This is a genomic window from Ferrovum sp. PN-J185, assembly GCF_001581925.1.
GTDB lineage: Bacteria > Pseudomonadota > Gammaproteobacteria > Burkholderiales > Ferrovaceae > PN-J185.
Genome location: NZ_LQZA01000003.1, coordinates 57672 through 114333, shown reverse-complemented (window position 1 = coordinate 114333; position 56662 = coordinate 57672). Strand labels below are relative to the sequence as shown.

The 56662-nt window shown below is 40.3% G+C and carries 66 protein-coding genes (2 of these 66 only partly in view); 44 read left to right on the top strand and 22 right to left on the bottom strand.

Going from position 1 to position 56662, the window contains the following annotated elements; translation table 11 throughout:
• The 4 genes in view from FV185_RS06645 to leuS are tightly spaced (at most 38 nt apart) and all read right to left on the bottom strand, a layout consistent with a single transcriptional unit that may run on beyond the window.
• Window positions 1-316, bottom strand: the 5' portion of a protein-coding gene (locus FV185_RS06645) for a glutamate-5-semialdehyde dehydrogenase (protein WP_067495406.1). The gene continues 953 nt to the left of window position 1, outside the view; 316 of the gene's 1269 nt are visible here — the first part of the coding sequence; its start codon is at window positions 314-316; its stop codon lies beyond the left edge, outside the window.
• Window positions 317-354: 38 nt separating this feature from the next.
• A complete protein-coding gene (holA, locus tag FV185_RS06640) occupies window positions 355-1371 on the bottom strand; it encodes a DNA polymerase III subunit delta (protein WP_067495404.1) in 1017 nt (338 codons plus the stop codon).
• 5 nt (window positions 1372-1376) lie between these two features.
• Entirely contained in the window at window positions 1377-1877 is a 501-nt protein-coding gene (locus FV185_RS06635; RefSeq protein ID WP_067495401.1) for an LPS-assembly lipoprotein LptE, read from the bottom strand.
• Between the two features lie 4 nt (window positions 1878-1881).
• Entirely contained in the window at window positions 1882-4314 is a 2433-nt protein-coding gene (gene leuS, locus FV185_RS06630) for a leucine--tRNA ligase (protein WP_067495398.1), read from the bottom strand.
• Window positions 4315-4521: 207 nt separating this feature from the next.
• On the opposite strand from leuS, the gene uvrD reads away from it, so the two are divergent.
• From uvrD to FV185_RS06610, 4 genes are read left to right on the top strand one after another with little or no spacing between them, the layout of a single operon-like run.
• Window positions 4522-6687, top strand: a complete 2166-nt coding sequence (gene uvrD / locus FV185_RS06625; protein WP_067495395.1) for a DNA helicase II — start codon at window positions 4522-4524, stop codon at window positions 6685-6687.
• Window positions 6688-6732: 45 nt separating this feature from the next.
• Complete coding sequence (locus tag FV185_RS06620; protein ID WP_067495391.1) at window positions 6733-7347, top strand: c-type cytochrome; 615 nt, start codon at window positions 6733-6735, stop codon at window positions 7345-7347.
• Window positions 7348-7359: 12 nt separating this feature from the next.
• Window positions 7360-8769, top strand: a complete 1410-nt coding sequence (locus FV185_RS06615; protein WP_067495388.1) for a hypothetical protein — start codon at window positions 7360-7362, stop codon at window positions 8767-8769.
• A 2-nt stretch (window positions 8770-8771) separates the two neighbouring features.
• Window positions 8772-8975, top strand: a complete 204-nt coding sequence (locus tag FV185_RS06610) for a hypothetical protein (RefSeq protein WP_067495381.1) — start codon at window positions 8772-8774, stop codon at window positions 8973-8975.
• Here the strand turns inward: FV185_RS06610 and FV185_RS06605 are convergent.
• From FV185_RS06605 to FV185_RS06585, 5 genes are all read right to left on the bottom strand, one after another.
• On the bottom strand, window positions 8972-9427 hold the full coding sequence (locus FV185_RS06605) for a hypothetical protein (protein WP_067495378.1): 456 nt from the start codon (window positions 9425-9427) through the stop codon (window positions 8972-8974). The genes FV185_RS06610 and FV185_RS06605 overlap by 4 nt on opposite strands.
• 1 nt (window position 9428) lies before the next feature.
• Window positions 9429-9941: a TlpA family protein disulfide reductase gene (locus FV185_RS06600; RefSeq protein WP_067495369.1), complete on the bottom strand. Its 513-nt coding sequence runs from the start codon at window positions 9939-9941 to the stop codon at window positions 9429-9431.
• 28 nt (window positions 9942-9969) lie between these two features.
• Window positions 9970-10557, bottom strand: a complete 588-nt coding sequence (locus FV185_RS06595) for a cbb3-type cytochrome c oxidase subunit I (RefSeq protein WP_067495366.1) — start codon at window positions 10555-10557, stop codon at window positions 9970-9972.
• 16 nt (window positions 10558-10573) lie between these two features.
• Entirely contained in the window at window positions 10574-11146 is a 573-nt protein-coding gene (locus FV185_RS06590) for a c-type cytochrome (protein WP_067495363.1), read from the bottom strand.
• Between the two features lie 69 nt (window positions 11147-11215).
• Complete coding sequence (locus FV185_RS06585; RefSeq protein WP_067495361.1) at window positions 11216-11959, bottom strand: c-type cytochrome; 744 nt, start codon at window positions 11957-11959, stop codon at window positions 11216-11218.
• Between the two features lie 324 nt (window positions 11960-12283).
• Between FV185_RS06585 and FV185_RS06580 the strand changes: the two genes are divergently transcribed.
• The 24 genes from FV185_RS06580 to FV185_RS09560 all read left to right on the top strand — a co-directional run bounded on the left by FV185_RS06580 (window position 12284) and on the right by FV185_RS09560 (window position 32138).
• Complete coding sequence (locus FV185_RS06580; RefSeq protein ID WP_067495359.1) at window positions 12284-12574, top strand: hypothetical protein; 291 nt, start codon at window positions 12284-12286, stop codon at window positions 12572-12574.
• Between the two features lie 332 nt (window positions 12575-12906).
• The gene (locus FV185_RS06575) at window positions 12907-13488 is read left to right on the top strand and encodes a cytochrome c3 family protein (RefSeq protein ID WP_156474200.1); all 582 of its coding nucleotides are present in this window, start codon (window positions 12907-12909) and stop codon (window positions 13486-13488) included.
• Window positions 13489-13530: 42 nt separating this feature from the next.
• Window positions 13531-15756 (top strand): molybdopterin-dependent oxidoreductase, encoded by a 2226-nt coding sequence (locus FV185_RS06570; protein ID WP_067495355.1) that lies wholly within the window; start codon window positions 13531-13533, stop codon window positions 15754-15756.
• Window positions 15757-15759: 3 nt separating this feature from the next.
• On the top strand, window positions 15760-16608 hold the full coding sequence (locus FV185_RS06565) for a 4Fe-4S dicluster domain-containing protein (protein ID WP_067495352.1): 849 nt from the start codon (window positions 15760-15762) through the stop codon (window positions 16606-16608).
• 48 nt (window positions 16609-16656) lie between these two features.
• On the top strand, window positions 16657-18075 hold the full coding sequence (gene nrfD, locus FV185_RS06560; RefSeq protein ID WP_067495350.1) for an NrfD/PsrC family molybdoenzyme membrane anchor subunit: 1419 nt from the start codon (window positions 16657-16659) through the stop codon (window positions 18073-18075).
• On the top strand, window positions 18075-18599 hold the full coding sequence (locus tag FV185_RS06555) for a quinol:electron acceptor oxidoreductase subunit ActD (protein WP_197457809.1): 525 nt from the start codon (window positions 18075-18077) through the stop codon (window positions 18597-18599). The genes nrfD and FV185_RS06555 overlap by 1 nt, the downstream gene beginning before the upstream one ends.
• The gene (locus FV185_RS06550; protein WP_067495345.1) at window positions 18596-19144 is read left to right on the top strand and encodes a c-type cytochrome; all 549 of its coding nucleotides are present in this window, start codon (window positions 18596-18598) and stop codon (window positions 19142-19144) included. The genes FV185_RS06555 and FV185_RS06550 overlap by 4 nt, the downstream gene beginning before the upstream one ends.
• Before the next feature lie 22 nt (window positions 19145-19166).
• The gene (locus FV185_RS06545; RefSeq protein ID WP_067495343.1) at window positions 19167-20171 is read left to right on the top strand and encodes a hypothetical protein; all 1005 of its coding nucleotides are present in this window, start codon (window positions 19167-19169) and stop codon (window positions 20169-20171) included.
• A gap of 195 nt (window positions 20172-20366) precedes the next feature.
• Window positions 20367-20642: a hypothetical protein gene (locus FV185_RS06540; RefSeq protein ID WP_067495341.1), complete on the top strand. Its 276-nt coding sequence runs from the start codon at window positions 20367-20369 to the stop codon at window positions 20640-20642.
• Window positions 20643-20863: 221 nt separating this feature from the next.
• A complete protein-coding gene (locus FV185_RS06535; RefSeq protein WP_067495338.1) occupies window positions 20864-22270 on the top strand; it encodes a cbb3-type cytochrome c oxidase subunit I in 1407 nt (468 codons plus the stop codon).
• Between the two features lie 30 nt (window positions 22271-22300).
• Window positions 22301-23242, top strand: a complete 942-nt coding sequence (locus FV185_RS06530) for a cbb3-type cytochrome c oxidase subunit II (RefSeq protein ID WP_067495335.1) — start codon at window positions 22301-22303, stop codon at window positions 23240-23242.
• Window positions 23243-23304: 62 nt separating this feature from the next.
• Window positions 23305-23937, top strand: a complete 633-nt coding sequence (locus FV185_RS06525) for a hypothetical protein (protein WP_067495332.1) — start codon at window positions 23305-23307, stop codon at window positions 23935-23937.
• 16 nt (window positions 23938-23953) lie between these two features.
• Window positions 23954-24079: a hypothetical protein gene (locus FV185_RS09805; protein ID WP_267865386.1), complete on the top strand. Its 126-nt coding sequence runs from the start codon at window positions 23954-23956 to the stop codon at window positions 24077-24079.
• Window positions 24080-24173: 94 nt separating this feature from the next.
• A complete protein-coding gene (locus FV185_RS06520; protein ID WP_197457808.1) occupies window positions 24174-24446 on the top strand; it encodes a hypothetical protein in 273 nt (90 codons plus the stop codon).
• Window positions 24447-24495: 49 nt separating this feature from the next.
• Window positions 24496-24756 (top strand): hypothetical protein, encoded by a 261-nt coding sequence (locus tag FV185_RS06515; RefSeq protein ID WP_067495327.1) that lies wholly within the window; start codon window positions 24496-24498, stop codon window positions 24754-24756.
• Between the two features lie 11 nt (window positions 24757-24767).
• A complete protein-coding gene (locus tag FV185_RS06510) occupies window positions 24768-25259 on the top strand; it encodes a c-type cytochrome (RefSeq protein ID WP_067495325.1) in 492 nt (163 codons plus the stop codon).
• Entirely contained in the window at window positions 25256-25693 is a 438-nt protein-coding gene (locus FV185_RS06505; RefSeq protein ID WP_067495322.1) for a hypothetical protein, read from the top strand. Before FV185_RS06510 ends, FV185_RS06505 begins: the two co-directional genes overlap by 4 nt.
• Window positions 25694-25715: 22 nt before the next feature.
• Window positions 25716-26780, top strand: coding sequence for a formylglycine-generating enzyme family protein (locus FV185_RS06500; RefSeq protein ID WP_067495318.1), 1065 nt, complete (start codon window positions 25716-25718; stop codon window positions 26778-26780).
• Window positions 26781-26782: 2 nt separating this feature from the next.
• On the top strand, window positions 26783-27037 hold the full coding sequence (locus tag FV185_RS06495) for a hypothetical protein (RefSeq protein ID WP_067495315.1): 255 nt from the start codon (window positions 26783-26785) through the stop codon (window positions 27035-27037).
• Window positions 27038-27054: 17 nt separating this feature from the next.
• Entirely contained in the window at window positions 27055-27444 is a 390-nt protein-coding gene (locus tag FV185_RS06490; protein ID WP_067495313.1) for a hypothetical protein, read from the top strand.
• Window positions 27445-27453: 9 nt separating this feature from the next.
• On the top strand, window positions 27454-30021 hold the full coding sequence (locus FV185_RS06485; protein WP_156474199.1) for a fused MFS/spermidine synthase: 2568 nt from the start codon (window positions 27454-27456) through the stop codon (window positions 30019-30021).
• Between the two features lie 25 nt (window positions 30022-30046).
• The gene (locus FV185_RS06480) at window positions 30047-31318 is read left to right on the top strand and encodes a 4Fe-4S binding protein (protein WP_067495308.1); all 1272 of its coding nucleotides are present in this window, start codon (window positions 30047-30049) and stop codon (window positions 31316-31318) included.
• Between the two features lie 16 nt (window positions 31319-31334).
• Window positions 31335-31745: a hypothetical protein gene (locus FV185_RS06475; protein ID WP_067495305.1), complete on the top strand. Its 411-nt coding sequence runs from the start codon at window positions 31335-31337 to the stop codon at window positions 31743-31745.
• 3 nt (window positions 31746-31748) lie between these two features.
• On the top strand, window positions 31749-32138 hold the full coding sequence (locus FV185_RS09560; protein ID WP_156474198.1) for a hypothetical protein: 390 nt from the start codon (window positions 31749-31751) through the stop codon (window positions 32136-32138).
• Here FV185_RS09560 and FV185_RS06470 read toward each other — a convergent pair.
• Both FV185_RS06470 and FV185_RS09800 read right to left on the bottom strand, forming a co-directional pair.
• The gene (locus FV185_RS06470; RefSeq protein WP_067495303.1) at window positions 32083-32646 is read right to left on the bottom strand and encodes a cbb3-type cytochrome c oxidase subunit I; all 564 of its coding nucleotides are present in this window, start codon (window positions 32644-32646) and stop codon (window positions 32083-32085) included. The genes FV185_RS09560 and FV185_RS06470 overlap by 56 nt on opposite strands.
• 74 nt (window positions 32647-32720) lie before the next feature.
• The gene (locus tag FV185_RS09800) at window positions 32721-32849 is read right to left on the bottom strand and encodes a hypothetical protein (protein WP_267865387.1); all 129 of its coding nucleotides are present in this window, start codon (window positions 32847-32849) and stop codon (window positions 32721-32723) included.
• A gap of 217 nt (window positions 32850-33066) precedes the next feature.
• Between FV185_RS09800 and FV185_RS06465 the strand changes: the two genes are divergently transcribed.
• On the top strand, window positions 33067-33819 hold the full coding sequence (locus tag FV185_RS06465; RefSeq protein ID WP_197457807.1) for a formylglycine-generating enzyme family protein: 753 nt from the start codon (window positions 33067-33069) through the stop codon (window positions 33817-33819).
• Window positions 33820-34443: an SCO family protein gene (locus FV185_RS06460; RefSeq protein WP_067495297.1), complete on the top strand. Its 624-nt coding sequence runs from the start codon at window positions 33820-33822 to the stop codon at window positions 34441-34443.
• A gap of 14 nt (window positions 34444-34457) precedes the next feature.
• On the opposite strand, the gene FV185_RS06455 is transcribed toward FV185_RS06460, so the two are convergent.
• The 4 genes from FV185_RS06455 to FV185_RS06440 are packed head-to-tail and all read right to left on the bottom strand — an operon-like array spanning window position 34458 to window position 37016.
• A complete protein-coding gene (locus tag FV185_RS06455; RefSeq protein WP_067495294.1) occupies window positions 34458-35210 on the bottom strand; it encodes a BPSS1780 family membrane protein in 753 nt (250 codons plus the stop codon).
• Window positions 35198-36139, bottom strand: a complete 942-nt coding sequence (locus FV185_RS06450; RefSeq protein ID WP_067495291.1) for a homoserine kinase — start codon at window positions 36137-36139, stop codon at window positions 35198-35200. The genes FV185_RS06455 and FV185_RS06450 overlap by 13 nt, the downstream gene beginning before the upstream one ends.
• Before the next feature lie 14 nt (window positions 36140-36153).
• Window positions 36154-36558, bottom strand: coding sequence for a DUF2782 domain-containing protein (locus FV185_RS06445; RefSeq protein WP_067495288.1), 405 nt, complete (start codon window positions 36556-36558; stop codon window positions 36154-36156).
• A 2-nt stretch (window positions 36559-36560) separates the two neighbouring features.
• Window positions 36561-37016 carry a (2Fe-2S)-binding protein gene (locus tag FV185_RS06440; RefSeq protein WP_067495285.1) on the bottom strand — a complete coding sequence of 152 codons (456 nt, stop codon included), beginning with the start codon at window positions 37014-37016 and terminating at the stop codon, window positions 36561-36563.
• Window positions 37017-37056: 40 nt separating this feature from the next.
• Between FV185_RS06440 and polA the strand changes: the two genes are divergently transcribed.
• The 5 genes from polA to purD all read left to right on the top strand — a co-directional run bounded on the left by polA (window position 37057) and on the right by purD (window position 43952).
• Window positions 37057-39783 carry a DNA polymerase I gene (gene polA / locus FV185_RS06435; protein WP_067495282.1) on the top strand — a complete coding sequence of 909 codons (2727 nt, stop codon included), beginning with the start codon at window positions 37057-37059 and terminating at the stop codon, window positions 39781-39783.
• A gap of 63 nt (window positions 39784-39846) precedes the next feature.
• Window positions 39847-40863, top strand: coding sequence for a tRNA dihydrouridine synthase DusB (gene dusB, locus FV185_RS06430; protein WP_067495279.1), 1017 nt, complete (start codon window positions 39847-39849; stop codon window positions 40861-40863).
• Window positions 40860-41105 (top strand): helix-turn-helix domain-containing protein, encoded by a 246-nt coding sequence (locus FV185_RS06425; protein WP_067495277.1) that lies wholly within the window; start codon window positions 40860-40862, stop codon window positions 41103-41105. Before dusB ends, FV185_RS06425 begins: the two co-directional genes overlap by 4 nt.
• A 13-nt stretch (window positions 41106-41118) precedes the next feature.
• The gene (gene purH / locus FV185_RS06420; RefSeq protein ID WP_067495274.1) at window positions 41119-42678 is read left to right on the top strand and encodes a bifunctional phosphoribosylaminoimidazolecarboxamide formyltransferase/IMP cyclohydrolase; all 1560 of its coding nucleotides are present in this window, start codon (window positions 41119-41121) and stop codon (window positions 42676-42678) included.
• A gap of 5 nt (window positions 42679-42683) precedes the next feature.
• Window positions 42684-43952: a phosphoribosylamine--glycine ligase gene (gene purD, locus FV185_RS06415; protein WP_067495271.1), complete on the top strand. Its 1269-nt coding sequence runs from the start codon at window positions 42684-42686 to the stop codon at window positions 43950-43952.
• 1 nt (window position 43953) lies between these two features.
• Here purD and FV185_RS06410 read toward each other — a convergent pair whose 3' ends face one another.
• Window positions 43954-44523, bottom strand: coding sequence for an L-threonylcarbamoyladenylate synthase (locus tag FV185_RS06410; RefSeq protein WP_067495266.1), 570 nt, complete (start codon window positions 44521-44523; stop codon window positions 43954-43956).
• Between the two features lie 68 nt (window positions 44524-44591).
• On the opposite strand from FV185_RS06410, the gene hemF reads away from it, so the two are divergent.
• From hemF to FV185_RS06385, 5 genes are read left to right on the top strand one after another with little or no spacing between them, the layout of a single operon-like run.
• Entirely contained in the window at window positions 44592-45488 is an 897-nt protein-coding gene (gene hemF, locus FV185_RS06405) for an oxygen-dependent coproporphyrinogen oxidase (RefSeq protein WP_067495263.1), read from the top strand.
• A 3-nt stretch (window positions 45489-45491) separates the two neighbouring features.
• Complete coding sequence (locus tag FV185_RS06400; RefSeq protein ID WP_067495260.1) at window positions 45492-46415, top strand: branched-chain amino acid ABC transporter permease; 924 nt, start codon at window positions 45492-45494, stop codon at window positions 46413-46415.
• A complete protein-coding gene (locus FV185_RS06395) occupies window positions 46415-47443 on the top strand; it encodes a branched-chain amino acid ABC transporter permease (protein WP_067495257.1) in 1029 nt (342 codons plus the stop codon). The genes FV185_RS06400 and FV185_RS06395 overlap by 1 nt, the downstream gene beginning before the upstream one ends.
• A complete protein-coding gene (locus tag FV185_RS06390) occupies window positions 47436-48212 on the top strand; it encodes an ABC transporter ATP-binding protein (RefSeq protein WP_067495254.1) in 777 nt (258 codons plus the stop codon). The genes FV185_RS06395 and FV185_RS06390 overlap by 8 nt, the downstream gene beginning before the upstream one ends.
• Window positions 48202-48903: an ABC transporter ATP-binding protein gene (locus FV185_RS06385; protein WP_067495251.1), complete on the top strand. Its 702-nt coding sequence runs from the start codon at window positions 48202-48204 to the stop codon at window positions 48901-48903. Before FV185_RS06390 ends, FV185_RS06385 begins: the two co-directional genes overlap by 11 nt.
• 3 nt (window positions 48904-48906) lie before the next feature.
• On the opposite strand, the gene FV185_RS06380 is transcribed toward FV185_RS06385, so the two are convergent.
• The 4 genes from FV185_RS06380 to FV185_RS06365 form a co-directional block, all read right to left on the bottom strand.
• Window positions 48907-50052 (bottom strand): branched-chain amino acid ABC transporter substrate-binding protein, encoded by a 1146-nt coding sequence (locus FV185_RS06380; protein WP_067495248.1) that lies wholly within the window; start codon window positions 50050-50052, stop codon window positions 48907-48909.
• 23 nt (window positions 50053-50075) lie between these two features.
• Window positions 50076-50393, bottom strand: coding sequence for a c-type cytochrome (locus FV185_RS06375; protein ID WP_067495245.1), 318 nt, complete (start codon window positions 50391-50393; stop codon window positions 50076-50078).
• Window positions 50394-50493: 100 nt separating this feature from the next.
• Window positions 50494-51288, bottom strand: a complete 795-nt coding sequence (gene lgt / locus FV185_RS06370; RefSeq protein WP_082787065.1) for a prolipoprotein diacylglyceryl transferase — start codon at window positions 51286-51288, stop codon at window positions 50494-50496.
• Between the two features lie 167 nt (window positions 51289-51455).
• Entirely contained in the window at window positions 51456-52454 is a 999-nt protein-coding gene (locus tag FV185_RS06365) for a fatty acid desaturase (RefSeq protein WP_067495242.1), read from the bottom strand.
• A 220-nt stretch (window positions 52455-52674) separates the two neighbouring features.
• Here FV185_RS06365 and FV185_RS06360 point away from each other — a divergent pair, with 220 nt between their 5' ends.
• Genes FV185_RS06360 through rfaH form a run of 3 tightly spaced genes read left to right on the top strand, consistent with a single transcriptional unit; the run spans window position 52675 to window position 55287 of the window.
• A complete protein-coding gene (locus FV185_RS06360) occupies window positions 52675-54087 on the top strand; it encodes a mannose-1-phosphate guanylyltransferase/mannose-6-phosphate isomerase (RefSeq protein WP_067495240.1) in 1413 nt (470 codons plus the stop codon).
• Window positions 54087-54779, top strand: a complete 693-nt coding sequence (locus FV185_RS06355; protein WP_067495237.1) for a haloacid dehalogenase type II — start codon at window positions 54087-54089, stop codon at window positions 54777-54779. The genes FV185_RS06360 and FV185_RS06355 overlap by 1 nt, the downstream gene beginning before the upstream one ends.
• A 1-nt stretch (window position 54780) precedes the next feature.
• Window positions 54781-55287: a transcription/translation regulatory transformer protein RfaH gene (gene rfaH, locus FV185_RS06350; RefSeq protein WP_067495234.1), complete on the top strand. Its 507-nt coding sequence runs from the start codon at window positions 54781-54783 to the stop codon at window positions 55285-55287.
• Here the strand turns inward: rfaH and FV185_RS06345 are convergent.
• Window positions 55284-56237 (bottom strand): S1/P1 nuclease, encoded by a 954-nt coding sequence (locus FV185_RS06345; protein ID WP_067495231.1) that lies wholly within the window; start codon window positions 56235-56237, stop codon window positions 55284-55286. The genes rfaH and FV185_RS06345 overlap by 4 nt on opposite strands.
• Here FV185_RS06345 and grxD point away from each other — a divergent pair.
• Window positions 56218-56520 (top strand): Grx4 family monothiol glutaredoxin, encoded by a 303-nt coding sequence (gene grxD / locus FV185_RS06340; protein WP_067495228.1) that lies wholly within the window; start codon window positions 56218-56220, stop codon window positions 56518-56520. The two genes, FV185_RS06345 and grxD, sit on opposite strands and share 20 nt — an antisense overlap.
• On the opposite strand, the gene FV185_RS06335 is transcribed toward grxD, so the two are convergent.
• Window positions 56517-56662, bottom strand: partial view of a hypothetical protein gene (locus tag FV185_RS06335; RefSeq protein WP_067495224.1) — the 3' end only. The gene runs 781 nt beyond the window's last position; the window shows 146 of its 927 coding nt (coding positions 782-927); its start codon lies beyond the right edge, outside the window; its stop codon occupies window positions 56517-56519. The genes grxD and FV185_RS06335 overlap by 4 nt on opposite strands.

The following is a 56662-nucleotide window of genomic DNA, read 5'->3' as shown; positions in this document are numbered from 1 at the left end:
TAGCTACATCAGTAATTTCACCAACAGGGTCAGGTAGAGAAGCAATCTGTTCTAATCCTTGCGCCATATTCTCAATACTTTTATGCGTTAGTGTTAAACGATCAATAAAAGACTGTTCTAATCCTTGTTGCAGAGCTTTATTCAGGTCCTGGTGATTGGCTTGTAAAATGTCATCAACATGATTTCTGATTTCTGCTGCGGCAAAACGCAAAGCTGTGTTTTTTGCTGCGGTAGTAGCCTTTGCAACAAAACGAGAGGCTTTTCTCGCATTTTGTCCGAGTTGATTGATAATGGATTTTAATTCGTTTGTGTTCATTGTTTAATGTTATCAGATTGCATGATGTTACGTTTAGATTAAGTTTTTTTAAAACCCCTGACAAATATTAGTCCCCAGTTGGCAATGGCATGCCAAGGATCACCATTTTTAACCCCTTTTATCATTCGATCAATATGGTGTAACTCATGAATAAGCTTAATACCAAGTTGTGCTGAACAATGTTCGATTAGAGAGGGGTAAAATTTATTATGGAGAGGCTTGAGATAGAGTTGGCGAGCGATATCGGGGAAACGTAATCCTTTGTTTTTAAGCTCTAACGTTTTTTCAAGTAAATGAGTTTCTTCATTTAAAGCCCATAAAATCAAAGGTAACGCTTCAGCCTCTGCTTTCAATCCATATAATATCCGTTCAAACTGAATTAAATCACGTTTATATAAAGCAGGCATTAAGTCAAAAACTTGAAAACGCGAGACGTCTACAATAGCGTTTTCAATATCAGAATCTAAAACAGGTCCTTCTGGAAATATTAACCTTAATTTCTGAATTTCTTGATGTGCTGCTAATAAATTTCCTTCCACTTGGTTAGCAATAAACTCAGCACTGTGAGGAGTGATGTTTTGACCTTGTTGTTGAAAGCGCTGTGTAATCCATTGTGCCAAATGAGAACGTTCAATCAAATTACATTGAATTAATAAGCCGTTTTTTTGTAATGTATCAAACCACTTACTTTGTTGTGTTCGATAGTCAATTTTAGGCAAACTGATTATGACAATTGTATCAGGAGGAGGAGAAACACTTAGTTCAGTTAATATCTCTGCACCTGTTGTGCCAGGTTTGCCTGTAGGGATACGTAAATCAATTATTTTCTGGGAGGCAAACAGAGATTGACTCTGACAATTTGCCCTAAAGCTTGGCCAATCAAATCCTGTATCAGCAACATACGTTTCACGAACGTTATAGCCTTTGCTTTTAGCAGACTGAACAATCAAATCAAGTGCTTCTTGAGCCAATAACGGTTCGATACCATGGATAATATTGACTGCTAATAGTTGTTTTTTTAAGTGATTACCCAGTTCATTAGAATCAATACGCATGTGACTTAATGCACCAATTTTGGATTGATCGCAGATAGACGACGCAGCATTTGTAAGACTAAATCTTGACGCATATCATCATTAAGACTTTTTTCTTCCTGCAAGCTAGCGTAGATCTGAGCATCACTGTACTTTAATATGCGTGTTGCAACTAATTGAGTTGGTGGTAATAACTCGTTATCTTCATTGTCTCTAGCACGAAAATTGAGTTTCATATAAAGCGTATATTGAGATACTAATCCTTGCGCATTTAAGCTTAAGATTTGTCTGCTCGGTTGAGGTGGAGAAATACTAACAATCACTTCTGCATCCGCTGGATTTTTAGTAATAGTAAGACCTTCATCCTTGGTGAGTGAGTCAACAACAATACGTTTTATTGACGGATCCAGTGATCCATCAATAAAAATAGTGTGAAAATGAAGCTGCGGTGGTTGACGTAAATGAAAACCGCATGAGGTGAGTATCAATAATGTGAATAGACTGGTAATGAGTAATTTGATTTTCATTCAATTAAATCACAATATTAATTAATTTCCCGGGCACTAAAATTACTTTTTTAATCGCCTTACCATCGATATGTTTTAATACGTTTTCATTTGCCAAAGCTTGGGCTTCTATTTCCTCTTTTGTGGCAGAGGTCGAAACAGGAATTGACCCTCTTAATTTACCATTAACTTGAACAATAAGATCAATATTATTTCTGATCAGGGCTTGTTCATCATGTAATGGCCATGGCGCATCAAAAATACTGTTACCTAGTTGTAAATGGCGCCATAAAGACTCGCATAAATGTGGCGTAATAGGAGCCAGTAGACGAAGCAGTATAGTCAGTCCCTCTTCAGTGAGAGCGTCATCATTCTGCCAAGTTTTGTCTAAAATATTTAAGATTTTCATGGCAGCAGAAGCGACAGTATTAAACTGTTGTTTTTCTAAATCATAATTTGCTTGCTTTAATACAGCATGCAACTCATACCGACTGTCAGTTAATTGCTGCGAGGTGATCAGAGCATGCTGATCTTTTGTCTCTTTAAATTGCACAGCAAAATGCCAAAGACGTTTTAGAAAACGATGGGATCCTGCAACGCCACTATCAGACCACTCTAAGGATTGCTCAGGAGGGCTTGTGAAAATAATAAAGAAGCGAGCAGTGTCTGCGCCGTATTGATCAATTAAAGCTTGTGGATCAACAGTATTGCCTTTTGATTTTGACATCTTAGCACCATCTTTTAACACCATGCCTTGCGTTAATAGACGTTTGAACGGTTCACTGTGAGTTATTAAACCTGCATCACGCATGAGTTTGTTAAAAAAACGTGCATATAGTAAATGAAGAATGGCATGTTCAATCCCTCCCACATATTGATCAACAGGTAGCCAGTAATTAGCGCGTTCATCAAGCATACCTTGGGTCTGATCAGGGCAAGTAAAACGAGCGTAGTACCATGAAGATTCTACAAAGGTATCCATTGTATCGGTTTCACGTTCTGCTCTACCATGGCATTTAGGACAGGTGGTCTCAAAGAAATTGGGATCTTTTTTAATAGGGGAACCCACACCCGTCATTTCAACTTGTTCTGGAAGTACAACGGGTAAGTCTTTATCAGGAACAGGAACATTACCGCAAGTTGGACAATTGATAATGGGGATAGGACAACCCCAATAACGTTGCCTTGAAATACCCCAATCGCGCAGACGATACTGTATTTGTGTTTTGCCGCTTTCTAAGGCTTCTAACACTAAGGCCATTTTATGCCTTGCTTCAGCGCTGGTTCGTCCTGAAAAATCTTCAGAGTTTACAACAATACCATCTTCGCAATAGGCCTCTTGTAGAGGCAATGAAAGCGACTCGTTAAGAGGATTTACTACTACTTTGATAGGTAAGTGGTACTTGTTAGCGAATTCAAAATCTCGTTGATCATGAGCAGGGACAGCCATAACAGCTCCTTCCCCATAGCCCATTAATACATAATTGGCAATCCAAACTGGAATCTTTTCACCGGTTAGGGGATGAATAACAAATAGACCTGTATCAATCCCTTTTTTCTCTTGAGTGGCAAGATCTGCTTCTGCGACACCACCAAGACGACATTCTTCAATAAATTGCGCTACTTGATTATTTGTTTTCGCAGCTATTAAAGCAAGAGGGTGCTCTGCTGCCACTGCCACATAAGTAACGCCATAGAGAGTATCAGCACGGGTTGTAAAGACCTTAAGTTGTTGTGATGAGTCATCGGCATAATTAAATTCAACTACGACTCCTGTCGATTTACCAATCCAATTACGCTGCATGGTTTTAACTTGTTCAGGCCAGCCATCAAGCTGATCAAGCTCAGCTAATAACTCCTCTGCGTAGTCAGTAATCTTGAGGTAGTACATCGGGATTTCACGTTTTTCAACTAACGCACCAGAGCGCCAGCCACGCCCATCAATAACTTGTTCGTTAGCTAAAACGGTTTCGTCTACAGGATCCCAATTCACAGTACCTGTTTTACGGTAAATGAGACCTTTTTCAAAAAGACGAATGAATAACCACTGCTCCCAGCGGTAATAGTCAGGTTTACAGGTAGCAATCTCTCGTTGCCAATCAATGGCAAGCCCTAAAGATTTTAACTGAGCTTTCATGGCTTCTATGTTTTGATAGGTCCACTGAGCAGGGGCAACCTGATTTTTTAGAGCAGCATTTTCTGCTGGAAGACCAAACGCATCCCACCCCATTGGTTGTAATACGTTAAATCCTTTCATTTTATGAGAACGAGCAAGCACATCCCCGATGGTGTAGTTTCTTACGTGACCCATGTGTAGCTTTCCTGATGGGTAGGGAAACATAGACAAACAGTAGTATTTCGGTTTGTCTGACTGTTCGTTTGCTCGATGAGTATGTTGTTCGTCCCACTCATTCTGAAGCTGTTTCTCTATTAGCGTTGGGTTGTATTGCTCATTCATGGAAATAATCGATCCGCAAACAAAAAAAGATAATTATACCAATTCACGGGCTGATTCTCATGACCATCTGTTTAACCTAAAAGGGGGTTGTTAATTGGCGGGTGACCTTAACCATTCAGTGTTTAGTTGTGACTCATAAAAAAAAGAAAAATATTTCTATTCAGTAGAGCTGATAAGCCAACGTATAATGTTAAGTTAGTAATTTATATGAGAAGGGTAGTCATGGAGTTGTTGTCAGGTTTAAATCAAGAGCAAGCACAAGCTGTCACATTAAATTCGGGTTCCGCATTGATTTTAGCAGGAGCGGGAAGCGGAAAAACTCGGGTGCTAACAACTCGTATGGCGTGGCTAATTCAAAATTCAATGGTTTCTCCTCACGGTATTTTAGCGGTGACTTTTACTAATAAAGCCGCAAAAGAAATGCTCACCCGTCTTTCTGCGCTGTTACCGATTAACACGCGAGGAATGTGGGTGGGCACCTTCCATGGTCTATGCCACCGTTTATTACGTACGCACGCTCAAGAGGCTAACCTTCCTCCTTTATTTCAAATATTGGATAGCCAAGACCAGTTGTCTGCTATCAAAAGATTGTTGAGATCTATGGGGGTGAATGAAGAACAGTACCCACCCAAACAAATCCAACAGTTTATAAACAGTAATAAAGAAGAGGGTAGGCGGGCTCAAGAGGCGTCAGTTTATGATGCTATAACCCGATCAATGCGTGACATTTATGCTCAATATGAAAGTCAATGCCAACAGGAAGGGGTTGTTGATTTTGCCGAATTGTTATTGCGGAGCGTTGAGTTACTGAAACGTAATACGGTATTAAGAGAGCATTATCAACAAAGGTTTATGCATATTTTAGTAGATGAGTTTCAAGATACCAATCGCTTGCAGTACCTGTGGCTAAAGCTGTTAGCAGGGGAGCATGCTTCAGTGTTTGCTGTAGGTGATGATGATCAGTCCATTTATGGTTTTCGTGGTGCGGAAGTGGCAAATATGCGCCAATTTGAAACCGATTTTGGGCAACCAGTAGTGATTAGATTAGAGCAAAACTACCGTTCCTTTGGCAATATCTTAGATGCGGCAAATGCTTTAATTAAAAATAACCAAGGCCGTATGGGAAAAAATCTGTGGACAGAGGCAGGGGCAGGAGAACCGATTAGAATTTATGAGGCGCCAACTGATCAAGATGAAGCGCGTTTTATTGTTGAAAATGTTAAAGAATTAAGTGCGACAGGAACAGCTCTCTCAGATATGGCCATTTTATATCGTTCAAATGCCCAATCTAGGGTATTAGAGCAAATGCTGTTTGCTTCAGGAGTAAGTTATCGTGTGTATGGTGGGTTACGTTTTTTTGAGCGTATGGAAATCAAGCATGCGTTAGCTTATTTGCGATTGGTCGCTAATCAAAATGATGATGGTTCTTTTTTACGTGTTGTGAATTTTCCGCCAAGAGGTATTGGTCCTAAGTCTATTGAGATTATTCAGTCGTCTGCAGTGCAGCGCTCTATGAGTTTATTTCAAGCGTCTTCAGCCATTGAGATGACAGGGAAAGCAGGAACTGGATTAATGCAGTTTGTCAGTCGCATAGAGCGTTGGCGAGAAATGGCTCAGGAAGTCAGTTTGGCTGAGCTGATAGCTATGGTGATTGAAGAAAGTGGATTGGTTAGTCATTTCAAGCAAGAAAAAGAAGGACTTGATCGAGTAGAAAACTTAGAGGAGTTGGTGGCTGCAGCTAATGGTTTTGATCATCAAACCGATTTGGATGATTTATCAGCTTTTCTCTCTCACGCCAGTCTTGAGGCTGGGGATCATGAGGCAGAGGTGGGATCTGATGCCTTACAGTTAATGACTGTTCATGCTGCAAAAGGTCTTGAGTTTAACGTGGTATTTGTTAGTGGTTTGGAAGAAGGCCTTTTCCCCCATGACAATGCACTTAATGACGCAACAGGGTGTGAAGAAGAGAGAAGATTAATGTATGTGGCTATTACACGAGCACGCCAGAGACTCACTTTAACGCGCGCAGAGAGTAGGATGCTTCATGGTCAAGTAAGATATGGCATGCGTTCGCGTTTTATTGAGGAAATTCCTGAGTCTTTGTGTAAATATCTAACGCCAAAAAAGAAAGTGGACTCCTTTTTTAGCTTTCCTTCAAGTCAAAGTACCGCATCGCTATCTCAAAATCAGTTTTCTACCCCTAAGTCCTCTAACCCTTACCGAGTTGGACAAAATGTAACGCATGCCAAGTTTGGTCCGGGTGTTATTTTGACTGTGGAGGGAAGTGGAGAAGAGGGGCGCGTGCAAGTAAACTTTAGGGAAGTGGGGGTCAAATGGTTGGCTTTAGCTTATGCTAAGTTAAGCGTTGGTTAAGTTCTGCTAAAATAGAATGCAAATTGGCTAAAAGGGAGAAGCGCCATGTTTAAAACAATTCTAACGTTGAGCTTGTTAGTGCTTACTATCTCTACGTATGCTCAAAACGGTGACCCAGCTAAAGGAAAGGTCGTTGCTTCAGGAGTATGTTATGCCTGTCACGGTCTTGATGGGGTGAGTCCTATCCCAACCCAGCCCCATTTGGCTGGACAAGTTGAAGAGTATATAGTGAAGCAACTTGAGAACATGAAGTCGATTAATGGCGCTCCTCCTGAGCGTGAGAACTTAGTCATGTCAGGGATTGTCCCAACCCTCAGTGATGCAGATATGAAAAATGTTGCCGCTTGGTATGCTGAACAAAAACCAAATTTGGCTTCAGCTCACAGCAAGCAGTCTGTGGCGGTGGGTGAACATCTTTGGCGTGCAGGTGATACGGTAAGAGGGATTCCCGCATGTGCCAGTTGTCATGGTCCAACAGGGGCAGGTGTACCTAGTCAGTATCCTAGGCTTGCTGGACAGTACCAAGAGTATACGGAAACACAGCTACTTCATTTTAAAAGCGGTACAAGACACAATTCGGCAATTATGATGGCCATTGCCTCACGTTTAAGTAATGATGAAATTAAAGCACTCGCTGACTTCACGGCGGGTTTAAGGTAACTGGATATATTGATGAGTCAAAAAATACAAGGAATGGCTCTTTTGGGCCTGTGGGTGATTGTTGTGTTCTTGACATTAAGACACACTCCCTTAGCGTTGGATGAAGGTGCTGCAAAAGCACTGTTACTTGATTGGTCCATCGGCGATCAGGTAGCAAGTTCTGTTGTCACATTGGGTTTACCAGACTTGCGTGTTCTAACTTGGATTCCTTTAGGTTTTCTATGGCCAGGTCAGGTTATGGCTGCCAAAATAGTTACCTTGCTATTATTTACTCATGCTATTTACTTGCTATTTAAATGGCATCAATCAAACAAACAAGAGGAAACCGCTTTATTGGCTTGCGGTCTAGCTTTAATTGCTTCATTAACGCTACAACAAATTGACCAATTAAATCCAGGATTAATGCTCTTTGTGAGTATGGTTTATCTAGCCTATTTGGATCGCAATTACCGTTTAGCACCACGTCTTTTTGGGGGTAACTTTTTTGCTCAGTTAATACTCATTTTATTTGCTACATCCTTGCACCCTATGGGAATTGCTTTGGGGCTCTCTCTTTTCTATGGGTGGTATAAAGAGGGGTCCTTAGGAAAACTACATCAAAGAAGTTTTCTGGTGGGCTCCTTAATCACAGTGATATTTGGTATTTTGTTAAGATGGGGATGGAGGGAAATTAACTTTGGTTTAAATCCTTTTCCCGGAGCAGCGAGTGTTTTTCTCGGACATCCCATAGATGTAGTCCTTAATTTAAAAGTGGCTCTATTGGGTTTGTTAGCCATGTTTTTGGTTTTATTGTTTTTAGTATCGGATCGTAAAAATATTGCTCAAAATATCCTCTCTCGTTCCTTAGCCATTGCAGTAGTAATTGGTGTTGTTTCGGGTGACTTTAACTGGGGATATATTCTTTTAATGTTTATTCTCAACGTAGGCTTTCCATGGATTTTGAAGCCAAGAGAAGCGCTTTTACAACATGGTTTTTTTATTCAACGCGGATGGTTATGGATTGTGTTACTTATCGTAAGTACTTCGTACTTGTACACTGACCGCAATCACTATTTCTTAGTAAAGAATAACTTATTATCTAATCAAGACCAGCTTATTCAAACGCTTTCAGATGATATTGATTTGATAAGAAAGATTTCAGATCAGAAAAGTGTTCCTATGCCAAAAATTCGCGTTGCCAGCCAATGGCCCGCTCGTACAATGATTGCTTGTCGATGTGATGTGTTACCTCTACCACCTGCGACAGCCAAACCAGAGCAAGAATTGGCTTTGATAAAGGGGATTACACATATTGTATTTGTCCCTAATGAGAATAAAAATCTTGCTTTAACGCAGAACTTGTCAATGTTAGGGGATCGTGTTGCGACGGTATCTTTGCAACCTGGTGGGGTTATTTTGCACGTTAAACAAGGTGATAAATAACAATGGATTTTAAAGAAATTCTTGTCTACATTGTAGTGGGCTGTAGTTCACTATTTCTCTCTGCCTATACCGTTCATATGGTGGTTGGTGGTGTTGTGGAAGAGAAGACTGAATATTCCCTAATGGGGATAATGTGCTTGCTGGTTGCCGCGGCGATTAGTTATATGGCTTGGGATGTGTATAAAAAAAGAAAAAACAAGCGTTAAGCTTTTATAAATACTTTAGTTAATGCGTCATATTCTTTTTCAAGAATAAACTGTCCTTTATGAAACACAAATTGTTGTAAACGCCCAGTACCGTCAATACCTGACAGACCAACACTTTTACCTGATAGATCTCTAAAAAATTTAACTTGTTTTATCAACTCAATAGACTGACCGCTTCTTAATTTTATATTGACCCACTTTCCATCAAGATTAACTTCTAACGCAATTGGCGACTTAGGCAAGATCATCAATCTTGTTTTAAGTATTCTATTTGTTCCTGCTATAGCAAAAAAGCTACCTAAAAAAAGGAGTAGATAACTTAAATAAGGGTTGTTTTGAAACCAAAAACTTGCTGATAGTCCTAATAGGGCAGCAACGGTAGGGATGTAGAGCATTAAGTCCCAGATTAATCCTTGTTTATCTTGATGTAGAGTAAAGGCTTTTTTTGACACGTTAATTCTTTGCGTTATTTTGTTTTGGTAACATTTTCTGGATAGCAGCATCCATTTCCGTCATTAACATAGGCCCTGGTTGTTCATAGCGAACAATGCCTTTACCGTCAATAAAGAAATTCCAAGGATCTCCCATAACTTGATAGGCTTTAAAGGCATCAGGATTTTCATATTGATCCATATGCAAAAATATTACTTGCCCCTGATACTTATCAAGCAATGCTTTTACCTCTTGTAACTGACGGTCACATACCGTGCAGTGACCAGGGGTAGCAAATTCGAGCATGATAGGTTTACCGGTTGATAAAGCCTGATCAAGCGAATATTGATACATTCTTTTATCCGGTTGTCTGTAGGTGGTAATTCTCGCCATATCACCACCTACATCTTGTAAAGTTTTAGTTCTAATTTTAGGGGCTTCAGAGCCAACATGAAGACGGCTTGTGGGCGTACAAGCCGTTATCGACAATGTAGATACAGCAGCAATAAATGATAATGCAATAGCTTTTTTCATGGTTGTCGTATTTTTATATAACTGATAATTATGAGTTAACTAAATTACCAGTTGAAAAACTTGAAGAACGAGATTGTTCAACTTTATTATCTGGTGCGACAACATAATCCGGTCCATTTTTACCAGTTTTAAAAATGTTATAACCCCAAATAATATTTGCCAACAATACTAAGGTACCAAAAAAACCTACCCCAGCCATAAGATGGTTAACCATTTGTTCACTGTGTGCATCGGGCGTATAACCACCTATTGAACCGGCTAAGGTAAATAGTACAACCATTCCCATCAAGCCAACGTTATGGATCCAAAAGTGAATTTTTACTAGTTTTAAGCTATAAATAGGACGGTTAACAAGACGTGGGATAAAGTAGTAAATAGCTCCAAAAATAGCCATCTCTACCCACCCCAATAAATTGATGTGTCCATGTGCAAGAAGAATTAATTTGCCATGCGGAGCATAATCAACAAAGTTTCTTAATGCAGGGATTCCACCCATAATGGCACCCCATGAAAATCCAATGATCGCGTAAGTAACGCAAGCATAAACAAATAACAATGTATAACGTGTATAAACTGGATTATAAATCTCAGCGTGATAAGGACGAGCAGTAGTCATTTTTATTTATCTCCTATTATTTTGCGGGTGGCTCTCCAGCTTCTATTCTAAGGTCTTTATGTTCAGATTTCCAGTTTTTAGGAGCCCAAATTTTAACCATTTCATCAACAAATCCAGAACGTTCAGGCATTGGCATTGGGGAATCTGCTGCACCTTGTCTTGCTTTTAATTCAGATAAGAAAGTAGCCAGGTCGTTCAATTCATTAGCAGGTAAATTAGCAACATACGCAGCTTCTTTGAATGGTCCATGATCGATAGTTTTTGCATCATAGGTAGCTTCAGGTTTATGTAAAAAGTTGATTAAGTATGTAAATGTTCTTTTCGTACCCACTCCATCTAAATCAACACCATTATTGGTTCCATTGCGAACGGCCCGATGACAACTTGTACAACCCCGATCACGAAACAAAACAGAGCCTCTAAGACCTGCTTCGGTGAAATTAAAGGAGTCGTTTATTTGATACATCGGATGTTTTAATTTTGATCTATAAATTTCAAGACCAACAAAACTGACAATCGCAAAGATTGCGATAAGCCCAATAATGCCAAATAAAACCTTTTCACCAATTCTAAATTTACTTGTTGCCATATTTATCTCTTTTAAAAAAAAACCCGCACTTTAAAGGGCGGGTTTTGTACTCATTAATCCAATAAAGAATTACTGTGTTTTTGGACTAAATGAGGTGTAATCGCTACCACCTTGAGTAGTACGAGGTGCTGTTGATAAATAAGTGGCTGCATCAAGAATATCTTGGTCAGTCAAGTTTTTAGCAATAGCTCTCATCATACCTAAAGGATCATTGGCACGGCTACCATCTCTCCAATTATGTAATTGGTTAACTAAATAAGTAAATTTTTGTTGACCAATAACTGGGAACATAGGTGGAGCACCGCGGCCATTGTAACCATGGCATGAAACACAGGCAGAAACTTTATTTTCTACACCATACTTAACGAGAATCTCACCCTTGTAACGAACACCCACAGGCTGTCCACTAGCTTTGAGTTCTTTCACGTCGGATAGTTCCGGTGTGGTGTTTAAGGTATTAACGTAGGCTGCAATATCTTTTCTTTCTTGTGGAGTTAACTGACTAGCAAAATAAGGCATAACAGCACCTGCACCTTGTGGTACACGTCTACCCTCAGCAAGATCAGTTAATTGTTTAACAATATAAGGATAACCAAGGTTAGCTAAACGTGGTGCACCCATGGCTTCAGTTCCCCAACCTGTTGGACCATGACAGGTCATACAAGCAACAACAGGACCCTTACCATTCATGAAAATCTGTTTTCCATTGGCGGGGTTTCCATCCATTGGAACACCTTCAGCCATAGCAATACTAGATACTAATGTTGAAGCTACTGCCAGCGCTAAACTAGCTTTTTTTAATGACTTATACATTTACCCCCCCAAGTGTCAAAGGCATTGTTAGTTTTAAATACATACTTCTTTGGTTTTTTTAAAATCGGTACTTGATACGAGAATAACCCAAAAAAAATATCAGATCAATAACTTAATTGGAATTAGTTTTTAAGAATCGTATTAAATTGTAACAAAGTTCAAATTATTTAAATTGAATGCAAACAAACGTTTGACAACAATTTTTTTTAGAGATACGCTAAACACATGTCAGTTATTCAAACGACTGGTCTGTCGCATGCATATGCGAAATATAAAGTTTGAAAACTGGTTTAATTAATCATCAAGTTTTAGGGGGAATACCAAATGGAAGAGATTAAACACTCACGTCGTCAACTTTTGAAGATGGGTTCAATTGCTTTGGTTGCAGCACCTTTAGTTGGTTTTTCAACTGGTGCATCTGCTAAACAAAACACAGCTGTGCGCGCAGCTTTGCATTTTCAAAACAAACCTAATGGCGCAAAACACTGTGCCGTATGTATGAACTTCTTACCAAACAAAGCTAACTTGGATCACAGTGGTTGTAAATTGTATCCAGGCGATGACGAAATTTGCCCAAATTGCTATTGCAACGGCTTCGTTCAAAAAGCTGGTTAATAGTTGTAAAAAACAAGGCGGGGTGCATTGCACGCCGCCTTTTGTTTCTCTGAAAATAATAAGAAAAATAAATTACTCGTAAAGTTTTAATAAGTTAATCTGATAACTAATGTTTTTAAGTGCGTATACAAGAAAAAATGTTTTTTGCTGCAAAGCAAAAAAATAAAAAATAACCCAATTTGCACTATAAACAAATTTTATCGTTAATGCAAGTGTTTCTTAGAATAAAAAAGTTTTTTGCGTTGCAAAAATACAACTGACGCTTACATTGGTCTAATCTTGGAGGAGGAGATTGGCGTGATTATAAAAAAATATTATTCGTTTTATCGTTAATGGCCCTAGTGGGCGCTTCATATTCAATAAACGCTGAGCCATTTAAAGCTGGAGGAGCGCCTGGCACTCAAACAATTGATGGCTATAACGCATTAGGTCCGCAAGTAGAACAGCCAATAGAGTTTCCGCATTACACTCACGCTAATGTGATGAAAATAAATTGTATGTATTGTCATACCTATGCCAGAAGAAGTGCTGTTTCAGGCATTCCTAGATTAGATAAGTGTATTGGTTGTCACAAAATGATTCCAGAGGTGCGGGATCGACCAAGAATTAAGAAGTTATTTTGGTATTGGGATAATCACAAATCCATTCCCTGGAAAAAAGTACATGATCTTCCAGACTTTGTTCGATTTAATCATGAGCGGCATATTCAACGATTCTATTTCCAAGACAAACGTCCTGTAAGAGAGGTGTGTGGATACTGTCATGGTGATGTTGCAAATATGACAACGGCAAGAAGGGTTAAAGCAATTTCAATGGGATGGTGTATTGATTGTCATAAGAAAGATCATCAAATCAGTGCCGTTAATTTAAAAACAACAAATGGTCCTAATGATTGCTGGATGTGTCACAAATAAATAAAGCAATGCTAAAAGGCCAACAGTATTTGGGAGGGGAAAATGGCTACTGAAAAAAAACCAGTTGTAGATCGAAGAGATTTTCTAAAAGTATTAGGTATTAGTGGTGCGGCAGCAACTTTAGCGGGTTGCGGAAACACATCTATTGAGTCAGGGGTAGAAAAAGTACAGTCTTATGTACAACCTGAAGATTTTGTGGTTCCTGGTAATAGTGTGTTTTATGCTTCTACATGTACTCAGTGTCAGTCAAACTGCGGCATTATGGGTAGGGTGAGAGAGGGGAGAGTACTTAAATTAGAAGGTAATCCCAACTCGATTATCAGTAAAGGTAAAATTTGTGGATTAGGTCAAGCGAGTATTCAGGTTCAATATAATCCTGATCGACTAACAACCCCAATGATTAGAGATGGTGAAAGTCTTGTTCCAGCTACGTGGGATCAGGCTATTAAAGTCATCAATCAAGGATTGGGTAAAGATAGTCAGATTTCAGGAGATGAAATTATCTTTTTAACAAATGGTGTGAGTGGCCACCAAAAAGTTTTGATTGATAATTTTCTAGAAAGCTACAATTCAAAAAATCATATAGCCTACGAGGCTCTATCAAATCGAGTGGGCGAAACGGTTAGAGAAAATCTGTATGGTTACAGTAATCCTGTTCAAAAGGTAAAAGATGCTAAATTAATCGTGTCATTTGGTAATGATTTTCTAGGTTCAGGTGTATCCCCTGTGTTTATGGCTACACAGTATGCCCAATTTAGAAAAGCACCCAGAGGTACATTAATTCAAATTGAACCTAGAATGACCTTGACAGGTGGTAATGCTGATCGTTGGTACCCAATTCGTCCTGGTACTGAAGGCGTGTTTGCTTTGGGCCTTGCTAATGCCTTAGTTCAACATCCTGAATACGATAAAACCGTGCCAGAAGAATTGAAGTTGGCACTCAAAGCATATGACAAATATACCGTTGGAGAAATTACAGGTATTAATCCTGATGCGATAGGTCATGTGGTTGCTATGATGTGGGAGAAAAGTCCTACATTAGTTTTATCTGGTGCGACGGCTGAAGGACATAAGCAGGGATATCAAAATGCTTACGCAATAGAGTTATTGAATGTTATTTTAGGAAATGTTGGTAAAACAGTCACCCCGCCAACAGAAAATCCTTTTCCTCAAATGAATCCGATTAACGCAAGTTACCAATCTCTAGTTAATCTAGATAATCAACTAAATACAAAAAAAACAAAAGCCATGTTGATTATGGGTGTCAATCCAATCTATACAGGCCCCTCATTTGTAGATATTAAAAACAAATTCAAAAATGTTTCTTTGAAAATTGCCATGGTAACTCAGTTAGATGAAACCGCTGAGATGTGTGATGTGGTTTTACCTTTATTGTCACCAGTAGAAGAGTTTGGTACTCACGTTGCTAGTTATCAGCCAGAAGGGATTGAAATTAGCATACAACAACCACTCATGGAAAAACTACATCCACATACGAAGAGTTTTGGTGATGTACTATTAGTACTATTGAAAGAACGTGATCCAAAAAACTATAGTAAATATCCAGATTATTATTCATATATTAGAGAAGCTGTAGTGAAGTCAAAACCTGTCTTCAAGTCATCTATGACAGACGACGAATTTTGGGACAGCGCTTTGATGAATGGTGTTTTACATGTTCCGCCGAAAGAGGCAGAGTTCACTAAAATTAAGCTAAATACGGCAGATTTACCTAAAGCAGAAAATAAACCTCTTGATGTAAATTATCCTTTTTATTTTGTTCCTTCAATAAAAGCAGATTTACGTGATGGGAAGCACGCTAATTTACCTTGGTTACAGGAGTCACCAGATCCAATGACAACGGTAGTTTGGGATTCGTGGGTCGAAATACATCCTAAAACTGCAGAAGAGATGCAAATACGTGAAGGCGATATTTTGGAAGTGAAATCATCCATGGGGTCGTTAATGGCTAAAGCCTACTTATTCCCAGGAATACAACCTAATACGATATCCATTCCCTTTGGTCAGGGGCATAGCTCTTATGGTAGATATGCAAATAATCGTGGCGTTAACCCATTCAAAATTATCAACCCTATAACCGATGAAAAAACAGGTGAATTAGCGTTATTTGCTACACGGGTACAAATTATTAAAACAGGTAATAAAGAAAAAGTAGTTAAAGACGAAGGACCTACCACGCTTCAACAAGGTAGAAAACTTGTCGTTACTATGGCCGCAGATCAAGCTGAATTAAGTAAGGAGGTGTAAGCGATGTCTTTAAATAATTTAATAAAAAACTGGACAAGTTTCAGAGCTCGTCGTCCATACCTTGATCAGTATAAAAATGCAGATTACAAATGGGCAATGGTCATCGATTTGGATGCTTGTACCGGTTGTAACGCATGTACAACAGCATGTTATGCAGAAAATAATTTACCTGTTGTTGGAAAAGAAAGGTTTGAAAAAGGCCATGCCATGCATTGGATGCGTATTGAAAGATATTGGGGGGAGGGGGAGAGCGTTCCTGTCGATATGGTTCCTGATAGGGGCGCTCAGTTTTTACCGATGATGTGTCAACAATGTGAAGCTGCTCCATGTGAAGTAGTCTGTCCTGTAGGAGCAACGCATCATTCAGCTGATGGATTAAACACCCAGGTATATAACCGCTGTGTAGGCTCTCGTTATTGTTCAGCAAACTGTCCTTATAAAGTTCGCTATTTTAACTGGTGGCAATACGCTGATTCTGCGTGGCCTAACCCCCTAGAGTTACAGCTCAATCCAGATGTTTCTGTAAGAAGTAAAGGGGTTATGGAAAAGTGTACCTTCTGTGTGCAGCGTTTAAGAGAGTCTATGGACCATGCCAAAACAGATGGTCGCTTAGTTCAAGACGGTGAAGTGACAACGGCATGCGCTCAAGCTTGTCCCACATCAGCAATTACTTTTGGAAACCTGGCTAATCCTCAGTCTCAAGTTGCAAAAGTATGGAAAAACCAACAGATAGCGCTTGAAAAAGACAAACAAAAGAAAGATGAGGATTTACGAGGCTATAGAATTTTTGAAGAGTTTAGGACTTATCCATCAGTCGTTTATCTTGAACGAGTGAGAGATTTAGAAGCGTAACAATATAAATAAGAGTCTCAATAAAGGATAAGGGAGAGAGGGGAATTTATGAGCCAAATGATTAATCACGATATACCAGACGATCATGAGATTCAGATCGAAAAGAAATTTATACCTAAAGATCTGGATATAGATAAAGATATTAGTTGGGCGAGAATTAATAAGGATGTATTACGAAGCATGGATCGTCCGCGTCCTATATTTTGGGTAATATTTTTTGCGGCAATGGCATTGTTTTCTTTTGGTGTTTACTGTGAAAAATATCAATATGATAATGGTCTAGGTGTTGCCGATTTAAATAATCCACAAGTGTGGGGGCTCTATATTGCCACCTTCATTTTTTGGATTGGTATGGGGCACTCTGGCACATTGTTATCCGCACTGTTACACATCATCCATGCTGATTGGCGTAAACCTATTTATAGGTACGCTGAAGCAATGACAACTTTTTCGTTGTTAACAGCAGCGCTCTTCGTATTGATTCACTTAGGACGCGTTTGGCAATTTTATTATGTTGTAGCTTACCCTAACGAAAGATGGGTTTGGCCTAACTTTAGTTCTCCTCTAGTGTGGGATGCCACTGCTATTGGAACTTACCTGACTTCATCACTATTATTTTTATATACAGGGATGGTTCCAGATTTGGCGATTTGTCGGGATAACGCAACGGGAGCAAGAAAGAAACTGTATACATTTTTATCATTGGGTTGGCAGGGAACTGACCGTCAGTGGTCAACCTTTAGAGTGACTTATATGACACTAGCCTGTTTCTTAATGCCTTTAGCCGTATCAGTACACTCTATTGTTTCAACAGACTTTGCTGTTTCACAAAATCCAGGTTGGCATATCACCTCATTCCCTCCTTATTTTGTGGCTGGTGCTTTGTATTCAGGCTGCGCTGTGATTATTACACTATTTATCTTATTAAGACATGTATTCCGTTTTGAGGCATATATGACAATGCCTATACTGAATAAGTTAATTAAGATGACTTTTGCAATTGCTATGGTTTGGAATTATTTAAACATCATTGAGTATTCAACCGTTTGGTATAGTGCTAATGAAATTGCCAAACAACAGTTGTTAGACAAAATGACGGGGACTTATGCGCCCGTATTCTGGGGTATGGTTTTTTGTTCTACGGTGATGCCATTCACATTACTAATTAAGTTTGTCAGAACACATTTACCAACATTGATGGTTGTGTCATTAATTTTAAACTTCGGTATGTGGCTTGAGCGTGTGCAAATTATTACCCCTACCTTTGGGCATTCGCAGTACCCATGGACTTGGACTTCTGGTTGGTGGCCAAGTTGGGTTCAGTTTGGCATCGTAGCGGGTAGTTTTGGTTGGTTTACCATGCTCTTTATGTTGTATTGCAAGATCTTCCCTACTATTTCAATGTATGAGGTGAAAGAAATGGTTCATGATCAAAGCAAAATGCTTAAAGCGAAGAAGGTGGCATAATGAAATCACATATACTTGCTTTATATAACGACATGGATGAAGCGGCTCTGGTTTTGGATGAGCTTAATGAGACTAAACTTCCTGGCTTTAGTATGAAAGATGTAGTCATTAAGTCCCCAATTGAACATCCTGAACTGTCTGAGAAGCTTGGCAAACGTCCTGTATACGTTCAACTATTTACGTTAATTGGCGTGTTGTTTGGTCCAATTACAGGCCTTACTTTAGTAGCCTCGGCACAAGCTTCCTTTATCTATCAGGTTCGTGGAGGACGCCCTGTTGTTCCTGTTCCTCCTGATATGGTTTTAACTTACGAGTTCTTTATTCTGTCTGGAGTATTGATGACAGTTATTGGATGTTTTATTGGATGGAAGTTACCTGGTAACAGAAGTCCTTTATATAACACTCGAGTCAGTGAAGATAAAATTGGTATTTTAGTCAAAGCTGAGACCTCAGCTATTCCATATATAAATGAAATATTTAAAAAACATCATTCACTTGAAATCCTGGGGGAGGATAAAAAATGAAACGAGGCGCTCTCTTAAGTTTAATGGTGTTGTTACCCAGTGTCGCTTTTGCTTGGCCGTGGAGTCGAGATATGGCTAACCAAATTAGTATTAAGCCTCAAGAAGGACCTGAGTCAGTTAGACCATACCCACAAACTTCTGTACCTATGGCAGGGACCAAAACAACGCCATTTATTAAAACTCATGATGAAGCAATGAAGTTGAAAAATCCAAACCCAGCAACTGAAAAGTCGATTGGTTATGGTCGTGAATTATTTCAAATTTATTGTGTACCCTGTCATGGAACCTCGGGAACAGGTGATGGTTTGGTTGGCGCAAAGTTGTTGGTGCGTCCCTTTGATCTTACTTCTGACAATGTTCAAAAGATTGTTCCAGAAGGTTATATTTTTGCTCACATTACCTTTGGTGGAGCATTGATGCCGTCATATGGCAATGATATGTATCCAAGTGAAAGATGGGATGTGGTTAACTATGTTCGACACGGACTGGTAGCCGATGACAAAAAAATAGCACAACAAAAAAATACAGTTGGTTCAGCAAAATAATAAAGCGTAAGGGGGAGACAGCGTGATTTCTTTTTCAAGTTGGTCAGTACTAACTGTAGATTTTTTAATTATTCTACATTTGTCGTTAGCAGGGGTGATGTTAGCAGCATTGTTACATCTTGTTGGAGCGAAATGGCGTTTTGATATTCGTGCAATTTCTGTTTCGTTCTTTTCATTATATCCGTTAGCTTTTGTCTTACTTTTAATATTACTTTATGGCGGAAAACTAACCTTTCCATGGGTGGGGTCCTATGAAAAATTACCAACTTGGAATAATTTACCATTCCTAGCTACAAGAGAAATTCTAGGTTTTATCGTGGTAGGTATTTTATATGGCTCATTTGTACGTTTACAGGCAAAAGCAGAAACCAACCCTGATGCCAGTCACAATTTTAGGTGGGTGGCTGCGTTGATTCCATTTGCACATGTATTATTTTGCACAATGGTTGCCTGGGATTTTGAGATGACATTGTTACCTGATTGGGAAAGCTCCATGTATGCCATTTATCATTTCATTAGTGCTTTTGGTATGTATTTGGGGGTACTGGTATTAACTTTATATTTTTTAGACAAATCAGGTGTTTTTATCAAGTCTCCAAGTAGATATGTTTATAACTACATAGCTCAGATGATGCTTGGTTTTTCAATATTATGGGTTTACACCTTTTTTGCTCAATATCTTATTATTTGGTATGCCAATTTTGGTGAAGAAACTGACCGTATATTCTTGATGCAAAACGGCCCTTACGGTAATTTATTTTGGTCGTTTTTTATTATGAAGTTTGTGTTTCCTTTTGTGATGTTGGTATTTCCGTTTAATCGTCATAATCCTAATATGATTGCAGTCATAGCCTGTTCGATTGTTGCTGGAACCTGGATTGAAAGATATACCTGGATTTCAGGTACGTATCCAAGCCACCATATGCCAATGACTGGTGTCTTTGATATTGGCTCAACAGTGATAGTGTTTGGAATTGCTTATATGATCATGAGGAGATCATTAAAAAGGAATCAATTAATAAGATAATATAATTAGAAATATTGAAATTAGTTGAAAAGTAAATCTTAAGCTGGTATAAAGAAAATAAGGTTTTTGCAAGCTTAATTTTTAAGATCTGTTTAGTGACAGTATTTTTAATAATTTGTTACTTTTATTAAAGAAAGTTTGATTAAACTATTTAAAACAAGTCGGATAAAAGGTTAAAGTACCGAAGGGGGGGAAATGCAAAAAAAGTCTATTAGAGAACGTGGTTTCTGGATTATGATTGTTGGTGGCATGCTTACCGGTATGGGAAACGGAAGTGTGTTTGGTGCCACCGTTATGTGTTTTGCTGGACGTGGTAAGTTTCAAGACTGGGGTGGTTGGATGAGCTGGGCTTTTGTGCCATCAACTTTCACAGGGTTTATTGACTGGTGTATGTTGGTGTTTGGATTTGCTTATGTTGCGTTACTAGCAATTTCACTAAAACGCCACAATGCTCTTGAAAATCCAGCTTAATATATAAGGAGACTAACATGTTAAATACAATAGCTGCAGCATTCGGAATTGCTTTAGCATTTTCAAGTATGCTCTTATCTTGGTATATTTTAATGCCGCATGATCGTAGTAATACAAATCACCATTAAAGAATATGGGCTTTAGCAAACGCTAAGGCCTTTGTGTTATGTGTAATTCGTATTAGTAAATTTTGAAGTAAAAAAACAAGGGGGGTAGTAACGATGTTTAAATATTTGCTGGCAAAAAATGAGGATATACCTCATGGTGCATCAGCAGTGTATTGGGGATTTTCAGCCATTGTATGGTTTGTAATTGGTACCGGCTTAGGGTCTTTTAATGCTGCTAAATTAGCTTTTCCAGATTTTGTAACCGGTTATGAGTTCTTGTCTTTTGGGCACATGCGTCAGGTTCACGTTCATGCAGTTATTTTCGGCTGGATTTCAATGGCTTTTGGTATGGCAATGATGTATATCACACCTGCCTTGGGTAACACCAGACTATGGTCAGAGAAGCTTGGCTTATGGAATGCTTTTCTATGGAACGTTGGTCTTTCATTAGGCTTAACCGTTTTGTGGGCGGGTATGACTTCTGGTCGTGAGTATTCTGATTTCCCATGGTTTATTGACCTTTACATTATTTGCTTTATGGTAGTCCCACTTGGTGTAAACGTTTGGATGACGATCATAAATCGTAGAACTCAAGGTATTTACACCACTAACTGGTTCTTTGCAGCGGCAACCTTTATGTTGGCTATTGTATTTACTGTTGGTAATCTACCCGAGTTTTTCCACTTAACTGGTTTGACAGAAGCTTATCTTACATGGTGGTTTGCTCACAATGTACTCGGCTTGTGGATTACTCCTGTTGCTGCAGCTATTGCTTATTACACCATACCAAAAGTTACAGGTAACCCACTTTATTCACACCGTATTGGTCATTTGCATTTTTGGTCTGTAGTTGTGTTTTATTCAACACCTGCTGCTCACCACTTAATGTCAGCACCGTTACCTGAGTGGCTCAAATCATTTGCGTCAGTTGAAGGTGTGTTAATTTTGGTACCTGCAATTGCATTCGTATCCAATATTCTTCTTACCATGCAAGGTAAGTGGAACATGTTTGTTGAAAATATCGAAGTTAGATTTACTGTTACAGGCTGTTTGATGGCTATTCCATTGAACATGCAAGGCGGTTTTCAGCAAACACGCGCAATTAACTGGTACATCCATGGTACTGGCTGGATTGTTGCTCACGCACATTTGGCTCTACTTGGTTTTTCAACCTTCTTAGAAGCTGCTGCAGTGTATTTGGGTTTACAAAGCATGATGCGTCGTAAACTTTACTCTTTAACTCTTGCTAACATCCACTTCTGGTTACTGTTGATTGGATTTACCACCTACTGGGTATCCATGACAATTGCTGGATTGATTCAAGGTGCCGGTAAGATTTATGAAGTACCATATATTGACGTGGTTATTGCAGAACACCCATACATGATCGCCCGCTGGATTGGTGGTACGCTTGTGTTTGTTGGTAACTGTTTCTGGCTCTACAATATGTGGATGACAGCACGTGAAGGTACAGAAGTTCCACAAGGTCGTATGCCACACGAACTGGCTTACGAGCGTTAAAATTTAACTAATAATAAGAGGTAAAACGACATGAATTTTAGAGAGTATAAAGTCGGATCCCGTTTCTTTGCCTTAGCGCTAGGCGGATCAATGACAATTACATTGTTATTACCCAGTTTTGATATTTCTTCAGTAAGCGCCACAGAAGTGGCGCTAGACAAACAACTCTGGGCAGGACATGAGTCAGGATTTAGTTTAGATGACCCATTACTGTTAGGTTGGAATCGCCCTGAGAAAGTAATATTAAAAACTGATCCAAAAACAGGACAGCCTATTGAGCCAACTACTGCCTACGTTTATGAGAAAGGTACTCCTTTCCCTGGTGGCGTATTACATCCAGGAAATTTAGGTAAGGTTTCAGAAAGACTGAGTATTGATCAAGGTCATATTAACGAAGCAAGTAAAGATCAGGGCGCGGTATTCTTGATCCGTTCAAATGACCAAAAGCAATATTACATTGAAGATGCAACAGCAACTAAAGGTTGGAATCCAGAACAAGTTTTAAAAGCAGCTGGTGATGCCAACACCTATTATGCTAGTGCAGGTAAATCAATATTTGTTCGTGAGGGTTGCTGGTGGTGTCATACATTGTTACCTGAACAAACTCAGGATTGGCAAGTATTTGGTGCCCCACCTATGTTAGGTGACTTTAACGGAGAATCTCCAACTGCATTTGGTTCTGATCGTAAAGCTCCAGACTTATTGCATGTTGGCTCACGTAATGCATCAAAAGAATGGTTGATGTTGCACTTTTTCAACCCAAGATTGGTACAACCTCATTCAATTATGCCTCGCTTTGATTATCTCTGGGGTAAAGTTGATGCTAACGGTAAACCAATCGATTATGCTAAATGGCGTAAAGAATACAGTGAGTACGCAGAAGGTAAGAGAATTTACCCACCTGAAGTACCAATGTATGCGTCAAATAGCGATGCAAGACATTTGATAGATTTTATTTTAAATCTTAAGTAATACGTTGTATCGAGGTGGGGTATTTACCCCACCTAAATTAATCAAGAATTATAGGGGGGAATATGGGCTGGTCATTTAAAGATCCATTAGTTACGCTCAGTGATGATGAAACCACAGAAAAAAATAAAAGATTGTGGGAAAGAGAATTGTTAGGTGGTTTGACAGAAGACAATAATCCAGTTCCAGTACCGGTAGTATGGTTGGTTCTGTTAACTGTGGTTACAGCATTTTTGGTTACTTTCCCACTTTGGGGGCAGCGTCCAACAGCAAAGTTATTTTTGCCATACGTTGAGGCAATGCAAAACCCTGAGGTATTAAATGCTAAAAATGATGACGAAGCATTGAAGTTAGTTGAAAAAATAGCTAAGCAAGATCCAAACGCAAATCAAGCTTTGCTAGAAAGACATCCCGTTACCATGGATGACTTAAGAATTGTAGCGCCACAAATTGAAGCTTTAAAAGCACATAATGCTCACTTGGGTGACTATACAGTTGTAGGTCCAAATGTTGTTTTAGCAAACTTTGAAGGAAACTATCGTCCTGATGGAAGCCGAATTCGCCAGCAACCTTGGTGGGATAAGGGTTACACCATTGACTTGTTCTATTTGTCTTATTTCTTCTTGGCTGTTTTCTTGATGATTAAGCGTTTGCCACCCACTTCATGGCAACCAAGACACGGTCACGTTGAAGAATAATTTTAGGAGAAAATAAATGATCGAATTAGATTATGGTCCTTTAGCAATTATGTTGCCAATTACGGTTGCCTTTGTGTTTCCTTTTATCTATAGTTTTTTCGTAGATAATTACGATAAAGATAAGCCACAAATTAAAAGCTAATTGATTTGTCTTGTTTTAAACAATATGCCACACTAAAGTGTGGCATATTTATTTAGTAGATTTGAAAATGTATAAATTCTTTACAACGTATTTATTGAATATTTCTACCCAATACTCGGGTTATAACGCCAATGTAGATTTGAGTATTGAAGGTATGCGTAGCCAGAAATTTGGTTATGGAATTTTTGTTTTCTTAATGGTCGGTATTGCAGTTTTTTGCGGCATTATATTTGCTACTATTCGTGAGCAAATGCGTGAAGGAAAAATGCGCACAGGCGAAAAAATTATGTTTGGTGCCATAATAATGGGTGTGGTTGTTGCCGTTATTTTTGGTGGTGCGCAATTGTTAAACGGATTCTTATTCTAGAACTAGATTATTAAATTCTTGTCCAAAGAAATATATTAAGGAGAATGTCATGAACTTTTTTGACTCATTAGGTGACGGTTGGACAATTTACTTATGGCTTATTGCTGGTGGCTTAATTATTATTGCATCAATTTATGGTATTCGTTGGGCGTCAAAAAACAATCAATTTGATGAAGATATTAAATACTTGGTCTTCTCAGAATCAGATAAAGAAAAAATGACTCCAGAAGATTTTGCTAAAAGTCGTGAAGTGTTAGCAAAACAGGAAGATGAACGTGTTAAATTCCTTAAAGCTACTGGAAAACTATAAGAAAGAATGAAATGAGACGTGGTGAAAAAATAGTCTACGCCATCATGGCAGTTGTGATTGTTTCAGTGATGGCTAGAAACTTTATTAATATAGAAACACAGAAGCAACCTGATCAAGGTATTCCCTTTTATACAACAGCTAACCATCAGTTAATGCAAGAAGCATCCTTGATCTACAAGGAACAAGATTGTAAGCAATGCCATTCCTTATGGACTGTGAAAAACATGATGGAAACTATACCTGCTCCAGCCTTAGATGGTATTGGTTCAATTAGAAGTGAAGAGTGGTTTTATAATTATTTTTCTGCGAAAGTACCTCAAGATATTTTGCCTAGTCGTCTAAAAAAAGAATATAGAATGCCTTCCTACGCATCACTTTCGGAGCATGATAGACGTCTCTTAGCTCAGTATATGGCTAGTTTGAAAGTAAAAGACTGGTATCTTGAACAGACAAAGAAAATGGAATACGAAAAATTAACTGGCAAGGTTTATGCTAAAAAATGAATAAAAGACCGCAAGATGATCGTCTTTTAAAAGGCTTTATTGCTTTCGGCATCGCCGCAGCGTTACTTCATTTTGGCGATTTGTTATTGGATTCTCACATAGAATTATTTAACGGAATTGCTTACTTTAGTTTTTCTTGGATTACTGCTGTGTTCTTCCTGCCTTTTATATCAGGTATTATTGTTGCCTATATTTTTGGTGGTGGTGGAAAATGGCTGGCAGTCTTTCCTCCGTTACTCGTAAGAGTAATGGCTTTATACCAAGTCACCAACAGTCCTTTACCTGATCATATGTCTCGTGAGCCAATTGGATGGTGGGGATTCTTTTTGATTCTCATAATGGAGTCTGCCATGATTGGTGGCGTGGTGGGTGAGGTTATAAACAAAAGAACATATGGTAGAAGAGCAAAAAATGTTGTCTATAAAAAAAATTAACGTCAATTATCTCATTTAGTACATGGCTAATTACAATAAAAAACAACTCTCACCAGAGGAGAGACGTAAAAGAAAACGTTATCTACATGCAACTATTGTGACTTGTGTCATTGCTGTGATGATTGGTAGTACTCTACACGTGATTAAGCTTGGATCCATACGTATGGAAGACATGCGTAATCTTGCTACCTATAATTTACAAGATGAAAGTAAACGTATTCGTGCTGCGGGCGAAGATATTACACTGCAAGAAAAACACGAACATGGTCAGGCTGCAAATCGTGGTTATAATGCAGCAGAAATTGAACAGTTGTTATCACGAGAGCAATGGGCTGATGTTGAAACCATGGTAAAGGTTGCTGCGGGTGGTTTTATCATGGGAACAAACCTGGAACGCGCTGATGTTCAAGATAAGCCACAACACACTGTTACTCTTCCTACCTATTACATTGATAAGTACTTAGTAACTAATGCCCAATATGCAAAATTTGTTTATCAAAGTCACCATCGTCCACCATTGAATTGGAAAAACGGGCGTATCCCAAATGGTGAAAAGATGCATCCAGTTACAATGGTGACTTGGTATGACGCTAAAGATTATTGTAAATGGGATGGCAAAAGATTACCCACAGAAGCTGAGTTTGAAAAGGCTGCTAGAGGGCAGGATGGGAGACGTTGGCCTTGGGGAAATATCATGGACCCTAAAAACGTAAACACATACTATGACGTAGGCTCTGCTACAGATGTAGGTGCCTTTCCGACGGGTGTGAGCCCCTATGGCGCCATGGACATGGCCGGCAATGTGGATGAGTGGGTAGACAGCGAATTTCTTCCCTATAAAGGCTCCAGTGCCCCCTCTGAGCTTTTTCAAGGTAAGGTCTCAGTACAAGACAACGCACAAGATCAGCAATTGAAAATTTCTGATCAAATTAATGTTAAATCCCATTACAAAGTTTTACGTGGTGGCTCATGGAAGGGAGATCCTTTTTCTACATCTAGCTTCCATAGAAATTTTGCTTTTGCTAATTACGCTTCAGACTTTTATGGTTTTCGTTGTGCTAGCGACTCTCCTGCAAAAGGGCATTAGGCATGAAAAAAATATCTTATTTACTTGTTTTTTATGTTGGATTGATTGCAGCTATTGCTAGTCAATCTGCCTATGCAATTGATAGCTACCGCTATTTACATGTCACTATTGATACACCATGGAGTATTTTTTTATTTCTGTTAATTGGTATCTTTGCTCCATTTATACTAATGGCTGTTTTAATTTGGCGTTACTCCACTCGTTATAAATCAGATGAAGAGTCAACAGAAGTTAATCATGACTCTGGTCAAAATTAAAAAGGATAATAAGCGGTATGAAACTGGGTCAAGTTGTTACGCTTTTTTTAATTGTTCTGTTGTCCTTCTCTAGTATTCAACTCGCTTTTGCCGACAATACCTTATCCACCAAATCATCCGTTGAGAAAGATGTAAACGGTATTCAAGTTCTTGAAGCGTTTGATAAGCAAAAAGAAGAAAAAGAACAACAAGATCAAGATCAAATTAGTGCTCACAAGAAACAAGTCATTATGTTTCTTATTGGAATTCCTTTGCTTGTATTACTACTAGTTACTGGAGCTTTAGGTATAGCCGTTGGAGTTTTTGGTAAGCCTTGGTTTGTCGCTCACATGATATTAGCTGGCTTAACAATGACCTTAGCGATCGTACACTTAATTGTAGGATTGGTTTGGTTTTATCCTTTTTAAGGTGAGTGTATGATCCGGTTAGTTGGTCTATACGCCTGTTCCGGATTTCTAGCGTTGGTCTATGAGGTGCTATGGATGCGCCTCGTTTCCATTCAATTTGGAGTAAGTTCTTTTGCCGTTGTTGTAACGGTGGCTGCATTCATGTTTGGTCTAGGACTTGGTGCCTGGCGTTTCTCAAAAGAGTGGATTCCTTCATTAAAAACGCCTACTTATTTAGGTTGGATCGAGTTTGGGTTAAGCCTGTTCGCTATATTTTTGCCAACACTGGTCAGAATTAGCTCGCCTTTTATTGATTCAGCAGCTGTGCGCTTTTCTAATGAGTTGTGGCATTTGCTGATTATTTTATCGGCCTTAATTTTACTGAGTATTCCTGCTTATGCCATGGGAGCAGGTTTTTCTTTGGTATTAAAATACGTAAATAATCAGACGCGTTTGCTTCCTTGGATTTATGGATTAAATACCTTTGGTGCTGTACTAGGAGCCTTATTCCCTTTGTGGGCATTACCCCATTTTGGTTGGGTAGCAAGTTTACGCATTACGGCATTATTAGGAATTGCTCTGGCATTGTCTTTCTGGTTTCTTCTACCTAAAACTCACAACACTCATAGAGCGGCTGGTAGACCCACCTTACGTCCGCCCATTTCTTCACTGATTAATTATGGAATTTTAGGCGCCTTAAGCCTTGCCTTAGAGGTGGCTTGGACAAGATTATTTGGTCTAATTATGCTGCGCACAGAGTATGTTTTAGCGTTGATACTAGCTACATTTTTACTCGGTATCGCTATAGGAAGTGTACTGACTGTCAAGGCGGGACGGTATGACTGGCTTAAAGTTTTACCCTGGGTGGTGAGTGCAGGAATATTTTTATCACTATTAGAATGGGTGCCTGTTTCAGCTTATTTAGAAACAGCTCAATTTAGTGATTTTAATCAAGCGTTAATTGTTCAAGGGCTACTGATGTTGGGTATGACTTTACCTGTTACTTTAAGCCTAGGTGCCTGGTTACCGTTATTAACTAATAAATTTGATAACTCTGGCCAATGGTTTTATTCAGTGAATGCGCTAGGTGGCGGAGTAGGAGCGCTGTTGACTGGTTTTGTGTTTATTCCTTTATTGGGTACGACCACAACATTAGGACTGATTGCTTTTTTGTTTCTTTTTCTTGAATTTAATATTAAAAATAAAATTCAGTGGGTTGTTTTACCTGTTGCAGCAGGGCTTCTCTTTTGGGCCTCTATCATGCCGCCTACGTCACGATTGTTGCCCCAAGAAATGGGGCATAGCCATGATATATACCATTATGAAGATGCCATTGCTATGACAGAGGTGGTCGAACAGCCTAACGGTCAACGCTATTTATTAACGGATTTACAAAGGCGCGATGCCTCAAGTGACCCAACGGCAGTTTTTACACAACAGAATCAGGTGTTTTTTCCACTTATTTATCATGGAAACCCACATAGTTTATTACTCTTAGGATTAGGTACAGGTATCTCAGATGAAGGGTCAGCTCAATTCAAGGACTTAACCAGAACCGCAGTAGAGCTATCCCGAGGAGCCATTATTGGAGCCAGAGAATGGTTTGCGCCGTTAAATAAAAATGCATTAAACCAAACTGTAGTGATTCAAGATGATGCAAGACATTTTTTAAGCGCTCACCAAGATCATTATGACGTCATAGTTGGTGATTTATTCCATCCTGATCTAGCCGGCGTTTCATCGCTCTTATCACTAGAACAATTTCAACGAGTACGTCAGCATCTCAATCAGCATGGCCTATTTGTTCAATGGCTGGCTCTTAATCAGTTTGATCTACCTTCTTTTCAGGTGGTATTAAAAACATTTAAAACAGTATTTCCTCAAGCTGTCATGTTTATGGATGGAATGCATGTGGCATTGGTTGGAAGCATCGATGATACCCTTGATGTGAATGGTTTATTCAACAAACAAGCAATCAGTAACCAGCAATCTGATAATCTTGGTGAATCTTCCATTACTTGGCTTGGGCGATACTGGGGAGCAATACCAGATAATCATGCTCCCCTACAGGATGAATGGGCTCCAGTGATAGAGTTTTCTCTACCGCGCTTACATTACAGTAAAGCCAATGAACTAGTACAAGTCTTGTCATATATGATGTCTAAAAGACCTAGTTTAGACCAGGCTAAAAAAGACTTATCACTGCCTGCTCCGCTTGTTAAAAGTTTTGAAGGAAGCTATATAGCCAGCGACTTCTTAGTACGCTCTTGGTTAGCAACATTTAGTGGACAAGATAGAGAAGCGGATCATTTGATCCAGTTGGCTTATCAAGCAAATCCAAAAGATCGTTGGGTTGACTACGCACTTAGTGATCAGCTATTCGCTAACCAAAAGGCAATATTATCTCAAGGAATGGATGAGAAAACGTTACTTAAACGTATCTTAACCATTAACCCTTATCATGTAGAGGCTTGGCGTTCATTGTGGCATCTTCAACAGGTAGAACACGATCCTAGCGCAAGTAGTTCATTAGCTCAAATTTTACGTTTGGCTCCTCTTGACCTTGAAGCCAACTCGGCGAAGAATGGAGGTTTGTAGTGTTTGATTTAGGTGAATCTTACCCATGAGTAACCTTACTCTTGCTCCAAACCATTATCATCTGCGTCGACGTGCAGCGCAGTTTCTATCTGTTTTATTGGTCATTCTAATCCCAGCTCTTGGCATATTTCGTCTTGATCCTATTGCCGGGGCGATGGTGGTATTGGGTCGTCAGATTTGGTTTGCTGATTTCTTTTTAGTTGCTGGATTATGGATTTTAGTAGTATGTTTTTTAGTCATGTTGTATTCCATCGCAGGCACAGTATTTTGTGGATGGGTATGTCCACAAAATATTATGGCCGAATGGGCTAATTTTATGACTCATAAACTACTCGGTAAAAGGGCAGAAGTTAGTCTTGAGGGTGATGCACCTCTGGTTGCACCTAATAAAAATAAAGCACTGAATTGGACATTATTAGGATTGTCATTTTTGCTGGCCGCGATGTTTTTTGCTGTGATTCCATTATTTTATTTTTATCCACCACAGGTGGTATGGGATTTTCTGGCATGGAATTCTAATCCTAAACTGGCTCGTTCACTGCATTACATCTACTCTGTGGTAGTAATTATTATTTTTATAGATATCGCTATTATCCGACACTTTTGGTGCCGTTTTGCTTGTGTATATCGAGTATGGCAGCACAGCTTTAAAACACGTGAGACACTACATATTAAGTACGATGAGTCGCGTTCCTCTGAATGTTTGAAATGTAATTACTGTGTCACCGCCTGTTTTATCGATCTCGATCCTAAGAAAACTGACATCTACGACAGCTGTATTAATTGTGGTGAATGTATTGATGCATGCAATAAGTTGCACGCCAAGAAAAATGAACCTGGTTTGTTAACCTTTGAAATGGGTGAGAGGAAAGAGAAGAAAGAGTCCCGTATTAGTTTTAAAAATGCAGGTATTTCTCTTGATACTAGAACACGCTGGGTAAGTGTTATTGGTTTGATGGGACTGTCATTTTTTATTTGGGGATTGATAAGTTGGCAGCCCTATCATTTGGCTGTATATAAAGCAGAAGGATTAAAAAACGCCACCAGTCGTGATTATCAGATTTCTGTAGCTAATAAACAGTATCGTGATGGAGTGATAGCTTTTTCTGTAGAAGGGTTGACCCCTGATCAATATCATTTAGCTACTGAGCAAGTGGTTGTCCCCGCTTCATCACGTTACTCGATGATATTAAGTTTATCGCCAACCATAGCCCATGGTATACACCGCGTAATTATTAGCGCTAAATCACCACAAGGTTGGGAAGAGCGTTTTCCTATACAGTATTTTGCAGAATAGTGAGGAGGGGTTGGTGATGGAAGAAAACAATGATAATAGTACCAAGCTTGATAAAGTTGAGTCACAGTGGGGAAAACTCTCTGATGACCATTTGGGCTATGCCTCAGATGAAGAAAGACGCGCAAAAAGAGGTTTGGAAGATTGGGAGCTAGTGGAAAAAATTCCTGAGTCACAGCGCCCTGTTCCCTATTGGTTTTTTGCTGTGGTGGGAGTGGTATTACTCGTTGGTGTGGGATTGGCCTTTCCTTTTTGGGGAACACGTCCAGGACATCAAAAACATTGGATAGACTGGGGATTTGCCATCGCTTTAGCGTATATTAGTGTGGCTGGATACTTTGTTTATTATATGGTTAAGTGGCATGGTGACACAGCCCATGCTAAGGCCAATCAGAAACAAGAAGACAACGTTGAGGGTAAGGGAGAATAGTAATTGAGATTAATCGCTAAAAGCCTATTTATATCAACCATACTGTCTCTCTCTGCTTGTTCTGGCTCTAATACGTCAACAGATCCTGCTCCTCAAAGTTGGCATAATATCAGTTTTCAAGTGGATACCAGACCTAGCCCTCCCCAAAAGGGTATGAATGAAATTGTCGTGACTGCTAACGATATTAAAAAAAATATCCCCGCATGGGATTTGATTATTTCGATTCGTAGCTCAGATCAAGATGATTGGAAACAGATGATTGAGGATGGTCGTATGGGCGTTTATAGACGTGCAGTTAACGTTGAACCCGGGGAGAGATCAACGTTAAAAATTTCAATTAAGCACGGAAATGAAGAGGGCGAACTACGTTTTCCTTTGCAGTCACCTCAGTGATTTTAGGTGATTTGATTAAGGTAAAGACAATATTAAGGAAATAGAATAAAAATCCTAATGCCATACAGGTACCAGATAAAGCCATTAATGGACTGTAGTAGTGTTGATGTACTGCTCTTAATAACTCACGATTATGTAACATCAAATAACCTTCCCAGGTACCAAACACCATAAGAATAGTGTAAAAACTATATACCCCCATTACGGTAAACCAAAAAGTGTACTGTACAAGTTTTTTGGAATAGAGGCGTTTGCCTGAGAACTGTGGTAACAAATAAAAAGTGACCCCCATGGCTAACATCACAACCCCACCCACTAGATTCATGTGTGCGTGAGCGAGTGGATCAATCATGTGTCCTGGACCACCGTAAGGGCTACCGATGGAATCAAGCCAAGCGCGTATGGGAGGCATCACTTGCAGCATGCCATGAATTGTTCCGACTAAAAAAGACAAAGCCGAGACAACAAGGAACTTAACTAATAGTTGTGTTTCGCTTTTGGTGATCATATTGTTATTGTTATTTTCTATAATTAAGATATAAAAAAACCTGACTATTTCAAATAATCAGGTTATTTATTAATTTATCTTTCGTTTTGACGAATTTCTTTAACTCTATCGATGCCAACGCCGCCTAGAGTGAATGAAACCACAATGCCAGCTACAAACAAAATAACCGGAACAATCATAACCCACGTATTTAATACTTCCATAATACCCCCCTAAAAGTTATTACTTATTTTACTAGTGGTTTTAGTCTATCAAAACCCTTTTTGCTTAGCAAATATTAAATGAGTCTATTCTGTAATGGAATATTACAATTTACTCATTGTATTATGCCCACTAAATTGAGGATTGAGCTAAATAAGTTACTGGGCTACACTGCAACATATAAGAATAAAATATAAAATAGGGGATAAAATGGGAGGAATGATGAAAACACTGTCTATTCTATTGGGTGGTTTATTGTTGTTGATATCAACTGTGGGTCATGCAGCACAAATGACCAAAGATTGTCCAAATTGCCCTGACATGGTTCAAATTCCAGCAGGTAGTTATCAAACAAGAGGTGATGCTCCGCATCGTGTCACCTTCGCAAAACCTTTTTTGATGAGCGCAACATTAATTACGCAAGGTCAATGGCGAAGCGTTATGGGGAATAATCCTAGCTCGTTTAAATCCTGTGGTGATGCTTGCCCAGTGGAAAATGTAAGTTGGGAGGAAGCGCAAGTATTTATACTTCGCCTTAACGCTAGAACAGGGAAACATTATAGCCTCCCATCAGAAACTCAATGGGAATATGCCTGTGTTGGACGTAGCAATATCAATTACTGTGGTAGCAACAATGTCTCTAGTATTGCTTGGTATAAAGAAAACAGTGACAACTCTACTCATCCCGTTGCCACAAAACGCCCCAATGATTGGGGATTGTTTGATATGAATGGTAATGTGTGGGAATGGCTTGAGGATTGTTATCATGAGTCGCTGAAGGGCGCACCGTCCAACGGCAGTGCCTGGGAAGACGCCATGGTACCAGAGCAATCAACAACATGCCCCTCTAGAGTGTTGCGTGGTGGTGCATGGAATAATTCAGCAGATGAGTTAGAGGTGAGTAAGCGCAGCGCTGATGACCCTCATGCTCATTCAAATAGTGTAGGTTTTAGAGTGGTGAGGATTAATTAAATGAAGGTGTTTGTAGCGATTATTGCAGGATTGTCCGTATTGGTGTTGGTGGGTGCGATCTACTGGGTAAGTACGATTCCTGCTCCATCAGAGATGAAAGTCAGTAAGTTAGTCGTAGCCATCGATGATGGCCCACAGATTGATGATTTTAAATTACAGTCCACTTCGCAAGAGGGGGTATTAGATAATACCAGTCTTGAGGGGCATTGGACTTATTTGGTTTTTGGTTATACGCATTGCCCTGATGTCTGTCCAACAACCCTAGCTACTTTAGCTAAAGTGACACAAAAGTTAGGTAATGATAAATCACCCTTGGTGGTGTTTGTATCAGTTGATTGGCCGAGAGATAACGTATCAATTTTAAAACAGTACGTGACATCCTTTGATAAAACTTTTATTGGTGCCGTAGGAAACGATGAGTCTCTTAAGCCTTTAGTGAAAAGCTTATCAGCGTATTATCAACGTAAAGATAACAATGGTGCTGTTAAAGATGGCTATACGGTAGATCACACAAGCTCAGTATTTTTATTAAATCCAAAAGGACAGTTACGCGCTGCCTTCACAATGCCGGGCACAGTCGATCAAATTGTGAGTGATACCAATCAATTGATGTCACATCATTGAATGAGAAGAAGTGGTTACACTTCTTCTTTAAAAACATCGCTATAACTAATATACACACTCGCTGTAATGGTAGGAACTACAAACAAGCCTAACAGCACTCCAAGTACAGGGACAGTAAAGAGTGTGATACTGATTGCTGCAAGAATGGCGCCCATAGCGATCAAATAAAAAAGAATAGGGACCACATTTATCGCACAAGCTTTCCCTGAAATGGTGATTGCTTGAATGACTGAAACTGGAGTGAAAATCAGCAGAGCAGGGGCGTACCAACCTAATACTAAAAGAAGCAGCTGCACTAAACTGAGGGTAATAAACATAGGTGTTAAGTCGCTGACTAGTACCTGTAGTTCTTCAAGGTTGGCGTTGCTGTCAAATACCATTCCCTGAAATGCAGTCATGTGTTGTCCTCCCCAAATGAGAGTTACAATCGATAAGACCACCTCCCAGAATACATTGACCCCACCCAATCCCACTAAGCGCGGATTATTAAGGTTAAAACCTAAAAAGAGATGACGGACTTTTAGTGACTGACCTTGATGAACTTTCTCGCAACCCACCATAAGACCAGCAAAAAAAATTGGCAGAGTTAATGAAAATAATACCGGCCCAAAGCCCCAAAAAATAGAACATAACAGCGTAAATAAGAACCATACTGTCATGACGCTTAACCAACCAAAAGGGCTTTGAAAAACCAAAGTAAATCCTTCGCTAATCCAGTACAGTCCGCGAACGGGAGAAACAGAGCGTGGTTCAGTTACAGCTGACATGATGCGGGATTTCCTTGGTAGTGCAAAATCATTTTATAAAACCAGTTAGGATCGTGAGGCTGAACCATTTCTCCTTTTCTGGGTAAATATTTATCAAATAGTCGAGATAACCAAAAACGCATCGCAGCTGATCTTAACATAATCGGTAATTCTATTATTTCCTCTTCATTTAAGGCCCTTACCTGATGATAGGCCTGTAACAAGGTGCGGTAGCGTTCACTATCGAGCGTAGCATCATGATTCATACACCAATCATTAATGACTACACATAAATCAAATAATAACGCTTCTTGGCCAGCAAAATAAAAATCGATTATGCCGCTAATTTGATGATTGTTGAATAACACATTATCGCGAAATAAGTCAGCATGAACCGTTCCTTTAGGTAGGCTATCCCATGAGCGAGATAACAGGTAAGTTAACTCTTGAGTCAGCGTATCTTGTTGATTAGGGTCTATAAAAGGTATGACTTGAGGAGCAGTTAACTGCCACCAGCTACGTCCACGAGGGTTGTGATGAACAACAGGATAATGTTGGCCAACCAAATGAAGTTTGGCTAACAACTCGCCCATGGCAGCACACTCAGTCACTGAGGGGGTCATAATAGATTTCCCTGATAGACGAGTCACTAACGTAGCGGGTTTGTTGCAGAGTTGACCTTGTAGCTCTCCTTGCACATTAATTTGAGGTTTGGGGCAAGGCAGGTGGTGGTCACTCACATAAGCCATAAAGTGGAGATAGTAATCCACTTCGCTCGATGTTAATTTTTCAAATAAGGTAAGAACAAATTGTCCCTTGTCAGTGGTAACGAAATAATTGGTATTTTCAATCCCAGAGGCAATACCTTCGAAGTGAAGAAGTTCACCTACGTTGTAATGTTTAAGCCATGCAGATAAGTCAGCATGGGCTACAGTAGTAAAAACAGCCATGAATCACTCAGTCTTTAGAATTTCAGAATAACCCACTGAGGAACCACAGTGCGATCAACCGGGCCATCATAACGATGCCATTCACCCTTACCTTCTTCATCAATCAAGTAATAAGGTTTGCCTACCTTAGGTGTAACTTTGATTTTATAGAGCTTCCCATGTAAACGAGTTTCTTCGAATGTTGCTCCATTACGCTCAACAATTGTTACTTGAGGCTCTTCGGCCCGGTCATTCGTATTGTCTTTACTGGGAGCATATTGCGGTGGAGGGGGGACCTCTTTGGTATTCGCATTATTTAATTGCGGTGGTGGTGGGGCGTCTTTAAATGATTCAGTATCTGCCGCATAAGAGATACCATACATCAGTGCTAATAAAGCGATAGTAATAGTTAGGCTTTTCAAGCTTGGTTGATAGGTCATAATCAGCCTTTTTTAGCTGCTTGTTGGATCGCAGCACGAATACGGTTATAAGTACCACAACGGCAAATATTGCCTGACATGGCTTGATCAATTTCTTCAACACTAGGATGTGGATTTTGTTTTAGAAGCCCTGCGGCATTCATGATTTGCCCAGATTGGCAATAACCGCATTGTGACACATTGAGCTCTTGCCAAGCCAATTGCAGAGGATGATCACCTTCTACAGAAAGTCCTTCAATGGTTGTGACCTCTTTCCCAACTGCATCTGATAAAGGGGTAATACATGAACGCGTTGCGACACCATTAATATGAATCGTGCATGCACCGCACAGTCCTGCCCCACAGGAAAACTTAGTTCCAGTTAGACCAACTACATCTCTTATCACCCATAATAGAGGCGTGTTAGGATCTGTTTCTAGCTGAAATAACTTACCATTTAATTTCAGTTCTGTTGTCATAACTTTGAGATAATTCCTTTTTTAGTTTAACGAGGTTGTCATGTCAGTACGCGCCAAACCGCTTTTAGTACTTGTAGACGGTTCATCTTATCTCTACAGAGCATATCACGCCTTGCCTGATCTTAGGAGCCATACCGGTTTCCCGACAGGGGCAATGGTTGGCGTACTTAATATGTTAAGGCGTCTAGAACATGATTATAAGCCGGATTACCTTGCTTGCGTATTTGATGCTAAGGGGCCGACTTTCAGACATGAATTATACCCTGATTACAAGTCGCATCGACCACCTATGCCAAGCGATTTAGCGCAACAGATTGCACCGCTTCATGAAGCCATTTCTGCTTTGGGTTGGCCGTTAATTGTTGAAGAGGGGGTGGAAGCGGACGATGTTATTGGTACGCTTGCGCATCATGCCCTAACAGCGCAGGTGGAGGTTCTGATTTCTACCGGCGATAAGGATATGGTGCAACTCATTAAGCCACATTTGAGCTTAATGAATACCATGACTAACGAAAAGCTTGACGAACAAGCAGCGCAAGAAAAATATGGGATTCATCCCAGTCAGTTTATTGACTACCTGACTTTAATTGGGGATAGCGCTGACAATGTTCCTGGGGTACATAAGGTAGGCCCAAAAACCGCACAAAAATGGATTAGTGAGTATGGTACGCTCAATGCAGTTATGGAGCGGGCAAGTGAGGTCAAGGGCGCTCTCGGCGAGAGATTAAAAGAAGCATTAACTTGGTTACCGCAAGCCCGCGAGCTCTTGACTATTCGTTGCGATGTTCCGTTAAGACATACTTTAGATGATCTTATTAAATCACCTCGTCAAGAAGAGGTGTTATTAGCCATTGCTAAAACCTATGATTTACGTCAGTTAATGCGTGAAGAGCAACTCTTAACAGCAACAACTCAAGCCTCCAATGAAAACCCAGTGCAACATATACCCGCTACAACCCAGGATAAAGATTATCAAACCATACTTTTATGGCAAGATTTTGAAGAGTGGTTTAGCAAGATTAACGCCTCTGAATTAACAGCCTTTGATACAGAAACCACAAGTCTTGATCCGTTTCAGGCGCAGCTTGTGGGAATGTCATTTGCCGTTACGCCCTATGAGGCTGCATATTTACCCCTACAGCATCAAGGCCCTGATAGAGTTGATCAGTTACCACTGCAGGAAGTATTAGAGAAACTTAAGATTTGGTTAGAAAGTCCAGAGAAAAAGAAAGTAGGACAAAATTTAAAATTTGATGCCCACGTATTAGCCAATCATGGCGTTACTCTTAGGGGTATTACGCATGATACGCTACTAGAGTCTTATATCTTAGAATCACATCTTCCTCATAACCTTGAAAGTCTTGCTAAGAGACATTTGGGTGAGGACACACTGTCTTACGAAAGTATAACGGGTAAGGGGGCAAAAGCCATTGGCTTTGAACAGGTGGCGATTGATAAGGCAAGTTACTATGCAGCCGAAGACGCTGACATTACCTATAGGATTCACCAAAAATTAATTACAGAGCTCAGCGCTACCCCTAAGTTATTTGACGTTTATCACGATATAGAGTTACCTATTCAAACCATTTTATGGGAAATGGAAAGAGAGGGGGTCCTGATTGATGCCAACTTATTGCTCAAGCAGAGTGATCAATTAGGGCAGCAACTTATCGATATTGAAAACCAGGTTCACCAATTAGCGGGTAGACCTTTTAACCTCAATTCACCAAAGCAGATACAAGAGATTCTCTTTCAACAGTTGAGTCTTCCGGTGATTAAAAAAACGCCCAAAGGAGACCCCTCCACTGATGAAAGCGTATTGCAAGAGTTGGCCTTAGACTACCCCATTGCCAAGCAATTACTCTTTTATCGCAGTTTGGCTAAATTAAAATCCACTTATACAGATAAATTGCCACGCATGGTCAATCCACATACCGGTCGTGTACATACTCATTACGCCCAAGCTGTTGCTGTGACAGGACGGTTAAGTAGTAGCGATCCTAATTTGCAGAACATCCCTATTCGTACTGCAGAAGGGCGACGTATTCGAGAAGCATTTATTGCTCCCCCCGGGAAATTACTGGTTTCTGCTGATTATTCCCAAATTGAATTACGAATTATGGCGCATTTGTCACAGGATGCGGGCTTGGTTGAGGCTTTTTCTCAGGGGTTAGATGTACATAGAGCAACTGCTGCTGAAATTTTTGCTACCACACCTGATGAGGTAACTGATGAACAACGACGAGCAGCGAAAGCGATCAACTTTGGTTTGATTTACGGTATGTCAGCTTTTGGTCTTGCCAAGCAAATTAACTGCGAACGTTCAGCAGCTCAAGCCTACATGGATAAATATTTCCAACGCTATCCTGGGGTGCAACGATATATGAGTGAAACGCGTGAGAGTGCAAAAAAACATGGTTTTGTTGAAACTGTTTTAGGACGTCGCTTATGGTTACCTGATATTCGTCAAGGCAATCCAATGCGTCGCCAAGGGGCGGAGCGGGCAGCAATTAACGCCCCTATGCAAGGTACCGCCGCTGATTTGATAAAACTTGCCATGATTAAAGTGACGGAGGATATTCAGCGTTTAAAATTACAGAGTCGTCTCATCATGCAGGTACATGATGAGTTAATTCTTGAAGTGCCTACTGAAGAAAAAGACACGATTAATGAATTACTACCACAGGCGATGGAAAATGTGGTGTCACTCAATGTACCCTTAAAAGTAGAGTTAGGTTGGGGACAAAATTGGGATGCTGCTCACTAAAGCATCAATTTATCGGGTTCGAGGTATAATGGGCAATTAGATTGTAAATTTTCAATTGATATTATGCGTATTGGTCCTTATCAGCTTAAGAATAATCTCATTGTGGCTCCTATGGCCGGAGTGACTGATCGTCCTTTCCGGGTCCTCTGTAAAAATATGGGGGCCGGTCTTGCCGTATCTGAAATGGTGTCGTCTAATTCACTGTTGTGGGGTTCTGAGAAAACCCGACGTCGAGCAAACCATGAGGGTGAAGTAGAACCTAAATCCATTCAAATTGCCGGTGCTGATCCCAAAATGATGGCAGAGGCTGCTCGATATAACGTCGACCAAGGTGCGCAAATTATCGATATTAATATGGGTTGTCCTGCAAAAAAAGTATGTAATGTTATGGCGGGTTCAGCCTTATTGCAGAATGAGCCTTTGGTTAAAGAGATTGTTGAGGCGGTAGTCAAAGCAGTCAACGTCCCTGTTACATTAAAAATCCGAACAGGATGGGACAGGTCACATCGTAATGCCATTACTATTGCTAAAATTGCAGAACAATCTGGTATCCAATCTTTAGCGATACATGGCCGCACAAGAGCGTGTGGTTATACTGGAGATGCAGAGTACGAGACAATTGCAGCAGTGAAAGCTGCCATTGCTATTCCTGTGGTGGCTAATGGTGACATTACTTCTCCTGAAAAAGCCAAATATGTACTCGATAAAACACAAGCCGATGCAGTAATGATCGGGCGTGCGGCACAAGGTAGACCTTGGATTTTTAGAGAGATAGATCACTATTTAAAAACCGGGTCACTACTCCCTCCGCCCACCGTCCATGAAATTCAAACAGTGTTACTGCACCATTTAGTGGACTTATATGACTTTTATGGTGAAGAAACAGGAGTGAGAGTTGCTCGAAAACATATTAGTTGGTATACCAAAGGATTGGTGGGATCAGCTCATTTTAGGCATAAAATGAATCAATTAACTGAACTAGAGCTACAACGACAGGCAGTGATTGATTTTTTTGATCAATGCTTAGAACACAGTGAAAGATTGCGTTACACAGAAGAATCTGAGGATATTGCTGCATGAGTGAACAAGAATCAGAATTGGCTCAATGCGTGCGTCGCTTAGCGACAGAGTTTTTTGCACGTCTTGAGGGGGAGAAGTGTACTGGGGTGCATGAGTTATTAATCAATACAGTTGAAAAACCGTTACTTGAGGTGGTACTTAATCACACACAAGGAAATCAAACTCTAGCAGCGCAGGTATTAGGGATCAATCGCAACACACTGAGAAAGAAAATTCAACAATACGGCTTAGTACAAGAATAATTGGGAAAAAATCATGGCGATTCAGCGAGCGTTAATTAGCGTATCAAATAAACAAGGTGCGGTAGAGTTTGCCCGCGCCTTGAATCAACAAAAAGTTGAAATTCTCTCGACAGGTGGTACGGCAAGACTATTACGTGATGCGGGTATACCTGTTATAGAGGTATCGAATTTTACTGGCTTTCCAGAAATGCTTGATGGTCGTGTCAAAACACTTCACCCGAAAATACACGGAGGAATTTTAGCTAGACGCGATTTAAGTAGCCATCGTGATGCCATGGCATTGCACGGTATACAACCGATCGATTTGGTTGTGGTTAATTTGTACCCTTTTAAAGAAACAGTCGCTAATCCAGAATGTACTCTTGACGAGGCTATTGAGAATATTGATATAGGTGGACCGGCAATGGTTCGTTCAGCCGCTAAAAATCACGCCCATGTTGCAGTGGTTACCGATCCGGAAGATTATTCGCTCGTTTTGAAGGAAATGAAAAGTAGTCATGGCGAATTGTCACAGACTACACGTTTTCATTTGGCAGTTAAAGCGTTTTCACATACTGCAGAATATGATGGCATGATTGCCAACTATCTCTCCTGCATTGAGGAAGGAGAAGCGAATCAAGGTTACCCCGAGCGTTTGCATCTCACCTTTACTCGTGAGCAAAGTTTGCGCTATGGAGAAAACCCTCACCAAAGTGCGGCATTTTATCGAGATATTCATGCTCCTGTTGGATTACTCAGTGATTATCAGCAATTACAGGGTAAGGAGTTGTCCTATAACAATATTGCAGACAGTGATGCGGCGTGGGATTGTGTTCGTACTCTTAAGGATAAGGCCTGTGTTATTGTGAAACATGCTAACCCTTGTGGTGTGGCAATTGGTCAAAGTGCTAAAGAGGCTTATTTACGTGCCTATGCAACGGATCCTACCTCTGCCTTTGGTGGCATTATCGCTTTTAATTGTAAGGTAGATGAAAAAACCGCTGTCGCTTTACAACAACAATTTGTGGAAGTAGTACTGGCTCCTGAGTATGACAAAAAAGCGCTTGAGATATTTAAAGAAAAAGCCAATATTCGGGTGCTACAAGTACCGCTAAGTGGCGCTTTTAATGGTTGGGATATGAAGCGTGTGGGTGGGGGATTATTAATTCAAACTCCTGATCATATTACTCTTAATGATAATGAGCTTCGTGTTGTTACTAAAAAACAGCCTACCGCTCAACAGATGAATGACTTGAAGTTTGCTTTTCACGTGGCTAAGTATGTGAAATCTAATGCCATTGTCTTTTGTCGTGATGGACAGACTCTGGGAGTGGGAGCAGGGCAAATGAGCCGAGTGGATAGCACTCGTATTGCCCGACGCAAAGCCGAGGACGCTTCTCTTTCTCTTGCGCAATCCGTTGTTGCATCGGATGCTTTTTTCCCATTTCGAGACGGGATTGATGTAATTGCCAGTGCTGGAGTTTCGGCTATTATTCAGCCCGGTGGCAGTATTAAAGATGAAGAAGTCATCGCTGCTGCAGATGAGCATGGTATTGCAATGGTACTAACAGGTTTACGACATTTTAGGCATTAATCTCCATGAAAATTTTAGTTATTGGTTCGGGCGGACGTGAGCACGCTTTGGCATGGCGTCTTGTTCAGTCAAAAAAAGTATCCCGCGTTTACGTGGCACCAGGTAATGCCGGCACCAAACGTGAAGAGGGGCTATACAACGTTGACCTTAATAGTGTTGATGAATGGGTTCGCTTTGCTAAAGAAGAGCCTATTGATTTAACAGTAGTTGGTCCAGAAGCCCCCTTATCACAAGGTGTTGTTGATGCATTTAGAAATGCTGGATTAGCTATTTTTGGACCAACTCAGTTAGCCAGTCAATTAGAAGCCTCTAAAGATTTTGCTAAAGCATTTATGATGCGCCATAGTATTCCCACGGCAGCTTATGCTACTTTTGAAGAGGCTGCTCTCGCTCATCAATATATTGATCAACAGGGCGCGCCTATCGTTATAAAAGCCGATGGCCTTGCTGCAGGGAAAGGTGTGGTGGTGGCAATGAGTCTTGATGAAGCGCATCAAGCCATTGATCATATGTTCTCAGGGGCACTGGGTGGTGCCGGACATCGCGTCGTGATTGAAGAGTTTCTAGAGGGAGAGGAAGCTAGTTTTATTGTGCTCTCTGATGGTGAGAATGTTTGTCCTTTGGCGACCAGTCAAGATCATAAACGGTTACTTGATGGTGATTTAGGCCCTAATACAGGTGGTATGGGGGCCTATTCTCCCGCACCAGTGGTTACACCCATGCTTCACGCAAAAATTATGCGTGAAGTAATTATGCCAACTATTCGAGGGATGAAAGCAGAGGGTAATACTTATACTGGTTTTCTGTACGCTGGATTAATGATTAGTCCTAATGGAGACATTAAAACACTTGAGTTTAATTGTCGTATGGGTGACCCAGAAACCCAACCCATTATGATGCGTCTCAAGTCGGATTTGGTGGAAGTACTGGACTTGGCTGTCAAAGGGCGTTTAGATCAAGTTCATCTTGAGTGGGATAGACGCAGTGCGGTAGGTGTTGTTATGGCTGCTTATAACTATCCTAATACACCAAGAACAGGAGATGTTATTGTTGATCAAGGTGTGTCAGATCTGGACAGTCACGTATTTCATGCTGGAACTGCGATTGATGACAAGGGCCAACTTGTCACTCGCGGTGGCCGTGTACTGTGTGTGACAGCACTAGGCGATACATTACGAGTTGCAGCTAATAAAGCCTACCAACGCTTAGCTGATATTCAATTTGACGGGCAGCAATACCGCCGAGATATAGGTTGGCGCGCTTTAAAAAACTAACTTAACGGCGAATTATCTGGTCATTGGCTAAATCAATTATTTTAGAGGGTTGGGTGTGACGCAGCGTACGGCCACTGATGATTTTTACTTTGTTACCAAGTTGTCTGTGACACTCGCGTAGAGTACGGATAGGGCGACGTCCAGATAAATTGGCACTAGTGGATGTGATGGGCATCTTGATTGTCCGCAGTAAAGTAAGCGTATCAGGATGAGCGTCCACTCTCACAGCCACTTTTTTGCTTTTGTGTCGTCCTCTCACTAATGGTAGGCAACGCTGGCGCGCAGGGACTAAAAAGGTCACAGGACCAGGCCACGCTTGATTGACTCTGTTTTGTTCAGTAGCGGTGAGTGGATGATGGAGTTTTTGTAGCTCACGTGCTTGATGGGCAATGACAATCAATCCCTTGTGACTGGGTCTTTTTTTTATGCTGAGAAGTTTTTTTAGTCCGCGTTGGCTATAGGGTGAACAACCAAGTCCAAAGACAGCACGGGTAGCATAGGCAATAACTCCTCCTTGTGCTAAATAATGTCTGAGAGCGCGTTGTGATTGTGAAAGTCGATGTTGTTTCATAGTTTATATGATTAGCCTGAGAGTGTTACACTTCACTGTTTATACTGATTTTAACGGATAAAGCGACTATGGATGTAAGCGATATTAAAGATTATTTAGTGGGGTTACAAAAGCGTATCGTTAATCGCTGTCAGGAATTAGATGGGCAAACTTTCCGTTTTGATAGTTGGCAACGTCCTCAAGGTGGAGGAGGGATAAGTGCCTTGATCGAAGAGGGGAATCTGTTTGAACGAGGGGGCGTTAATTTCTCTCACGTTATGGGACAAGGTTTACCGCCTTCGGCCACTCAGCATCGCCCAGAGTTAGCTGGTCGTCGTTTTGAAGCGTTAGGTGTGTCCTTGGTTCTTCATCCAAGAAACCCTTATGTGCCCACAGTACATATGAATGTTCGTTGTTTTATTGCATTTGATGACCATAAAGAACCTGTGTGGTGGTTTGGTGGTGGGATGGATTTGACTCCTTATTATGGTTTTAAAGAGGATGCTGTTCACTTTCATGAAACTTGTCGCGCTGCATTGAATCCTTTTGGCGCTAACTATTATCCAACATATAAAAAATGGTGTGATGAGTATTTTTATTTAAAACACCGCCAAGAACCACGCGGTGTGGGTGGGATATTTTTTGATGACTTTAATGATCTTGGATGGGATCAATCTCGCGCCTTGTGGCAGAGTGTAGGAGATCATTTCATTGATGCTTATGCACCGATAGTTGAGAGACGTCGTGACCATGTCTACGGTGAAAGAGAACGGGACTTTCAAGCCTATCGCCGTGGACGTTATGTTGAATTTAATCTGGTATACGATCGAGGAACACTATTTGGTCTTCAATCTGGAGGTAGAACCGAATCCATTCTTATGTCTCTGCCACCTATAGTGCGTTGGCGCTATGATTGGAGCGCTGAACCAGGTAGTGCTGAAGCGAGTTTACTAACTGATTTTATTAATGGACGTGATTGGATTTAACGCGTGAGTACTTTTTGGCAACAAGTTGTTAATGGGTTAACTTTAGGTAGTATCTATGCATTAGTTGCGCTAGGTTATACCATGGTCTATGGCATTATGGAGCTGATCAATTTTGCTCATGGCGATGTGGTGATGATCGGCGCATTAATTGCACTTAGTATCAGTGAGATACTGGTTCACCAGGGTATATCATTACCCATCTCTCTTAGCGTTGCGATAGTGGTTTCAGTGTTGGTATGTATGGTACTTGGTTGGACCATTGAAAAAATAGCCTATCGCCCCCTTCGCCACGCACCAAAACTAGCACCATTAATTACAGCGATAGGCTTATCCTTATTGCTGCAGCAAATTGCTGCTCTCATTTGGGGTAAAAGTTATTTACCCTTTTCATACATCTTAACCAACACCAGTTGGTCTTGGAATGGCGTAGTTATTTCAGCATTGCAGGTTGATATATTTGTCTTATCTTTGCTGCTTATGTTTTTACTTTGGCAGCTTGTCCACCACACGAAACTAGGTCGTGCTATGCGAGCCACTGCGCAAAGTGTTGCCTTTGCGCAACTGATGGGAGTGAATACCGATCGTGTTATTTCCCAAACTTTTGTTATAGGCTCAGCACTGGCTGCTGTGGCTGGAGTAATGGATGTGATGTATTACGCTGTGGGTAACTACACCATGGGTTTTTTGTTGGGACTTAAAGCGTTTACTGCTGCTGTATTGGGTGGCATAGGTAATTTGAAAGGGGCTATGTTAGGTGGGTTGTTGTTAGGTGTAGTAGAAGCGCTTGGGGCGGGATATATTGGTGACATCACCCATGGTTTGTTTGGCAGTAACTATAAAGATGCGTTTGCTTTTCTGGTATTAATTTTAGTTTTGATTTTTAAGCCAAATGGTTTATTAGGTAGTAACACGCAGGAGAAGGTGTAATGAGAAAAAAATTATTGCTTCTCCTTACTGTATTGTTTTTGCCTTGGCTACTTTATTTTTCTATAGGGCAAAGCTGGGTCAGAATTGTTGATTTCTCTTTACTCTATCTCATGCTCTCTTTGGGATTAAATGTGGTGGTGGGCTATGCTGGATTACTTGATTTAGGTTATATCGCTTTTTTTGCCGTGGGGGCTTATTGCTACGCACTGTTATCCTCACCACAATTTGGCATACATTGGCCCCTACTGGCTATTCTTCCTCTTGGTGCTTTATGTGCTGGATTATTTGGTGTCTTATTAGGTGCCCCCACCTTGCGCTTAAAAGGGGATTACCTGGCTATTGTCACCTTAGGCTTTGGTGAAATTATTCGTATTTTTCTTAATAACTTATCTGCACCTGTGAATATTACTAATGGACCGCAAGGAATTAGTGATATTGATCCTTTGCATATGGGTTCTTTTGTTTTTAATCATAGCCTTTTACTTGGTGACATTAGAATACCCTCAGTCATCAATATTTATTACTTGTTCTTATTGGCAGTAATTATGACGATGATCTTCTCTTATCGATTAGAAAAATCCAGGGTAGGTCGAGCTTGGATGGCTATTAGAGAAGATGAGCTTGCTGCCTCATGCGTAGGAATACATACCAAACGCTATAAGTTATTGGCATTTGGTTTGGGTGCTACTATGGGCGGTTTGTCAGGCGGCTTGTTTGCTGGATTTCAGGGGTTTGTTAGTCCGGAGAGTTTTACTCTCATGGAGTCGGTCATGATTTTATGTATGGTTGTATTAGGTGGGATGGGGCACATACCTGGTGTTATTTTGGGGTCACTTTTATTGAGTATTCTGCCTGAGCTATTAAGAGAGACCGCGCATTGGCAACGTAGTTTATTTGGTCAGGTGATTGTTGACCCCGCTAATCTTCGTTTGATTATGTTTGCTTTGGCTTTGGTTGTTATGATGCTTGTTCGTCCGGAAGGGTTAATCCCTTCTGCACTAAGACGTAAGGAGATGCATCATGACTAATCTACTTGAAATCAATCAAGTCTCTAAACGCTTTGGTGGATTGGTGGCATTAAAGGAAGTCAGTATTCATATTCCAGAGCAAGCCATTGTGGGATTAATTGGTCCTAATGGAGCAGGAAAAACCACTCTATTTAATATTATTACGGGACTCTACCGCCCTGATCAGGGTGAGATATTGCTCAGAAATAAACCACTACCTGTTGGAATCCCTCATAAGGTAGCTCAACATGGTATTGCTAGAACTTTTCAGAATATTCGCTTATTTAATAATTTGACCGTTTTAGAAAATATTTTGGTTGGTCGACATATGCGCTCTCATTCGTCTGTGTTAGGGGCTATTTTTGATACCCAAAAAACCCGTCAAGAAGAACGCAATTTGCGTGAAAAAGCGCTGTTTTTTTTAAACTATGTGGGATTAACAAAGCGTGCTAATGATTACGCCAAAGTGCTCTCTTATGGTGACCAACGTCGTTTGGAAATAGCCAGGGCGCTTGCTACTGAGCCTCAATTATTGGCTCTGGACGAGCCGGCAGCAGGCATGAATATCAAAGAACGTAATGATTTAGCACTGCTAATCCAACAGATAAAGCAAGATGGGACTGCAGTACTTGTGATTGAGCACGACGTGAAATGGATTATGTCACTATGCCAACATATTACGGTATTAAATTTTGGCGAAGTGATTGCCACAGGCGATGCTGATACAGTACAAACTCATCCCAAAGTGATTGAGGCTTATTTAGGTAAAGGGCATCATCATGCTGCTTGAGGTCAAACAATTATCTGTTAGTTATGGCGGAATACAAGCGGTACGTGATATTAGTTTTCATATTAATTCTGGAGAAAGGGTAACTATTATTGGTGCTAATGGTGCCGGTAAAAGTAGTACTTTAAAAGCCTTGGCGGGATTAGTGCGTATCGAGAAGGGGACTGTTTTATTTAACGACAAATTAATTAATACTGTTCCCGCATTTTCTCGTGTATCGCAAGGCTTATGTTTAGTACCTGAAGGTCGAGGAATTTTTCAGCGTATGAGTATTGAAGAAAATTTATGGATGGGTGCATACTCTCGATCTGTTTCTTCATTAAAACAACATCTAGATCAAGTATATGCTATTTTTCCTCGACTCTATGAGCGACGTTTACAAAATGCTGGCACGCTCTCAGGCGGAGAACAGCAAATGCTGGCTATTGGCCGTGCGCTTCTCTCTCAACCACAATTACTTATGCTAGATGAGCCAAGCATGGGGTTAGCGCCGCAAATGGTTGACCATTTATTTGAAATTATTGGTCGTGTAGTTGAAACGGGAGTAAGTTTGTTATTAATTGAGCAAAATGCTCGGTTAGCATTAAATCTATGCGACAGGGCTTATGTGATGGATACAGGAGAGATTGTCTTGGCAGAGAGTGCTGCGGCCTGTTTAAACCATCCCTTGGTGCAACAGGCCTACTTAGGTTAGTGGTTATTGATTATTGATGGGTACTTTCTTCCCGTTCTGCCATTCATAAAGTGTGACTTCACCATCCTTAAGATCACCTTTATCATCAAAGGCTATATTAGCGGTCACTCCATCATAATGAATAGTGGGCATAACTTTCACATATACTTGAGGATCAACTGACTGCGCTTTTTTCATGGCTGCAATCATCACCCCTACAGCATCATAGGCATAGGGAGCATAGTCTTGAATATCACCGTATTTCGCTTTAAATCGGGTTTGAAAGTCTACGCCTTTGGGCATTTTGTTAAGTGGTACACCAGGAAGGCTACAAAAACTACCCTGAGCAGCAGCGCCGGCAAGTTGAGCAAATTCAATTGAACAGCCACCGTCACCCGTTAAAAAGATTGATTTATCACGTAGATCACGCAGTTGTTTTAGCATAGGGCCACTTTGCGCATCCATACCGCCATAAAAAATAACATCAGGTGACTTACCTTTAATACGCGTTAAGATAGCACTAAAATCTGTACTGTGATCATCTGTGTGTTCACGAGAAACGATCTCGACACCCTGTAAGCTTTTCGCATATTCATCTGCTAACCCTTGCCCATAGGAAGTGGCATCGTCAATGATAGCAACCCGCTTGGCTTTAAGATGTTGACTTGTGAATTGCGCCAAGACTTTGCCCTGCTGTATATCGTTAGCCATAACACGGAAAGCGGTTTTAAAACCTTGTTGGGTATATTTGGGATTGGTCGCTGAAGGAGAAATCTGAACAATTCCTGCATCAGAGTATATGCGTGAAGCAGGAATTGTCGTTCCCGAATTCAAATGCCCCACTACACCATTCACTTTTTGATCAGCAAATTTTTGTGCAACGATAGTACCGGTTTTAGGATCAGCCGCATCATCTTCACTTTGTAGGGTGAAATGTATTTTTTTGCCATTAATAACGATATGCTCTTTATTCGCATCATCAACAGCCAGTTGTGCTCCATTGGCGTTGTCTTGACCTAGGTGTGATTGTGGACCCGTTAAAGGTGCCGCAGAGCCAATTAGTACCTCCAGTGTATCGCTGGAAGTAGAAGGACTACTTTTTTGACAACTTGAAAGAAGTGCTAGAGCGGTTAATAAAATAGTAGTCTTGACTGCGTGTTTAACATCCATAAAATTAACCGCTCCTTATTTGTTTATCTGCTTAAAACCCATTTTAAAATAGTGTGTAAATCCGCATCAGAGACTGTTTTTTGGGCAGGCATAGCCATGGCACCCCATACGCCTCCACCACCGTTTCTTACTTTATGAAAGAGTTTATCTTCAATACCGGCAACACCTTGGTATTTTTTAGCGACATCTTTGTAAGCGGGGCCTACAATTTTATGGTCAACAGCGTGACATGACAGGCAGCCGTGTTGAGCCGCAAGAGTCTCACCCTTTTCTGCAGCAAAAGTGGTGAATGAAAGGCAAGCTAGTGAAAGGGCTAGAGTTGAAGACACGAGTTTATTCATTTTTTTCTCCCAAAAAATAATTACCAAAGGCAGTATCAACGTTCTCGTTGTCGGTTTTCTTCGTTTTTGTTACTTTCTACCTGCCATATAAAAAGCTTTATTATTCACTTTTTATAATAGCCGATTTTAATGAAGTTCTCCATAGCCAAATGCCGACAATAACCATGGGTAAGCTTAACCATTGACCCATACTGAGACCAAAAGTAAGTAAACCAAGAAAATTATCTGGTTCGCGTGTGAATTCAACTAAAAATCGGAAGCTACCGTAACCCATTAAAAAATAAGAGGACAATACCCCTATTGGGCGTTGGCGTCGACTTGCTATAACGAGAATAGTACCAAGCACTAGTCCCTCAAGTATGGCTTCATAGATTTGTGACGGATGGCGCGCTATGAGATCTGTTTGAGGAAAAACCATACCCCATGGCAAAGAAGTAGGGCGTCCTGGTAATTCTCCGTTTATGAAGTTACCAAGGCGACCAAATCCTAATCCGAAAGTAACTAAGGGCGCAACAAAGTCAGTAACCTCTAACCAGCGCCGTTGTGTTTTTCTAGCAAATAACATACTGCCAATCGTTACTCCTAAAAAACCACCATGAAAAGACATTCCCCCTTGCCATACAGCAAAGATATCAAGAGGATGAGAAAAATAATAGTCAGGTTTATAAAAGAGTACGTAACCTAAACGACCACCCAAAACAACACCAAAAACAACGTACGTTAGAAATTGATCTACTTCATCAACGTCCCATTTTAGCCATGGCTGTGTCTTGGCACGCCAATGACCCACGTAAGACCCTGCAAGAAAGCCAAACAGGTACATCAAGCCGTACCAGCGCACAGCAAGAGGGCCAATATGAATGGCCACAGGGTCAAAGTTTGGATGTACCAGCATGATGATCAACCTTACTTAACTTAACGTAAAACCAGATTATACGCATTAAACTATTTGGCAGTGTACAGATACTCTTTGGTTGCTAAATCTATGTTGGGTAGACATTTAGATAGGCATCAGTTTTACAGTTCGTGATTTAACTGATGCCTGAGAAGTGACAAGTATTATTAGTGTTGTGGTAAATGTGGTTCCATGACACGTCTAAATAAACCAGGGAAGTTAGCCAATGTTCCCATAACGGCATATCCATAAGGCATTTGTGGAGCCTCTGGAACGTTTTCAAGGCCATTCAAATCTTTTCCTGGATTAATGTGGTGATCAACATGGCGGCAATTATTAAATGAGACTACGGTTGTAATCCAATTGTTACAATCCCAGGTATGTTGAGGGCCAACGCGCTCATAACGACCGTTAACTTGATTGCGGTGTAATGCCCAGTGTTGTATGAAAGTGATGGAGGCATCTACCATATACATCACTATGGTTTGTGCCATCATAAATACAACGCCTTTGAAACCTGCAAAATAGCCAATGATGATATTTAAAACAATATAAAAGAAGATGGGACCATACACTTCAGACCAAATGTTTCTTCGGGCTGTAGCAATTTCAATACCTAAACGTAGTTGCTTGATCATGTTACGTTTAGAAAAACTGGTTAAATTGTCACTAACATGTGTGTAAAGACTGTCTTTTGGGGTACCAACAAGAACATGATGACCTGCGCCATGTTCTTGTGTGTAATGACCAAAACAAACCGTAGTAAAAAACCATTTAGCAAGGCGTTTATCCCAAATAGAACGACTGTGTCCTAATTCATGACCTAACGCATTGCCTGAGCCACCAGCTGCATACCCTGATCCTGCTCCGGCTAGAATAACCAACCACCAAGGATAATTAACGGCTAATAAGGCACCAACAATACCTTGAATGGTAATAACGGCAATAATGACTCGCAATACGCCGAAACGCCAATAGGGAATCGGTCCTTGGTAGCGATGAAATACCAATTCAAGGATTGGTAAAGCAATAAGGCCAATCCATAAGGGCCAACCAGGATGCCCAAGTATCAGACATAAGCTTGGCAGCCAGGCAAAAATAATAGCAATCAAGGCACCTAATAGTGCCACGGGGTGATAAATAGGTTGTCTTATTGAAGTATTCATGGTTACAAAATGATGACAAAAAATACGGATCCGTACTAAATTATATCAATTGTAAGACAAAACTAGCAAATAGTAGTTCACGATGATTTGATTTTAGACAAACTACTTATCGATTGTTACTATTTACAGTCATTGTGTAAAATCGTATAAATTTTATATGCAATTTGATATTAGGTAGAATAAGAAGTTTAATTTAATTATTTTTTGGATGTAATTCAAAATGGCGAGTGGAACTATACAACCAGTCATTTTGTGCGGGGGGAGTGGGACACGCTTGTGGCCTTTATCTAGAAAAGCTTTCCCTAAACAATTTGTACCTTTAATTAATAACAAGAGTTTGTTACAGCTCACTTTTGAAAGAGTGAAGCAATTAAACCCATCTGTTCTAACGGTATCCTCTGAGGAACATCGGTTTTTGGTGGATGATGCGGCTCAACAGGCTGAGGTCAATGCCGTTCATTTATTAGAACCTGTTGCAAGAAATACGGCTGCTGCAATACTGTACGCGGCACTGTATGTTAAGCACGATGAGGATTTGTTGTTATTTTGTCCGGCAGATCACCATATTCCAGATCACTTGGCTTTTTCTAAAATGATTAGTGAAGCTAAGCATGCAGCCCAAGCGGGATACCTTGTCACCTTTGGTGTGGTGCCAACAGAACCCAGTACGGCCTATGGCTATATCCAGGCTAGTGAGGAAAAAGTCCCTCATTCAACAGTAAATTTTGTAAAAGGATTTATTGAAAAGCCCAATTTAACACGCGCTATAGAGTTATTGAGTAACCCACATTGTTTATGGAATGCGGGAATATTCTTAATGCGTAAGGATGCTCTCATTCAAGCTTGTGCACGCTACGCACCTGATATTCTCGCGGCAGTGAATAAGGCATATTTAACCCAACAAACGGACCAACATTTTGTACGTGTCAGTCAAGCGGAATACCAAACTATTCCATCCCATCCCATTGACACAGCGTTATTTGAAAAAGCGGATAACGTGGCAGTGATGCCATTCTCTGGTGTATGGAGTGACGTTGGTAGTTGGAATGCGTTGGCGCAACTCACAGAACCTGATAATCAGGGGAATCGATTAGAGGGACAAGCCCATGTCTTGGATAGCCAAAATAATTATATCTATGCTCAACATCGACCGGTTGTCGCTCTGGGTGTAACTGATCTGATTATTGTTGATACACAAGATGCCTTGTTGGTGACCCATAAAGATCAGGTTGAAAAAGTAAAGCAAGTAGTTAGTCATTTACAAGAAGCTGAGGTCCCTGAAGCACTTCAGCACCGACGTGTTCCAAGACCGTGGGGCGAGTTTGATTCAGTAGATCGAGGTGAACGTTTTCAAGTGAAAAGAATCACAGTCAAGCCCGGCGGAAGGTTATCTTTACAAATGCATCACCATCGTGCCGAGCATTGGGTAGTGGTAAAAGGAACTGCGACTGTTACTCGTGATGAAGATATATTGACTTTATCTGAGAACCAATCTATCTATATTCCCTTAGGTATTAAACATCGTCTTGAAAATTTAACAACAGAACCACTGGAAATTATTGAAGTTCAATCAGGTGGATATTTAGGGGAAGATGACATTGTGCGTTTTGACGACGGTTATGGGAGAAGTTAATGGCAATTAAAGCTGTGGTATTCGATGCGTACGGTACTTTATTTGATGTCTATTCAGTTGGCGTGTTAGCAGAAGAGCTTTTCCCAGGTAACGGGCAAGCATTGTCACAAATTTGGCGTGATAAGCAAATTGAATATACTCGTCTTATTACGCAGAGTGATCCTCATAACCCTCAGGGAAGCCAATATTATTTACCGTTTGAAGAAATAACCCGTTGCGCTTTGCGTTATGCATGTAAGCGATTGTCATTGCTATTAAACGATGACAAAGAGCGTCAACTAATGGATGCTTATAATCAGTTAACTCCTTTTCCAGAAAATTTATCTGTTTTACGAGCCTTGCACGAAAAGAAAATCAATACGGCAATCCTATCAAACGGGTCCCATGAGATGTTAAATAAAGTAGTTAAAGCGGCAGGATTTGATGCTTACTTAAATGCCATTTTAACAGTGGAGCCGGTACGTTTATTTAAAACTGCTCCTGAAACTTACAACTTAGCTCTCAACCAATTTGCTTGTCATAAGCAAGACATTCTTTTTGTATCAAGTAACGGTTGGGATGCGTTGGGTGCTACCTGGTTTGGCTTTAAAACTTTTTGGGTGAATCGATATAATTTCCCTTTAGAGGAAATAGGCCCTCATCCCACTAAAGTGGGCCGTCAGTTAACAGATATATTAGATTTGCTCAATTAATATGAAAAAGTGGTATGTGGTTCAAGCAAAACCGCGTGATGAAGAGCGTGCTGAACTCGAGCTCGCCAATCAGGGGTTTACTATTTATTTACCTAAAATTGTTGTTGAGAAGAAAAAAAGTAATAAGATTCAAAAAGTACAAGAGCCTTTGTTTCCGCGTTATTTGTTTATACAACTTGATTACACCCATGATGACAGCTACACCATTCGATCAACTCGAGGGGTAGGAAGTGGGCTACTGCTCTTTGGAGGCACACCGGCTATTGTGCCAGATGTAATTATTGAAGATATTAGAAGCATGTGTGAGAACTCCGCAGCTTATCCTAAACCTCTTTATCAACAAGGTGATACGTTACTTGTTAGAGAGGGACCCTTTAAAGGATTGATAGGGGTACTCGAGAAAATCAATGCAGCAAGTACTGGAGAAGCCAGGGTATTGGTATTGATTGAGTTATTAGGTAAGATTCAACGCTTAACATTTCCTATTAATCAAGTTACTTTGGCTTAATTGAAATCTTGATTGAGTAAATAAGCAAGACGAATTCCTGCCTCTTCTAATTGAATTTTTGCGATGCGTTGTGCTTCGATAATATGTTGTTGATGATTATAAAAGTTTTTATCATGACTCATTAACAATGGCTCATAGATCAATTGTCTTGCTGTTCCAAAAGACTCCTTAGTCCAATCTAGTAGCGTTCCTTTCTGCCAATTACGTAAATTGTCGTTGGTAATTTCTTTATTGAGCATAAAAGCAATTTGATTGGGATCAGAGCCTAATGACAAGACAATAGTTGTATCCCAAAAATGATGTAAGTTAATTTGTTTTTGCTGAAAGAAGATTTTTACTCTATTGCCACCACTATCATGATGATCGCTGGCATGAAGTGGTTGGTGTAAGTCCCCCATAAAATGAACTAAGAACTTCATAGCCAAGATAGCTTCTTGTTGTTCCCTAGGGTTAGAGCTCGCGTAAAAACGTTTTAGCTCGTCAGAAAACTCTTTGATTTTGTGGGTAACGCAGTCATGACTAGGCCCCTCACTGGCAAATCCCGGATTACTTGGAAAATGAAAACAGGCTTTATCTAGATTCGGATGGTCAATGTTCAGATCAATAAAATGCCATAAATGGGTATGTTGATAGGCATCGTTGCCATCACTACTTTTTTGACTACGATAGCGATCAGCCCAAGTGGCCATAGCTATAGGTGTCTTTGCCGTAAGTGTACTATTATCTTTTTCTAGTAGTGATTCAATGGCTGCTTTACTATGCTGATTCAAGTGTTGCCAGGCGATGGCCATGACCACTTCATGACCGACATCACCCCACGCAAAGACAGTGGAACAAAAAAAGGACAAAATTAGTCCAATTAAACCTTGATAGTAAATCAAAGCCCTAGGATAATATCTTTTTATATGTTTTTTATGGAGAAATTGAGCCATGTCAGCAAGAGATGTCATTGATAATCAAGTTAAATCAAATAAGGTTGTGTTGTATATGAAAGGCAGTCCTGATTTCCCTCAGTGTGGCTTTTCAGCAAATGCAGTTAAAATTTTACGTGCCAGTGGTGTGAATGACTTTTTGGCTGTAGATGTTCTCCAAGACCCTGAAATTCGTCAAGGTATTAAAGAATATGCCAATTGGCCAACCATTCCCCAACTTTACATCAATGGTGAATTCATTGGTGGTTCAGATATTATGACTGAAATGTATCAAAGTGGTGAATTAAAAGATATTATTTAACCTTGACTTCGCGCGGCCTCACGAATCACTTTCTCACGATAAGCATCAAGCCGCGCGATGTATTCTCTTGTTGTTTTAGGCATGGGTGTGCGAGCGCGGATTATGTCGCTAACAATAGCTTGTCCTTGAGAGATGAGTCTCA

Excerpts from the sequence above, each read along its gene's own strand:
- purH (WP_067495274.1), top strand. The coding sequence starts at position 41,119 with ATGGCGATTCAGCGAGCGTTAATTAGCGTATCAAATAAACAAGGTGCG.
- polA (WP_067495282.1), top strand. The coding sequence starts at position 37,057 with ATGTCAGTACGCGCCAAACCGCTTTTAGTACTTGTAGACGGTTCATCT.
- FV185_RS06615 (WP_067495388.1), top strand. The coding sequence starts at position 7,360 with ATGAGTCAAAAAATACAAGGAATGGCTCTTTTGGGCCTGTGGGTGATT.
- FV185_RS09800 (WP_267865387.1), bottom strand. The coding sequence starts at position 32,849 with ATGGAAGTATTAAATACGTGGGTTATGATTGTTCCGGTTATTTTGTTT.
- FV185_RS06510 (WP_067495325.1), top strand. The coding sequence starts at position 24,768 with ATGAGACGTGGTGAAAAAATAGTCTACGCCATCATGGCAGTTGTGATT.
- FV185_RS06515 (WP_067495327.1), top strand. The coding sequence starts at position 24,496 with ATGAACTTTTTTGACTCATTAGGTGACGGTTGGACAATTTACTTATGG.
- FV185_RS06525 (WP_067495332.1), top strand. The coding sequence starts at position 23,305 with ATGGGCTGGTCATTTAAAGATCCATTAGTTACGCTCAGTGATGATGAA.
- FV185_RS06590 (WP_067495363.1), bottom strand. The coding sequence starts at position 11,146 with ATGGCAACAAGTAAATTTAGAATTGGTGAAAAGGTTTTATTTGGCATT.
- FV185_RS06390 (WP_067495254.1), top strand. The coding sequence starts at position 47,436 with ATGACTAATCTACTTGAAATCAATCAAGTCTCTAAACGCTTTGGTGGA.
- FV185_RS06540 (WP_067495341.1), top strand. The coding sequence starts at position 20,367 with ATGCAAAAAAAGTCTATTAGAGAACGTGGTTTCTGGATTATGATTGTT.
- FV185_RS06445 (WP_067495288.1), bottom strand. The coding sequence starts at position 36,558 with ATGACCTATCAACCAAGCTTGAAAAGCCTAACTATTACTATCGCTTTA.
- lgt (WP_082787065.1), bottom strand. The coding sequence starts at position 51,288 with ATGCTGGTACATCCAAACTTTGACCCTGTGGCCATTCATATTGGCCCT.
- FV185_RS06570 (WP_067495355.1), top strand. The coding sequence starts at position 13,531 with ATGGCTACTGAAAAAAAACCAGTTGTAGATCGAAGAGATTTTCTAAAA.
- FV185_RS06550 (WP_067495345.1), top strand. The coding sequence starts at position 18,596 with ATGAAACGAGGCGCTCTCTTAAGTTTAATGGTGTTGTTACCCAGTGTC.
- FV185_RS06425 (WP_067495277.1), top strand. The coding sequence starts at position 40,860 with ATGAGTGAACAAGAATCAGAATTGGCTCAATGCGTGCGTCGCTTAGCG.
- FV185_RS06345 (WP_067495231.1), bottom strand. The coding sequence starts at position 56,237 with ATGACATCTCTTGCTGACATGGCTCAATTTCTCCATAAAAAACATATA.
- FV185_RS06395 (WP_067495257.1), top strand. The coding sequence starts at position 46,415 with ATGAGAAAAAAATTATTGCTTCTCCTTACTGTATTGTTTTTGCCTTGG.
- FV185_RS06505 (WP_067495322.1), top strand. The coding sequence starts at position 25,256 with ATGAATAAAAGACCGCAAGATGATCGTCTTTTAAAAGGCTTTATTGCT.
- FV185_RS06620 (WP_067495391.1), top strand. The coding sequence starts at position 6,733 with ATGTTTAAAACAATTCTAACGTTGAGCTTGTTAGTGCTTACTATCTCT.
- grxD (WP_067495228.1), top strand. The coding sequence starts at position 56,218 with ATGTCAGCAAGAGATGTCATTGATAATCAAGTTAAATCAAATAAGGTT.
- FV185_RS06530 (WP_067495335.1), top strand. The coding sequence starts at position 22,301 with ATGAATTTTAGAGAGTATAAAGTCGGATCCCGTTTCTTTGCCTTAGCG.
- FV185_RS06465 (WP_197457807.1), top strand. The coding sequence starts at position 33,067 with ATGATGAAAACACTGTCTATTCTATTGGGTGGTTTATTGTTGTTGATA.
- rfaH (WP_067495234.1), top strand. The coding sequence starts at position 54,781 with ATGAAAAAGTGGTATGTGGTTCAAGCAAAACCGCGTGATGAAGAGCGT.
- FV185_RS06495 (WP_067495315.1), top strand. The coding sequence starts at position 26,783 with ATGAAAAAAATATCTTATTTACTTGTTTTTTATGTTGGATTGATTGCA.
- uvrD (WP_067495395.1), top strand. The coding sequence starts at position 4,522 with ATGAGAAGGGTAGTCATGGAGTTGTTGTCAGGTTTAAATCAAGAGCAA.
- FV185_RS06475 (WP_067495305.1), top strand. The coding sequence starts at position 31,335 with ATGGAAGAAAACAATGATAATAGTACCAAGCTTGATAAAGTTGAGTCA.
- nrfD (WP_067495350.1), top strand. The coding sequence starts at position 16,657 with ATGAGCCAAATGATTAATCACGATATACCAGACGATCATGAGATTCAG.
- FV185_RS06450 (WP_067495291.1), bottom strand. The coding sequence starts at position 36,139 with ATGGCTGTTTTTACTACTGTAGCCCATGCTGACTTATCTGCATGGCTT.
- FV185_RS06380 (WP_067495248.1), bottom strand. The coding sequence starts at position 50,052 with ATGGATGTTAAACACGCAGTCAAGACTACTATTTTATTAACCGCTCTA.
- holA (WP_067495404.1), bottom strand. The coding sequence starts at position 1,371 with ATGCGTATTGATTCTAATGAACTGGGTAATCACTTAAAAAAACAACTA.
- FV185_RS06635 (WP_067495401.1), bottom strand. The coding sequence starts at position 1,877 with ATGAAAATCAAATTACTCATTACCAGTCTATTCACATTATTGATACTC.
- FV185_RS06480 (WP_067495308.1), top strand. The coding sequence starts at position 30,047 with ATGAGTAACCTTACTCTTGCTCCAAACCATTATCATCTGCGTCGACGT.
- FV185_RS06610 (WP_067495381.1), top strand. The coding sequence starts at position 8,772 with ATGGATTTTAAAGAAATTCTTGTCTACATTGTAGTGGGCTGTAGTTCA.
- FV185_RS09805 (WP_267865386.1), top strand. The coding sequence starts at position 23,954 with ATGATCGAATTAGATTATGGTCCTTTAGCAATTATGTTGCCAATTACG.
- FV185_RS06455 (WP_067495294.1), bottom strand. The coding sequence starts at position 35,210 with ATGTCAGCTGTAACTGAACCACGCTCTGTTTCTCCCGTTCGCGGACTG.
- FV185_RS06490 (WP_067495313.1), top strand. The coding sequence starts at position 27,055 with ATGAAACTGGGTCAAGTTGTTACGCTTTTTTTAATTGTTCTGTTGTCC.
- FV185_RS06385 (WP_067495251.1), top strand. The coding sequence starts at position 48,202 with ATGCTGCTTGAGGTCAAACAATTATCTGTTAGTTATGGCGGAATACAA.
- FV185_RS06535 (WP_067495338.1), top strand. The coding sequence starts at position 20,864 with ATGTTTAAATATTTGCTGGCAAAAAATGAGGATATACCTCATGGTGCA.
- purD (WP_067495271.1), top strand. The coding sequence starts at position 42,684 with ATGAAAATTTTAGTTATTGGTTCGGGCGGACGTGAGCACGCTTTGGCA.
- FV185_RS06365 (WP_067495242.1), bottom strand. The coding sequence starts at position 52,454 with ATGAATACTTCAATAAGACAACCTATTTATCACCCCGTGGCACTATTA.
- hemF (WP_067495263.1), top strand. The coding sequence starts at position 44,592 with ATGGATGTAAGCGATATTAAAGATTATTTAGTGGGGTTACAAAAGCGT.
- FV185_RS06460 (WP_067495297.1), top strand. The coding sequence starts at position 33,820 with ATGAAGGTGTTTGTAGCGATTATTGCAGGATTGTCCGTATTGGTGTTG.
- FV185_RS06555 (WP_197457809.1), top strand. The coding sequence starts at position 18,075 with ATGAAATCACATATACTTGCTTTATATAACGACATGGATGAAGCGGCT.
- FV185_RS06575 (WP_156474200.1), top strand. The coding sequence starts at position 12,907 with ATGGCCCTAGTGGGCGCTTCATATTCAATAAACGCTGAGCCATTTAAA.
- FV185_RS06410 (WP_067495266.1), bottom strand. The coding sequence starts at position 44,523 with ATGAAACAACATCGACTTTCACAATCACAACGCGCTCTCAGACATTAT.
- FV185_RS06585 (WP_067495361.1), bottom strand. The coding sequence starts at position 11,959 with ATGTATAAGTCATTAAAAAAAGCTAGTTTAGCGCTGGCAGTAGCTTCA.
- FV185_RS06565 (WP_067495352.1), top strand. The coding sequence starts at position 15,760 with ATGTCTTTAAATAATTTAATAAAAAACTGGACAAGTTTCAGAGCTCGT.
- FV185_RS06600 (WP_067495369.1), bottom strand. The coding sequence starts at position 9,941 with ATGAAAAAAGCTATTGCATTATCATTTATTGCTGCTGTATCTACATTG.
- dusB (WP_067495279.1), top strand. The coding sequence starts at position 39,847 with ATGCGTATTGGTCCTTATCAGCTTAAGAATAATCTCATTGTGGCTCCT.
- FV185_RS06595 (WP_067495366.1), bottom strand. The coding sequence starts at position 10,557 with ATGACTACTGCTCGTCCTTATCACGCTGAGATTTATAATCCAGTTTAT.
- FV185_RS06355 (WP_067495237.1), top strand. The coding sequence starts at position 54,087 with ATGGCAATTAAAGCTGTGGTATTCGATGCGTACGGTACTTTATTTGAT.
- FV185_RS06500 (WP_067495318.1), top strand. The coding sequence starts at position 25,716 with ATGGCTAATTACAATAAAAAACAACTCTCACCAGAGGAGAGACGTAAA.
- FV185_RS06580 (WP_067495359.1), top strand. The coding sequence starts at position 12,284 with ATGGAAGAGATTAAACACTCACGTCGTCAACTTTTGAAGATGGGTTCA.
- FV185_RS06485 (WP_156474199.1), top strand. The coding sequence starts at position 27,454 with ATGATCCGGTTAGTTGGTCTATACGCCTGTTCCGGATTTCTAGCGTTG.
- FV185_RS06470 (WP_067495303.1), bottom strand. The coding sequence starts at position 32,646 with ATGATCACCAAAAGCGAAACACAACTATTAGTTAAGTTCCTTGTTGTC.
- FV185_RS06440 (WP_067495285.1), bottom strand. The coding sequence starts at position 37,016 with ATGACAACAGAACTGAAATTAAATGGTAAGTTATTTCAGCTAGAAACA.
- leuS (WP_067495398.1), bottom strand. The coding sequence starts at position 4,314 with ATGAATGAGCAATACAACCCAACGCTAATAGAGAAACAGCTTCAGAAT.
- FV185_RS06375 (WP_067495245.1), bottom strand. The coding sequence starts at position 50,393 with ATGAATAAACTCGTGTCTTCAACTCTAGCCCTTTCACTAGCTTGCCTT.
- FV185_RS06360 (WP_067495240.1), top strand. The coding sequence starts at position 52,675 with ATGGCGAGTGGAACTATACAACCAGTCATTTTGTGCGGGGGGAGTGGG.